General features: G+C 38.7%; 56 protein-coding genes and 1 pseudogene. 35 read left to right on the forward strand and 22 right to left on the reverse strand.

The genetic code is table 11. From position 1 onward, the window contains the following. Positions 1-141 precede the first annotated feature (141 nt). The 3 genes from KI363_RS16105 (at position 142) to KI363_RS16115 (ending at position 2,266) form a co-directional block, all read left to right on the forward strand. Positions 142-1,113, forward strand: coding sequence for an ATP-binding cassette domain-containing protein (locus KI363_RS16105; RefSeq protein ID WP_212966966.1), 972 nt, complete (start codon positions 142-144; stop codon positions 1,111-1,113). Next, complete coding sequence (locus tag KI363_RS16110) at positions 1,113-1,871, forward strand: ABC transporter permease (RefSeq protein WP_158323972.1); 759 nt, start codon at positions 1,113-1,115, stop codon at positions 1,869-1,871. The genes KI363_RS16105 and KI363_RS16110 overlap by 1 nt, the downstream gene beginning before the upstream one ends. A gap of 191 nt (positions 1,872-2,062) precedes the next feature. Further along, on the forward strand, positions 2,063-2,266 hold the full coding sequence (locus KI363_RS16115; protein ID WP_214285633.1) for a multicopper oxidase domain-containing protein: 204 nt from the start codon (positions 2,063-2,065) through the stop codon (positions 2,264-2,266). 98 nt (positions 2,267-2,364) lie between these two features. Here the strand turns inward: KI363_RS16115 and KI363_RS16120 are convergent, their stop codons facing one another. Both KI363_RS16120 and KI363_RS16125 read right to left on the reverse strand, forming a co-directional pair. Further along, positions 2,365-2,964, reverse strand: a complete 600-nt coding sequence (locus tag KI363_RS16120; RefSeq protein ID WP_212966967.1) for a hypothetical protein — start codon at positions 2,962-2,964, stop codon at positions 2,365-2,367. Between the two features lie 442 nt (positions 2,965-3,406). Then, positions 3,407-3,997: a TetR/AcrR family transcriptional regulator gene (locus tag KI363_RS16125; RefSeq protein WP_212966997.1), complete on the reverse strand. Its 591-nt coding sequence runs from the start codon at positions 3,995-3,997 to the stop codon at positions 3,407-3,409. Between the two features lie 175 nt (positions 3,998-4,172). Here KI363_RS16125 and KI363_RS16130 point away from each other — a divergent pair, with 175 nt between their 5' ends. After that, complete coding sequence (locus KI363_RS16130; protein WP_158324467.1) at positions 4,173-4,742, forward strand: hypothetical protein; 570 nt, start codon at positions 4,173-4,175, stop codon at positions 4,740-4,742. Between the two features lie 204 nt (positions 4,743-4,946). On the opposite strand, the gene KI363_RS16135 is transcribed toward KI363_RS16130, so the two are convergent. The 7 genes and pseudogenes from KI363_RS16135 to KI363_RS16165 form a co-directional block, all read right to left on the reverse strand. Beyond that, positions 4,947-5,636, reverse strand: coding sequence for a LysE family translocator (locus KI363_RS16135; protein WP_246516909.1), 690 nt, complete (start codon positions 5,634-5,636; stop codon positions 4,947-4,949). 458 nt (positions 5,637-6,094) lie between these two features. Beyond that, the gene (locus KI363_RS16140) at positions 6,095-6,835 is read right to left on the reverse strand and encodes an ABC transporter permease (RefSeq protein ID WP_158324078.1); all 741 of its coding nucleotides are present in this window, start codon (positions 6,833-6,835) and stop codon (positions 6,095-6,097) included. Continuing rightward, complete coding sequence (locus tag KI363_RS16145) at positions 6,832-7,743, reverse strand: ABC transporter ATP-binding protein (RefSeq protein ID WP_212966968.1); 912 nt, start codon at positions 7,741-7,743, stop codon at positions 6,832-6,834. Before KI363_RS16145 ends, KI363_RS16140 begins: the two co-directional genes overlap by 4 nt. 66 nt (positions 7,744-7,809) lie before the next feature. After that, a complete protein-coding gene (locus tag KI363_RS16150) occupies positions 7,810-8,427 on the reverse strand; it encodes a response regulator transcription factor (RefSeq protein ID WP_158324080.1) in 618 nt (205 codons plus the stop codon). Then, positions 8,424-9,524: a sensor histidine kinase gene (locus KI363_RS16155; RefSeq protein WP_212966969.1), complete on the reverse strand. Its 1,101-nt coding sequence runs from the start codon at positions 9,522-9,524 to the stop codon at positions 8,424-8,426. Before KI363_RS16155 ends, KI363_RS16150 begins: the two co-directional genes overlap by 4 nt. A 57-nt stretch (positions 9,525-9,581) precedes the next feature. After that, entirely contained in the window at positions 9,582-9,992 is a 411-nt protein-coding gene (locus tag KI363_RS16160; protein WP_158324082.1) for a hypothetical protein, read from the reverse strand. A 265-nt stretch (positions 9,993-10,257) separates the two neighbouring features. Then, positions 10,258-10,413: pseudogene (locus tag KI363_RS16165) on the reverse strand (hypothetical protein); the annotation flags it as partial. 492 nt (positions 10,414-10,905) lie between these two features. Here KI363_RS16165 and KI363_RS16170 point away from each other — a divergent pair. From KI363_RS16170 to KI363_RS16185, 4 genes are all read left to right on the forward strand, one after another. Then, positions 10,906-11,490 carry a TetR/AcrR family transcriptional regulator gene (locus KI363_RS16170; RefSeq protein ID WP_120075924.1) on the forward strand — a complete coding sequence of 195 codons (585 nt, stop codon included), beginning with the start codon at positions 10,906-10,908 and terminating at the stop codon, positions 11,488-11,490. A 119-nt stretch (positions 11,491-11,609) separates the two neighbouring features. Beyond that, a complete protein-coding gene (locus KI363_RS16175; protein ID WP_158324084.1) occupies positions 11,610-12,800 on the forward strand; it encodes an MFS transporter in 1,191 nt (396 codons plus the stop codon). A gap of 212 nt (positions 12,801-13,012) precedes the next feature. After that, entirely contained in the window at positions 13,013-13,102 is a 90-nt protein-coding gene (locus KI363_RS22405) for a hypothetical protein (protein WP_373284649.1), read from the forward strand. Positions 13,103-13,185: 83 nt separating this feature from the next. Continuing rightward, positions 13,186-14,913, forward strand: a complete 1,728-nt coding sequence (locus tag KI363_RS16185; protein WP_212966970.1) for a multicopper oxidase family protein — start codon at positions 13,186-13,188, stop codon at positions 14,911-14,913. A 69-nt stretch (positions 14,914-14,982) separates the two neighbouring features. Here KI363_RS16185 and KI363_RS16190 read toward each other — a convergent pair whose 3' ends face one another. Further along, positions 14,983-15,891 carry a helix-turn-helix transcriptional regulator gene (locus KI363_RS16190; RefSeq protein ID WP_120075918.1) on the reverse strand — a complete coding sequence of 303 codons (909 nt, stop codon included), beginning with the start codon at positions 15,889-15,891 and terminating at the stop codon, positions 14,983-14,985. Between the two features lie 77 nt (positions 15,892-15,968). On the opposite strand from KI363_RS16190, the gene KI363_RS16195 reads away from it, so the two are divergent. From KI363_RS16195 to KI363_RS16230, 8 genes are all read left to right on the forward strand, one after another. After that, positions 15,969-16,424, forward strand: a complete 456-nt coding sequence (locus tag KI363_RS16195; RefSeq protein WP_120075926.1) for a VOC family protein — start codon at positions 15,969-15,971, stop codon at positions 16,422-16,424. A 652-nt stretch (positions 16,425-17,076) separates the two neighbouring features. After that, entirely contained in the window at positions 17,077-17,775 is a 699-nt protein-coding gene (locus KI363_RS16200; RefSeq protein WP_212966971.1) for a DUF2306 domain-containing protein, read from the forward strand. Positions 17,776-17,885: 110 nt separating this feature from the next. Beyond that, positions 17,886-18,332, forward strand: a complete 447-nt coding sequence (locus KI363_RS16205) for a GNAT family N-acetyltransferase (RefSeq protein ID WP_212966972.1) — start codon at positions 17,886-17,888, stop codon at positions 18,330-18,332. Positions 18,333-18,386: 54 nt separating this feature from the next. Continuing rightward, positions 18,387-18,836: a DUF3995 domain-containing protein gene (locus KI363_RS16210; protein WP_212966973.1), complete on the forward strand. Its 450-nt coding sequence runs from the start codon at positions 18,387-18,389 to the stop codon at positions 18,834-18,836. 113 nt (positions 18,837-18,949) lie between these two features. Then, a complete protein-coding gene (locus KI363_RS16215; RefSeq protein ID WP_212966974.1) occupies positions 18,950-19,837 on the forward strand; it encodes a nucleoside hydrolase in 888 nt (295 codons plus the stop codon). Between the two features lie 861 nt (positions 19,838-20,698). Then, positions 20,699-21,169 carry a DUF6323 family protein gene (locus KI363_RS16220; RefSeq protein ID WP_212966975.1) on the forward strand — a complete coding sequence of 157 codons (471 nt, stop codon included), beginning with the start codon at positions 20,699-20,701 and terminating at the stop codon, positions 21,167-21,169. Continuing rightward, on the forward strand, positions 21,169-22,608 hold the full coding sequence (locus KI363_RS16225; RefSeq protein WP_212966976.1) for a DUF6179 domain-containing protein: 1,440 nt from the start codon (positions 21,169-21,171) through the stop codon (positions 22,606-22,608). Before KI363_RS16220 ends, KI363_RS16225 begins: the two co-directional genes overlap by 1 nt. A 306-nt stretch (positions 22,609-22,914) precedes the next feature. After that, positions 22,915-23,847 (forward strand): aldo/keto reductase, encoded by a 933-nt coding sequence (locus KI363_RS16230; protein WP_212966977.1) that lies wholly within the window; start codon positions 22,915-22,917, stop codon positions 23,845-23,847. Between the two features lie 189 nt (positions 23,848-24,036). On the opposite strand, the gene KI363_RS16235 is transcribed toward KI363_RS16230, so the two are convergent. Further along, a complete protein-coding gene (locus KI363_RS16235) occupies positions 24,037-24,780 on the reverse strand; it encodes a hypothetical protein (RefSeq protein ID WP_212966978.1) in 744 nt (247 codons plus the stop codon). Positions 24,781-25,118: 338 nt separating this feature from the next. Between KI363_RS16235 and KI363_RS16240 the strand changes: the two genes are divergently transcribed. Both KI363_RS16240 and KI363_RS16245 read left to right on the forward strand, forming a co-directional pair. After that, positions 25,119-25,337, forward strand: a complete 219-nt coding sequence (locus tag KI363_RS16240; RefSeq protein WP_158323824.1) for a DUF1659 domain-containing protein — start codon at positions 25,119-25,121, stop codon at positions 25,335-25,337. Between the two features lie 33 nt (positions 25,338-25,370). After that, on the forward strand, positions 25,371-25,589 hold the full coding sequence (locus KI363_RS16245; RefSeq protein ID WP_158323823.1) for a DUF2922 domain-containing protein: 219 nt from the start codon (positions 25,371-25,373) through the stop codon (positions 25,587-25,589). A gap of 219 nt (positions 25,590-25,808) precedes the next feature. Here the strand turns inward: KI363_RS16245 and KI363_RS16250 are convergent, their stop codons facing one another. Further along, positions 25,809-26,732: an Rpn family recombination-promoting nuclease/putative transposase gene (locus tag KI363_RS16250; RefSeq protein ID WP_212966979.1), complete on the reverse strand. Its 924-nt coding sequence runs from the start codon at positions 26,730-26,732 to the stop codon at positions 25,809-25,811. A gap of 384 nt (positions 26,733-27,116) precedes the next feature. On the opposite strand from KI363_RS16250, the gene KI363_RS16255 reads away from it, so the two are divergent. Next, positions 27,117-27,581 carry an Hsp20/alpha crystallin family protein gene (locus KI363_RS16255; RefSeq protein ID WP_212966980.1) on the forward strand — a complete coding sequence of 155 codons (465 nt, stop codon included), beginning with the start codon at positions 27,117-27,119 and terminating at the stop codon, positions 27,579-27,581. Between the two features lie 133 nt (positions 27,582-27,714). On the opposite strand, the gene KI363_RS16260 is transcribed toward KI363_RS16255, so the two are convergent. From KI363_RS16260 to KI363_RS16280, 5 genes are all read right to left on the reverse strand, one after another. Beyond that, positions 27,715-28,893, reverse strand: a complete 1,179-nt coding sequence (locus tag KI363_RS16260; protein ID WP_212966981.1) for a sialidase family protein — start codon at positions 28,891-28,893, stop codon at positions 27,715-27,717. Between the two features lie 445 nt (positions 28,894-29,338). Continuing rightward, positions 29,339-30,364 (reverse strand): 4-hydroxythreonine-4-phosphate dehydrogenase PdxA, encoded by a 1,026-nt coding sequence (pdxA, locus tag KI363_RS16265; protein ID WP_212966982.1) that lies wholly within the window; start codon positions 30,362-30,364, stop codon positions 29,339-29,341. A gap of 12 nt (positions 30,365-30,376) precedes the next feature. Then, entirely contained in the window at positions 30,377-31,273 is an 897-nt protein-coding gene (gene dapA, locus KI363_RS16270; protein ID WP_212966983.1) for a 4-hydroxy-tetrahydrodipicolinate synthase, read from the reverse strand. A 145-nt stretch (positions 31,274-31,418) separates the two neighbouring features. Next, a complete protein-coding gene (locus KI363_RS16275; RefSeq protein WP_212966984.1) occupies positions 31,419-32,576 on the reverse strand; it encodes an iron-containing alcohol dehydrogenase in 1,158 nt (385 codons plus the stop codon). 12 nt (positions 32,577-32,588) lie between these two features. Next, a complete protein-coding gene (locus tag KI363_RS16280) occupies positions 32,589-33,824 on the reverse strand; it encodes a four-carbon acid sugar kinase family protein (protein WP_212966985.1) in 1,236 nt (411 codons plus the stop codon). Between the two features lie 171 nt (positions 33,825-33,995). On the opposite strand from KI363_RS16280, the gene KI363_RS16285 reads away from it, so the two are divergent. Next, positions 33,996-35,774 carry a PrpR N-terminal domain-containing protein gene (locus KI363_RS16285; RefSeq protein WP_212966986.1) on the forward strand — a complete coding sequence of 593 codons (1,779 nt, stop codon included), beginning with the start codon at positions 33,996-33,998 and terminating at the stop codon, positions 35,772-35,774. Positions 35,775-35,888: 114 nt separating this feature from the next. Here KI363_RS16285 and KI363_RS22100 read toward each other — a convergent pair whose 3' ends face one another. Both KI363_RS22100 and KI363_RS16290 read right to left on the reverse strand, forming a co-directional pair. Further along, the gene (locus tag KI363_RS22100) at positions 35,889-36,257 is read right to left on the reverse strand and encodes a transporter permease (RefSeq protein WP_246516913.1); all 369 of its coding nucleotides are present in this window, start codon (positions 36,255-36,257) and stop codon (positions 35,889-35,891) included. Beyond that, a complete protein-coding gene (locus KI363_RS16290) occupies positions 36,235-37,182 on the reverse strand; it encodes an SLC13 family permease (RefSeq protein ID WP_246516910.1) in 948 nt (315 codons plus the stop codon). Before KI363_RS16290 ends, KI363_RS22100 begins: the two co-directional genes overlap by 23 nt. 531 nt (positions 37,183-37,713) lie before the next feature. Here KI363_RS16290 and fic point away from each other — a divergent pair. Together fic and KI363_RS16300 are read left to right on the forward strand one after the other, a co-directional pair. Beyond that, positions 37,714-38,268: a protein adenylyltransferase Fic gene (fic, locus tag KI363_RS16295; RefSeq protein WP_212966987.1), complete on the forward strand. Its 555-nt coding sequence runs from the start codon at positions 37,714-37,716 to the stop codon at positions 38,266-38,268. Next, positions 38,255-38,518 (forward strand): AbrB/MazE/SpoVT family DNA-binding domain-containing protein, encoded by a 264-nt coding sequence (locus KI363_RS16300; protein WP_212966988.1) that lies wholly within the window; start codon positions 38,255-38,257, stop codon positions 38,516-38,518. Before fic ends, KI363_RS16300 begins: the two co-directional genes overlap by 14 nt. 144 nt (positions 38,519-38,662) lie before the next feature. Here the strand turns inward: KI363_RS16300 and KI363_RS16305 are convergent, their stop codons facing one another. Next, positions 38,663-38,848, reverse strand: coding sequence for a hypothetical protein (locus KI363_RS16305; RefSeq protein WP_212966989.1), 186 nt, complete (start codon positions 38,846-38,848; stop codon positions 38,663-38,665). Between the two features lie 306 nt (positions 38,849-39,154). After that, positions 39,155-40,147 carry an LLM class flavin-dependent oxidoreductase gene (locus KI363_RS16310; protein ID WP_212966990.1) on the reverse strand — a complete coding sequence of 331 codons (993 nt, stop codon included), beginning with the start codon at positions 40,145-40,147 and terminating at the stop codon, positions 39,155-39,157. A gap of 299 nt (positions 40,148-40,446) precedes the next feature. Here KI363_RS16310 and KI363_RS16315 point away from each other — a divergent pair, with 299 nt between their 5' ends. The 10 genes from KI363_RS16315 to ant(9) all read left to right on the forward strand — a co-directional run bounded on the left by KI363_RS16315 (position 40,447) and on the right by ant(9) (position 49,747). Continuing rightward, a complete protein-coding gene (locus tag KI363_RS16315) occupies positions 40,447-41,349 on the forward strand; it encodes an alpha/beta hydrolase fold domain-containing protein (protein ID WP_158323821.1) in 903 nt (300 codons plus the stop codon). A 133-nt stretch (positions 41,350-41,482) separates the two neighbouring features. Continuing rightward, positions 41,483-42,739, forward strand: coding sequence for an acyltransferase (locus KI363_RS16320; protein WP_158323820.1), 1,257 nt, complete (start codon positions 41,483-41,485; stop codon positions 42,737-42,739). A 5-nt stretch (positions 42,740-42,744) separates the two neighbouring features. Then, complete coding sequence (locus tag KI363_RS16325; RefSeq protein WP_158323819.1) at positions 42,745-43,404, forward strand: DUF6320 domain-containing protein; 660 nt, start codon at positions 42,745-42,747, stop codon at positions 43,402-43,404. 588 nt (positions 43,405-43,992) lie between these two features. Next, a complete protein-coding gene (locus KI363_RS16330) occupies positions 43,993-44,688 on the forward strand; it encodes a response regulator transcription factor (RefSeq protein ID WP_212966991.1) in 696 nt (231 codons plus the stop codon). A 3-nt stretch (positions 44,689-44,691) separates the two neighbouring features. After that, complete coding sequence (locus tag KI363_RS16335) at positions 44,692-45,627, forward strand: sensor histidine kinase (RefSeq protein WP_212966992.1); 936 nt, start codon at positions 44,692-44,694, stop codon at positions 45,625-45,627. 132 nt (positions 45,628-45,759) lie between these two features. Further along, a complete protein-coding gene (locus KI363_RS16340) occupies positions 45,760-46,683 on the forward strand; it encodes an ABC transporter ATP-binding protein (RefSeq protein ID WP_158323816.1) in 924 nt (307 codons plus the stop codon). Continuing rightward, positions 46,667-47,353, forward strand: a complete 687-nt coding sequence (locus KI363_RS16345; RefSeq protein WP_246516911.1) for an ABC transporter permease — start codon at positions 46,667-46,669, stop codon at positions 47,351-47,353. Before KI363_RS16340 ends, KI363_RS16345 begins: the two co-directional genes overlap by 17 nt. 162 nt (positions 47,354-47,515) lie before the next feature. After that, on the forward strand, positions 47,516-47,989 hold the full coding sequence (locus KI363_RS16350) for a GNAT family N-acetyltransferase (protein ID WP_212966994.1): 474 nt from the start codon (positions 47,516-47,518) through the stop codon (positions 47,987-47,989). 51 nt (positions 47,990-48,040) lie between these two features. After that, positions 48,041-48,853 (forward strand): CPBP family intramembrane glutamic endopeptidase, encoded by an 813-nt coding sequence (locus KI363_RS16355; RefSeq protein ID WP_212966995.1) that lies wholly within the window; start codon positions 48,041-48,043, stop codon positions 48,851-48,853. A 108-nt stretch (positions 48,854-48,961) separates the two neighbouring features. Continuing rightward, on the forward strand, positions 48,962-49,747 hold the full coding sequence (ant(9), locus tag KI363_RS16360) for an aminoglycoside nucleotidyltransferase ANT(9) (RefSeq protein ID WP_212966996.1): 786 nt from the start codon (positions 48,962-48,964) through the stop codon (positions 49,745-49,747). Positions 49,748-50,075: 328 nt separating this feature from the next. Here ant(9) and KI363_RS16365 read toward each other — a convergent pair whose 3' ends face one another. Beyond that, complete coding sequence (locus tag KI363_RS16365; protein WP_158323811.1) at positions 50,076-50,990, reverse strand: LysR family transcriptional regulator; 915 nt, start codon at positions 50,988-50,990, stop codon at positions 50,076-50,078. Positions 50,991-51,148: 158 nt separating this feature from the next. Here KI363_RS16365 and KI363_RS16370 point away from each other — a divergent pair, with 158 nt between their 5' ends. Genes KI363_RS16370 through KI363_RS16380 form a run of 3 tightly spaced genes read left to right on the forward strand, consistent with a single transcriptional unit; the run spans position 51,149 to position 54,073 of the window. Beyond that, entirely contained in the window at positions 51,149-52,555 is a 1,407-nt protein-coding gene (locus KI363_RS16370) for an MFS transporter (RefSeq protein WP_246516912.1), read from the forward strand. A 25-nt stretch (positions 52,556-52,580) separates the two neighbouring features. Further along, on the forward strand, positions 52,581-53,495 hold the full coding sequence (locus KI363_RS16375; RefSeq protein ID WP_158323810.1) for an NADP-dependent oxidoreductase: 915 nt from the start codon (positions 52,581-52,583) through the stop codon (positions 53,493-53,495). Positions 53,496-53,524: 29 nt separating this feature from the next. Next, complete coding sequence (locus KI363_RS16380; RefSeq protein WP_158323809.1) at positions 53,525-54,073, forward strand: NADPH-dependent FMN reductase; 549 nt, start codon at positions 53,525-53,527, stop codon at positions 54,071-54,073. The last annotated feature ends 332 nt before the right edge of the window (positions 54,074-54,405 follow it).

Here is a 54,405-nt window from a genome sequence, read left to right on the forward strand (position 1 = left end):
CAATCATTTTTCGGAAATCATCGTTATACCGTTTCCCATTATTTTTCTTACTCATCGGACACATCCTCCTTAAAAGTCATTGTATAAATTTAACTTAGATGTGTCCATGAAACTATACTAGCATCAAAGGGGATAAACATTATGTTCAAATTAATAAGTGTTGAAAGTTTAAGTAAGACTTATGTGAGCAAAAAGGAAAAAATTATTGCTGTTGATAATATTAGCTTTACAGTCGATCAAGGAGAAATTTTTGGTTTTCTTGGACCGAGCGGAGCAGGTAAAACTACTACACAAAGAATACTGACAACATTGTTGCCTATTAGTAGCGGAACAGCTTATATAGCTGGATATAATGTGTTAACTGAAGCCAAAAAAGTCCGTGCAAATATAGGCTATGTTAGTCAGCTTGGTGGTGCTGATCCAAACGCCACAGTATGGGAGAATTTGGAATTATCAGGAAAATTATATGGGCTATCAAATGATGTTACAGTGCAAAGAATTGAGCAATTGAGTAAATTGCTAGATTTTCATGAATTACTTCCGCGCTTTGTTCGCACATTGTCTGGTGGGCAAAAACGTCGTGTAGAGATTGCTCAAGGAATTTTACATGAACCAAAAGTTTTATTTCTTGATGAACCAACGACAGGACTTGATCCACAAAACCGCGCTAATTTATGGCAGCACATTAAAAAATTACGTGACAATGGAATGACCATTTTCCTAACGACTCACTATTTAGAAGAAGCGGATGCGTTATGTGACCGTTTAATTATCATAGATCACGGCAATATTATCGCTGAAGGAACACCTACAGAATTAAAGAAAAAGATTTCGAGTGAAGTTGTTTCAATGGAAATAAAACATCTGCAGGACAGCGAAAAAATGAAACTATTTTTTAAACAATTAGAACTTGATAAAGTGACAGAAGCAAATATGAAATTTTCCATTTACACTGACATAGGTGAAAAATTAATTACTGATATTATTAACTTCACAAAAGAACATCAGATTGAATTAGCCAATTTATCGTTATCAATGCCTTCCTTAAATGATGTCTTTTTAACATTAACTGGTAAAGAATTGCGTGATGGCGGAAAGGAAGAAGAACAATGATGCAGGTTGTACGGGAAACGAATATTTTCTTTGTTCGTAAATTAATAGAGTCAGCTCGCCAAATTGTTTGGGTAATCTCAGGTTTGATGACTCCCTTGTTATATATCTTATTATTTAGTCCATTATTGAAAAACATTACCCATCCTGCTATGACTACAGCTCAGGTTTTAGATATGTTTGTGCCGGGCATTTTAGTTCTCTTAGCATTTAGTTCAGGAATGGGTGCTGGATGGTCAATGGTTTTTGACCTAAAAAGTGGGATTATTGAACGTTTACGTGTAACCCCAGCCAGTCGGTTCGCTATGTTAATGGGAGGGGTATTAAAAGATGTCGTAGCGTTCCTTATTCCAGCAATTATCGTTTTAGTAATCTCAAGTTTATTTGGTTATGAAATGCACGTTGTTGGTATTTTATTACAATTAATATTACTATCGGTTCTTACGATGATGGTTTCAGCATGGTCTGGAAGTCTGGGTTTGATTTTCCAAGATGTGAGTGGGGTTGCTGCCGTAGTAACAAGTTTACAATTACCGTTAACCTTACTTTCCGGAATTTTATTACCAATATCATTTGGACCCAAGTGGTTACAAGTACTCGCGCATGTCAATCCGCTATATTATGGAGTAGAAGCGTCCAAAAAATTAGCGGAAGGATCAATTATGAACCAATCAGTTTTCGTAGGATTTATTGTCATTGTAGTTATTACAATTATCACATTGATTTGGTCAACTCGCGTTTATAACAAGGCCATTGCATAAGATTTTAATGGAGTGGCAAAAGTAATGAATTGAATAATTCTTCCGAAATCGGGAGAATTTGTTGAAGATTACAGTCATAAAATTATCAAACTTTATTATAAAAGTTGTGCAGCTTTCACAAAGAAAGAACCCATTTTGATCAAACTTTATTTTAAAGCTACAACATTCCGTCCTGGATTGCCGTGAACATCTTGACCACCACGTTTTTTGGAACCGGAACGGTGATGGCCAACTATCGTGAAAAAGGCATTTTACGACGCTATCATCCCGGACTATGGATGGATCACTGCCACAATCTAGATCATGCCCAAAAAGGAATGACAATGCATGCGGCTTATGAAAATGTATACACTCCTTTCGCGATAGGAAGCGAAACGGGTAATAGTCCGGAATAGGATTGATCATGATTACGAATATTCCAAATAGCTGACAACTCTCGTCTTGAATACGTGTAAAGAAGCGAGATTAAAAAAGCGATAAACTCTTGGATTTTTTAATGGAATTTGCTGTTTCGGCTTTCCAGCCATTTCTTGAATTCATCAGGTGTATGTACATTACAATCTAATACAGCAGTATAGATATCGAAGCTTGTTACTTGTTTCCCATACTCGGGACGTGCGGACCAAACGGTTTTAATGCTTAAAATAGAGACAATCGCTGCCGGAGTCAGTCGAGCAGACATTGTGCGAATATGCTGCAAATCGGGCTGTTTTTCAGGCTCGTCCACAAACCAAATATCCAGTTCCCATTTGTGTCCAATGGTGGATTCGTAAGTGATACCTAGAAAATAACCGTCGGGATAGGTTGGATCAGTGTTCCAATTGCCCGTGTCATTGATGAATTTCAAATCGCGGACTTGAGGATTGGACATCAAATGCGAAGCGATTCCGGAAATTGTAGCGATGTTTAACTTAGAACAAACGACTGTAATATCGAGGTCTCTCCAAGCCATTAAACCTAGAGCCGCACTCCCTACTTTTACTGGTGTACCGGCTTCTGTCAGCAATTGCTTAAGGTGCATTTCTTCAACAATTGTATCTGCTTCAGCTTGCAACCGTAGTTGGCGGGCAAGTAGTTCTTCCTGTTTTATCATTTTCAACACTCCCTTGTAACATCCACTTATTTCTCTAAAACATTTTAACGAATATTGGCCGCTTTTTTTTGTTAAATACGCTGTCGTATATAGAAAACAAAACAAAATTCCCTTCGTTAAACTCACTGATAAGTTCTGGGGCATTCTTGCTTGTACTACTTTTTTCAGATTGCGATATTTTCACCCCACCATTATCGGAAAAGTGTAAAACTTCTTTGGTGAGGGCGAGACCCTTAACACTCTAAAAGCAGCATTATTGGACGTAAATACTGACACTCAACTGCAAGACGATCCCTCATAATGTCATATTAAAATAGGTTTTTTCTTAATATATAAATCAATTGACAGTACTTGTTCTATATAGATAAGAAGCTCTAATAATTACAAAGTAATATTGTTAATTTCGCAAAAAAGGGATTCGGTTTGTACTATTCCTGAAAAACTATGCCCGTCCAGCTATCCCATAAAAGAACAACTCCATCAATTGATCCATATTCTCGGTGGTCCGTTTTTGATTCGATCCCTCCCAATTCCGGACCAGTTCATTCTGGAACATTGTAAAATAACGCATCATCATCTCTTCAGATTGATCTTTTCGAATATACCCTTCTTGTTTTCCAAGCGCGACAAACTTCTTAAAAAAAGGCACAACCTTCTGCTCGTTATAACCGTCCATCATTTGTATCAACCCTCTTAAATCAGAAGATGGGAATTTTGGAAACTCATCCGCTAAAATTTTTAAGTTTTTAGCCTCCAACAGCATGATTTTTTTAGTCTTTTCAAGAAAAGATAACCCGGAATTCAGGATGTCCTCGTACTGTGCCAACTGCTTGTCCAGCCAATTCATCAGAGAATCAGTATAGAGCTGTTCTTTTGTCCCGAAGTAATTATATATGGTTGCAGGGGAAACATTCGCTTTATGCGCAATCTCATTCACGCTAACCTTTTGAAAGCCGTATTTGAAAAATAATTCAATGGATGCACTGAATATTTGCTCGATTTTTTTCTGTTTCCGTCGTTCATAACCGTTCATCATTGTTCACCTCATATGTAGTGTAACCAAAGTTTTAGACTGATTCAACAAAAATAGTACAAAACATATTGAACAATGAAGTTCATGTAGATATAATAGTTTTAGAGATTGGTGCTATATATACTATATAACTTTGTGAAAAGGTGTTATTTATTGATGATGGGAGTGGCGTGAAATGAGACAGTTACGAATTCCTTCTTTTTTGCACGATGTATTTGGTGAGAAACAGTCTGTTGGATCCATTTTAGCGATATTGCTTTTTGGCGGTATACTGACGGCTGCGTTATATTACCGATTCCCTGAATTGGCTAATGATTTGCCAGCGTGGCGCAGTGCTTTGGCATTATTATTGATTTTCGATGTTTTTGCGGGCGTTATAGCGAATTTTACAGTATCAACTAGCAATTTTTATGCGGCGCGTAAAAAAAATCGGATCGTATTCATCGCGATCCACGTCCATATTGTGATTATTGCCCTGCTTCTCAATACTAATATTGGGTATTCAGTAGGGATATGGGCTTATACGATCATCGGGGCTTATATTGTAAACTCCCTTATTGGGAAGCATGTGCAATTATTTGTAGCGGGCTTGCTTTTGTCTGTTGGTCTGGGGGTGGTGCCCATGCTGCCAGGAATAACTCCACATATGTTGATCATTGGCTTACTGTTTCTGGTGAAAGTATTGTTTAGCTTCGCTGTTGATCATTATGGAAATGCCAAACATAGTACTAAAAAAGAAGTATAAATACTACGGCTAGAATGATTATTTCGAGATCATTGCTCAAAGAAAATGGGGTTTGTTGATTTTGTGCTTGGGAAGTAAAGTAACCATCTATCTGTTACACTAATAGATGGTTACTAAGGTTGTTTAAAAATAAGCGTTTTCTTTCATTTTATAGGAATCATGAAGTAGGGCAAGTTTCGTGAAGCGTATAATTCATATCGCCATCTATTCTTGAGTTTGAAGGGCTAAACGTATGCCTAAGCCAATATAAATCACACCAACCATTTTCTCGACTTTATTAGCAAAAACACCTGATGTTTTGAACATCTTTGCTCCAATAAAACTTGTACAATAAGCCAAAAAAGAAGTGAATGCAATACTCATTAGCACAAATACAATCCCTAAAACAAAAAGCTGTAATGTTACACTACTTCCGTCATTTTGGATAAATTGAGGCAAAAATGCTAAAAAGAATAATGCTGTTTTAGGATTCAATATTTCCGCTAAAAAACCTTGTTTAATTGATTTCCAACTCGAGCTTTTATCTATACTCCCAGACGTTTGTTCAAGGTTTGATTTTTCTTTTTGTTTAGTCTTTGTAAATAACATTTGAATCCCTAAGTAAAATAAATAAAGAGCCCCGATATATTTGACGATTTCAAATGCTAGAGCAGAACTTAATAATATCGCTGATAACCCTAAAACAGCGAACAAGACGTGAATACTATCCCCTAAGGCGATTCCACAAGCAGTCATAATACCATTTTTTCTCCCGCTCTTTATCGTTTGAGAAATTGTAATAATCACCGCAGGACCTGGGACTAAAAATAAAAGAAATACAACGACAATAAATGAAAACATGTTGTCACTCCACCTTTCTTCTATAAAAATCATAACATTTTTTATTTCATACACCAAGAATTTATAAAATCCTAGCTTGTGGATAAGTTCTAATAGTGGGTGGGTATTGACGTCTGGCTCCAGCGCCCAGCGACGTACAAACTTTCGGTGCCTTCCTACGATAAGTCAACATCAGCTCGCCTTTCAATGTCTAGCTGCAGGCGGTAGGAGCTCGAGGTCAAATAACCTGGAATCCTGGAAGGGAAAGAACGCCCTTCCAGGATTCCAGAACATTTGCTTGTCGCCCCTGAACAACCGCCTTCCGCTTTTCGTGGCTCACTGTGTTTCCTTTATCTCAGGCCAACAGGATGTTGGTCAGAACGGCGTTGCGACGTACAAGGATGTACTAGTGCAGACGAAGCGACAGGACGTCGCGATTGAGTCTGCCGCCAGGACGGCGCGAATTTAGCTGTTCATCCCTTCAATCCTTCAAGTTTGTACGTCGCTGAACAGGCGCTTGCGCTTTTGTTCTTTTATTCCCCGCTCCAGCGGAAAAACCGTGAGGACAAAATGATCGACACGATGGCGACACCAATGAGGACTGCGACATCCACGCCGTTCTCCCAAATCGGTGTGAAATTCCATGTTTGCCTTATTAAATTAATGACATAGTAAAGCGGAAGGATGTGGGCAATAACACGTAATACGTTTGGCATCCATTCAATCGGAAAGGTGGCTCCCGATAGAAAAATCATCAAATTCAAGGCAAGTGAACTGATGGCTGAGGCAGTACGAACGTTTTTGGCAATAGAATTGATCAACAGTCCGAACGGGAAGAAGGCAACCAGGCTTAATAGAATGGCCAACAAGGTACTTCCCAAATATTTCGGTACATGTAAATTGAAGACGAGGTATCCAAAAATGAGAATAATTACGGCGCTGATGGTAAAAATGACGGTTCCCTGCACGGTTTGCGCCATTAACACCATCCAAGGCCTTACTGTTGTGACCTGATAGCGTCGCAAAATACCTTTTTCTCGATAGTTGGCCATCACCGTTCCGATTCCGAAAAACGCAGTGGTCAAGATGTTCACGGCCATCCAAGAAGGAATGTAAGCATTGCTGTAAGTCATCCCACCGATTTTTGCGTCTCCGAACATTATCCCGAATAGCCAGATCATTAGAACCGGAAACAAAAAGGTCCAGAACACGGCCATTTTTTCTCGAAAAAATAACTTTGTTTCTATTACCGACAGTTTCACAATTTTATTCATGCTGATCGCTCCTTTAACAGGTGGACAAACAAATCATCTAGGGTGCCTCGCTCAAAACGGAATGCGGCCACTTTCCAACCGCGTTCTTCACATTCTTTTAAAACTAGGTAGGCAGAACGCTGGAGATCCTCCGTTTGAATTCTCACTCGATCCGTGGATTTCTCCACATGAATCACGCTGGGCAGGGCGATCAATACATCAGGATCCACATCGAAACTCTCAAAGGTTAGGTAGTTTGTTGCCAGGTCTTCGAGCAACACATTCGGTTTTCCAAGTGCCCGGATTCGGCCGTCGTACACCATGGCGATCCGATCGCAAAGTTTTTCGGCTTCTTCCATATAATGCGTTGTGACCAAGATGGTGGTTCCTTGTTCCTTCAGGGTATGGATGACTTCCCACAACTCGCGGCGTGCTTGCGGATCAAGCTCCATGCTCGGTTCATCCAAAAAAACGATTTCGGGTTGATGCAAAACAGCTAAAGCGAGCGTTACTCGTTGTTTCCAGCCACCGGAAAGATCCTTGAAATACGAATTGAGTTTTTCTTCCAAATGCAACTGTTCAATGATGTTCAGGACATGATGTGTGTCATAAAAAGAGGCAAACAGATTTATCGCTTCTTTGACCTTCATTAACTCCTGTATGGATGTGGCCTGGAACTGCACCCCGATTTTTTTATTTAATTGATAGCGGTCGGATTCTTTACCGGGGTCGTGGCCGAGTACGTGTACCTTTCCGGAATCTCTTTTCCTTAGTCCTTCCAGAATCTCAATCGTTGTAGTTTTACCAGATCCGTTCGGACCAACAATCCCGAAAATTTCGCCTTTTTTGACTGTAAAAGAAATCCCCTGTACGGCTCGAGTTTCCCCGTACTGTTTGGTTAAACCTTCAGCTTCAATGACATGTGGCACTTTTTTCTCCTTCTCTCATAAATAAATTTTTGTTCTTCAGTCTTGCATCATAAAATCAGGTTTGTTTTATAAAAAAGGTTCTTCCGGCAGCCAACCTTTGTTTTCGGCAATTGAGACGGCATCCATCCGGTTTCTAGCTTCCAACTTCTGAATAATTTCGGAGATGTAGTTGCGGATCGTAGCTGGAGAGAGATAGAGAATTTTACTGATTTCTTTGACCGAATCTCCCTTCTTTAGGTGCAACAAAATCTCGGATTCTCGTTTCGTGAGTGGATTGATTTCTTCCATCATAGAAAAAGTAAGGTGCGGGCTAAAGACACGCTTACCCGCGTGAATTTTTCGCAGTGCTTCCGCCAATTCGGACACGGGCGTATCTTTTAGCAAATAACCCATTACTTCGGCCTTCACGGCACGTTGCAGGTACCCACTTCGGGCGAAGGTGGTCACAATGGCGACCCGGCATTCACTGCCTTCATCCCTCAATTTTTCTGCTGCCTCTAGTCCGCTTAACAAAGGCATCTCTATATCGAGCACGGCAATATCGGCGTTTTTTTCTTGAATCAGTTGGAGAGCCTGTTCACCATCGTTGGCTTCCCCGACAATTTCAATATCTTCTTCCAGGGCCAACAACTGGCTGACCGCGGATCGAAGCATTCCTTGATCCTCCGCAATGACAATTCTCATTGGATTCCCTCCGTTATCGCTGGTTTCTTAACTTTTGGCACGATGATCGTGATTTTCGTCCCTTTTGTTTCCCCGGTTACCATTTCAAGTTTCCCTTCGATCAGCAATAACCGTTCTTTCATACCCAACAGGCCGCTACCGAACCGGTCGTGATTTTCCTTCGCAATGCCAACTCCGTCATCCTCTACCTGAAGAATGTATTTTCCTGGTCCTTCTTCGAGGCGGATTGTGCATTTGTGCGCGCCGCTGTGCTTCACAACATTGGTGACACATTCGCGGAGACACAGGCTCAGGATATTTCGAATAATCGGTGGGGCCCCACCAAGCTCATCATTGCGTTCCAATTTGAATGAAATTCCGGCGGACTCGCAAATTTGAGCCGCCTGCTGGCACTCCTCGCCGAGATCGATAGACTGCATATCACTGATCAGTTCCCGAACCTGCAACAAAACGGATCTTGAAATATTCTGGATCTCACGTGCTTCTTTTGAGGCTTGATCAGGATTCTGGGGAATCAGCCGCTCCACCAATTCACCTTTCAAGGTAAGCAGGGACAGGGTATGGCCCAGCGTGTCATGAAGATCACGGGCGATTCGCTGGCGCTCTTCATTTTTTATCAACCGGGAAATTTCATCATTGGCATGTTGTAACCCCAATTTCATTTCATGTGATTTCCGGATCATTCTCACTATATAGGGCAACAAGAAAAGAATGAGAAGAATCGAATACCAGCCAAGGTACAATGGATTCGATTCTCGCAAGAAATGGAACCCAGTTGCCCCTGCAAAGAGCACAGCCATGAGTACAGTCATCCCAGTAATTTTACGGTAGGATGGGTATTTGCCGATCACCAAAGCGGGATAAAAGCCGAAGCACAATTCCCACGGGTTCAAGAAAGCCCCCCATAAAGCAATCGCGACCAGTTGAACAATGATGAAAAAAGTTCGGTATTTCGCATTCATAATGCTGATCAAATGAGCCGTTGCGATGATAAAAAACAATAGATAGTTGTACCCTGTCGGTTGCGGAAAGATAATCAGAGAAATCAACGGGGGAAGCAACATCATCGTTTCCCACGGGAGTCTGATGCGAGACATTTTTTACCACCTTCACCATTTTGGACTATCATACCATATGGTTTTGAGTCATTGACCTTAACCTTTGTCGTTGGTTATCGGGGCTCCGGAAACCTGGGCCTGCTTCCCGCGTTTCAGCCACTTCGGAACCAACCAGATCGACAGTAAGAAGACCACGATATGCACCGGCTGTGCAATAACTCCGAATTTATCTGCAGGGGGATTAACCAAAACATTGAGCGACGACAACAGAGTGACGCCTGCGGTTAGCAGAACATAATAGACTGAAGGTCTGGCAGTTTTTCGAAACCATTTTACGAAAATCATTGCCCCCGCGATATTGGCGATGATCGAAGCAACCGCAATGGAGATCCAATTTAACTGGGAGAACCACAGGCCTGTCACAGCACCTAAAAGGTAAGCTGTGGCAACACCGGCAGCCCCTGAAATAACTCCCACATATAAACCGACTAATAAACCTTTTCTCATTATTCCTTGTGCCTCCTTGATTTATTGTATTAAAAGCATATCGAAAAGCCGCCGGGGCCGGTAGTGATGGATATCACTTCTTTGAAATGATAAATATCAATTTTTAGAAGGATTTTCGGATCTAATTAATTAGAAAAAAGGTCAACCTGCAATCTGATTCCAGGTTGACCTCATTCGAAACTGCTTATTGGGACTTGGTTACATGATTCGCTCTGCTATGATTGGATTTCGGTAATAACAGCGTTGCTAACACATATACTATGGCCAGCAAATAAACCGTAAATACCCCATTCATAAGCTTAATGCCCTGAAGGGAACCTACAATTTTAGGCATGGCCGTTGTAACAATCGATGACTCTGCAGCCGCTAAAAAGGTAGCGACAAAGATGGAGATCATAACCATCGATCGATTCATGTTCATAATAATAAGAATCCTCCTTTATTTGGTTTAGCATGTATAGCTTCCAAATAAAGGCGGGCACTTGTTTATACATAAGAATATCAACATAACGTTCATCACTACCTAACATTGACATTACAATATGAACTACGAGAGTTGCTCACAGAAAGTTTTTCCTTCCAGAGTCATTCGTCTCAATTTTTCAAATATTATGTTTAAATGGTATCTTTAATAACTAGAATCTGTCAATAAATAAAATGGCCCAAATGTATATAGGCTAAATGTATTCTGTGTATTAAAAATTGCATTGTATATTTTTCTAAAGAATATGGTGAATCATTATTAAACGAGGCCTTACAATTGGAATCTACTCATGGACATTCTAGTGCGGATCAAATGAAACGTTCACTTCCGCTAGTAGGTCGGCGTTTAAAAAGAAGGAAGAGGTCCTTATAATTTTTGACCATTCATTCTGAAAATGTTATTCTTTTAAAAGAAAGGGGGAAAAGGCACATGGCACGACATAAAGAATTTGATGAAGCAAAGGTTCTCAGTAAAGCAATGGAATTCTTTTGGTATCGGGGTTATGAGGGTACTTCTCTTCAAGAACTACTGAAATATTTGGGAATTGCAAAGCAAAGTATGTATGATACCTATGGAAATAAACACGACTTATTTTTAGCCTCTTTAAAACATTATGCGGATCAGAAGATAACGTATCTAAATGACGCGCTTGAAAGATATGACTCGCCAAAGGAATCCATCATGTTTGTTTTTTACGATTTAGTAAAATTTCTCATTGACGAAGAACGAAAAAAAGGATGCTTTATGATCAATACGGCAGTAGAACTGGCGCCACATGATCAGGAAATTTCGAGATTGGTTGAAACGAACATGGAGAATGAAGTGTCTGCATTTTATCGGGCATTAATCCGCGCACAAAAAGAAGGTGAATTAAGTGAGCGGCACAATGATCTTATGGCACTTGCCCGATTCTTGAACCATGCTCGATATAGTTTGTTTATTGCATCTAAATCCACTTCGGATCCCGTTGTTTTAAATGATATTGTTAAAATTACACTCTCGGTCTTAGATTAACCTTTTGCTGACCCTTTTCTTATTTATGATTATTTTAGACCGATCAGTCTATAATAACCATTTTTCACTGGGGTTTTTGCGATTATATTAGACCGAATGGTCAAAAAAGGAGAGATATTGTGGAAAACAACAAAAGGATTGATTCTAAAACGAATCTGGGCATTTTGATGCTTGCTATAGGAATGTTTGTTGTTGGGACAGTTGAATTAGTTTTTGCTGGAGTGTTGAAACTGATATCCACTGACCTCGGAGTTTCGGTCGCAACTACGGGACAGCTCGTGACCATTTATGCTGTTATTTATGCAATAGGTACACCTATTCTCATTTCGTTAACCTCCCGCATAGAGAGGAAAAAGCTGTTATTACTTTCGTTATTCGCTTTTATCCTCAGTAACGTCATTGCAGCCATTAGTCCAAATTATATCTTTCTTATGATCTCAAGAATGATTGCAGCCATTAGTGCCGGGATATTTAGCGTATCTTCCATTGCATTTGCTGCCAAACTAGTCCCTCCCGAAAAAGCAGGGAAAGCAATCGGGACAACGGTTATGGGATTTAGCTCTTCATTGGTTTTAGGGGTACCTCTAGGAACAGTTGTAGGAGAAGCATTTGGATGGAGAATGACGTTCACTTTTGTGGCACTTGTTACTCTTCTTCCTGTGTTTGGAATTTGGCTATTTACTCAGAAAGTAAAAGGAGAGGATCCAGTACCGCTAAAAACACAGTTTTCTATCTTACGAAAACCCGCAATGGTTATGGGGCAATTGGTGAGTGCGTTCGTATTTATTGGCCAATTTTCTCTGTATACGTATTTCACACCCTTCTTGCATCATCTGGCTGGTTTTAATATGGGAAAAATTACCATCGCATTCTTTGTTTTAGGCATATTTGGTATTCTAGGAAGTTATATAGGTGGTTATAGCGTAGATAAGTGGGGTGTTAAGAAGACGTTATTTGTAACGATAGGTAGTAGGGTACTTACATTCTTTTTACTTCCGCTGGTTGGGGAACATCCTATTTTTTTATTTTTGATCATGATGGTATGGAGTGCTTCCGGCTGGGCAACGACTCCCGCGAATCAAACATATCTTAGATCTTTGGCTCCAAAATTAGCGGATATGATTATTGCGGTGAATACATCTTTCATGCAATTAGGTATTGCTTTAGGATCAGCAATGGGAGGATTAATCATCAGCAATCATTATTCTTATACCTCACTAAGTTGGTTTGCAGGAGTTATTACCTTGGTTGGTTTATTTTCTTTTTTTCTCTCCATTTCCCTTTCCAATAGGCAAGATACTATCCAATAGGATGTTTAAATTTTTATATCCAACTAGCTTATGTTTAGTTGCACCTTTTAAAAAAATGAAATGAAAGAGGGATTAGTTTGATTATTGCCAAATTCCGAAAGATAAAATGGTAAATGGAAGTCGCATAGAAAAGGGGACAAAACGCTTTGGGGAATTAAGACGTTTAATGCCCGAATTTAACGCAAGCTGTACCAACGCAACAACTCAAAGAGCTGGAAAAAGACGGACTGGTCACCCGTGTTGTGTATCAGGAAGTTCCACCAAGAGGTGATATGTTGCGAGATTTCATGCATAGAAAATAATCATTATGTTCCAATAAATTTTCCACACACTGAACAGTCTTTCTGCATTCTATATATAGAAATGTGTAAAGGGGCTGGTCGTCATGTCTTTAACAAAGTTTGTCGATAAATTGCCGATAATTCCAACGCATAAACCAATTGGGACATATCAAGGAGTTCCCTATTTTGAAGTGTCCATGCGACAGATAAAGCAGAAGCTGCATCGTGATTTGCCGCCAACGACTGTTTGGGGATATAACGGTATCTATCCTGGTCCAACATTTGAAGCGATCAGGAATCAGCCGATCTATGTGAAATGGAAGAATAAGCTTCCATTTGAGCATCCCTTACCTGTTGATCGAAGCCTTATGGGTGCTGGAACTGACCAACCTTCCGTCCGTACGGTTGTTCATTTACATGGGGGGCGTAATCGACCTGAAAATGACGGGTCACCCGATGCATGGTTCACACGTGACTTTGGAAAAAAAGGTCCAAATTTTGTTAAAGAGATCTACTATTATCCAAATTGTCAGCGTTCTGCAACTCTTTGGTATCATGACCATGCCCTGGGAATCACTCGTTTGAATGTATATGCCGGATTATCCGGGTTTTATATAATTCGTGATCAGCAAGAAGAGGAGTTGAATCTGCCAAGCGGGGATTATGAAATCCCTTTGCTGATTCAAGACAAGTCTTTTTATCCTAACGGAGAGCTCTATTATCCTGCTAAACCAGATAAACCACCAGCAACTGCACCCAATTCGCCGCCTATGCCCAATCCCTCTATTGTGCCAGAGTTTTTTGGTGATACAATTCTAGTCAATGGCAAAGTTTGGCCCTATCTTGAAGTAGAACCTCGTAAATACCGTTTTCGCATCCTAAATGGATCAAATGCTCGTTTTTATGAGCTACGGTTAAACAATGGACAACAATTTATTCAAATTGGTACAGACGGCGGCTTACTAGGGTCTCCAGTCGAAGTAAATACGATTCTGCTTTCGCCTGCAGAGCGTGCCGATATTATTATTGACTTTTCTAAAAGTAAGGGAGAACAAATTATTCTTACCAATAGTGCGAATGCACCATTCCCGGGGGGCAGTGGTGATGCTCCAACAGCCGATACCTCACAAATTATGGAGTTTCGAGTTAACGAACATCAGGAAATTGCTGATTCTAGTATAATTCCCGCGAAACTAAGCTGTATGGAAATATTAAATCCCATAGAATCTACTTATACTCGAGTGAACACATTAGATGAGGATACGGATGAGTATGGTCGTCCATTCCAATTGCTCAATAAAATGATGTGGGGGGAGCAGCCTATTACAGAGACGCCTTCCAACGGCAAAATTGAAATTTGGGAGTTTTACAATATGACTAACGATTCGCACCCGATTCACCTGCATCTCGTCCATTTTCAAATCCTAGACCAAGCGAAGTTTAGTGGAAATCCCCTTCATCCAGAAAATCCAAAAGAACCGTTGGTAATAGGAGATCGAATCCCACCTCTACCAAATGAACGTGGCTGGAAAGACACAGTACGTGTTGACCCGGGAATGGTCACACGGATCATTGCCCGTTTTGGCCCTTACACTGGAATCTACCCATGGCATTGCCATATGCTTGAGCATGAAGACCATGATATGATGCGACCCTACGAAGTGTTGAGGAACCCATCGTTTGATCCGTGTGCAGCGATTCCGTCCGTATGTGCAGATGATTCTTTTGCACAATGCTTCAATAATGGAATGTGTCGAGACTATCCTAAGGAGTCAGCTCAAGAGGCTGATATCATAGTGAAAATAGGGGAGCGTATAATAAAAAGGTTTTGATGGGAGACAGAGAAAGAGATTTGAAATCAGGATACCCATACTAAAGAGAGATACCAAACGGTGAACATTTTATTTGTAAAGTTTCACTGTCTCCTCCAAAATATTCAAATATTTAGCAATAAAGCTTTTTGGCTTTATAATTTTAACTTTATTGCCGAATCCCGCTAAAAACTGGTAGGCAAATTGATTCTCAGGTAATTCAATAGTCGCAAGATAACTTCTTGGAGTCACTTTTGTTACGACATTTTTTCCGTATCTCTCGATAAATTGATCTCTTACAACAACATCTATCAATAGCTGTACACTAACCAAATTTGACTGTTTATTATGTTGCTTTTCTTCTTCCAAAACTTTATCAGGTCTTGGAACAAAAAAACCGTCTTTTTGGATATTTGCTATCCTCGTCACTTTAAATGTTCGATAGTCTTCCCGTTCTAAACTATAACCATAAAGATACCAATGCATTTCACTTACATACATCATATAGGGTTCTACGACTCTATATGTTATGTTTCCTTTTTGGTCTACATACTCAAACTTTAATAACCAATTATTTTCAATGGCTTGTTTGATAAATAAAATATCTTCTTTAATTTGACTTCTCCCTGCCCAATCATAAAAAGATAAATCAAGTTTTGGAGCTATATCTGTGCTGGTCATTCCTTTGATTTTTTGAATAGTCGTTTGAATTTCTTGATTCGTAATCAGTTGCTCAAAACCCCCTAAAGCTACGAGTATATTTTCAATATCTTTGTTATTTAATAATCGTTTATCGAATTTATACTCTTCCATCAGTGTGTATCCGCCTTCAACACCATATTTGGCATAAATAGGGATGTTTGCATAACTTAGTGTTTCCATATCACGCTGAATAGTTCGTCTTGTTACATGAAAAAGTCGACTAAATTCTGATGCCGAAACAACCTCTTTTTGTAATAAGATCATCACGATCGAGATAAGTCTCTCAATTTTTTTCATATTTTCCTCCTATATACGACATACATATGTCACCTATGTGCTATTATACTGCAAATATGAAAAGGAGGAAATAAATGATGAAAGCAATAACGTATCTACAATTTGATGGAAAAGCAGAAGAAGCGTTAGCCTTTTATAAAAAGGCGTTACAAGCAACAAGCGTAAAAAAAGTGAGATTTGGTGCTTTTGATCAAGACCCAAATGCTCCATTAACAGAAGAGGAGCAAAACATGATTATGGAATCTCGTATTGAGTTTTCAGGGAATGTTTTAATGCTCTCTGATGTTCTGCCCTCTATGCAAGCTGTGACTGGCGAAGTCATAAAGGGAAATGCTCTCTTAATTAGTATCATTGATGCTGATCCAGAGATGAATAAACAAATTTTCGAAAAGCTATCAGAAGGTGGTACTGTGATCATGCCGTTATCTTCTACTCCATGGTCAGCTAGTTTTGGAATGTTAATCGATAAATTTGGTGTAATGTGGAAGTTTAATAGTGAAGCAAGTAAATTTCTAGATAGTTTTGTAAGTTAAATTTGTATTGTGGGGATTAAGACTCTCCAATATTTTTATTATCAGACCCTGAAATTCCTTTATGATAAGGGATTTCAGGTCGGATTAACCCCGAAATTTTAGACATTAGCGCTCTTAATCGAATTTGGCCGCTGCAATTTGGCGCTTCATTCTAGTTTTCGCGCTACATTTTATATGCCCTGTCGCCATTTTTGGAATGACTGTAACAGATGTCGTACTCATCTGGCATGTCCTAACAATCTATCAGCCGGATTTAATTCTTTGGATGAAGATTATGGCCATTGCTGTGTCCCTAAAAGGCGTTGTGGAGATTTTGCTGTTTATTCGACTTTTTGCAATAGGCCGGTCCAATGAAGACACTTGAATGGAAGAAGGACTTTTCTGTATGAGCAAGAAGAAAGTGAACCATTTCGTAATTTTATTTTGCATCTCTTTTGAAAAAAATTTAATGGAACGAACAAATTTCAGTGGCATATATGTTACATTAAAACTAATAAAGCAATCTTAGAGCTCGTTTGATATCATTCCGATTTTCGTTAAAGAAGACGAAGAACATTTACAAAATAGATCTGTGATATTTTTTATTATTCCTTTACGTATATTGGAACAGATTTAGATTTAAAAAAATTATGGTGCAGGGAGGTGGGGACTTGTGGAATATATTTTTATGGCTGCTCGGTGGTCCCATATTATAGGGGGCTTTTTGGCATTATGTGTGTTTTGGATTCCAATCGTTACGAGAAAGGGGAGAAAGGTTCATCGACGCAGTGGCTGGATATATGTGGTGGCCATGAGCATTGTGTCCGTTTCAGCATTATATATGGGAATCTATCGTCTTGCGTGGGATTCATCATTTGATGCAGATGATGTTCCATTTTCTTGGTTTCTGATTTTTATTGCTATTTTAAGTGGTGGGGCTGTATGGTATGGCTTACGTGTTCTCCGTTATAAAACACGCCGAATCGGACATAGAAAAGCAATGGATCTATTGCTGCCGATACTATTACTTATCTCTGGTATCGCGATTAGTATATATGGTTGGAAAATAGATTTTCCCTTATTGAAGTTTTTTCCTATTGTAGGTGTGTTCTTGGGAGGGGCTCAACTGCAATATTGGTTGTCAGCTCCAACTAGAAGGTCGCATTGGATCGTAGAACATATTATAGGTATGCTATCATGCTGTATCGCTACCGTAACTGCATTTACTGTATTTGGTGCGCCGCGACTTCTTCAGATTGAATCCGTAAGTTTGGTCGTATGGATCATCCCAATCCTTGTTTTTGTTCCGCTTATTATTGGATTCACTAGCTATTATACAAATAAAATGGACGGAAAGCGTTCTGCATCTTGAACGTATGAAAAGAATATTTCCAATAATCAATGAATAAAATCTCTTTATTCCCCTATGAAAATTGGATTTTTCAAAACTCTATTTTAAAAATAAGGTATGAGGAGAAACAAATGAATAATAAATATGTTACCTACAAGAAGTTACAGTCTGGCAATGAAAAGGACTTTCATGATTTAGTCTTATTATTCAATGATGTATTTGAGACTGAGAATGACGTAAATAAGGAGAATATCAGGCGATTACTGAATAATCCAAGTTTTGTATGTGTTGTTGCTTTTCATCAGTCTGAGGTAATTGGGGGAATAACTGCTTATGAGCTCATGTCGTATGATAGGTCTGGGTCTGTGATGTATGTGTATGATTTAGCGGTTCAAAATAGCCATCAGCGAATCGGAATTGGCAGCAGATTGGTTTCTGAGTTATTAGCGGATTGCAGGAGTAAAGGTATAAAGGAATTATTTGTTCAAGCGGAGGAAGCTGATGCCCATGCCGTTCAATTTTATCAGAAATTGGGAGGCGAATCTTTAAAAACACGCCAGTTTCATTTTAACCCTTAAACCTTAAACAGGCAGTAAATTGAATGGAAAATTTAAAATCAGGGGAGCGTTTTTTTGAAGAAAAATTATTGGATGATCGCAATCGGTATGGTTTGGACTGTTGTTTTCGCAGCCATGAGCTTTTACTGGGCAATGGGTGGCCTCATTGGCGCGAGATCCCTTGGCGGCTCAATTTATGAGATGTCTTTAGATCCTCCAAGGTCTTTTGTTATCATTTTATGGCTTACAGGGATAATGAAATTGTTTGGTTTACTACTATTGTCATTGCTTCTTCTTCAATGGAGGAAGCCACTAATAAGCAGTGGCCTCTTTTATGTGACTAAAATAGTAGGGATCGTCCTGTTCTTTTATGGATTCCTTAATTTTACCACTATTACATTAAGTTTGTTTCATATTTTAGATTTTGACTTGGAATCCTATGCAGTATGGTGGAGGTTACTTTTTTGGGAACCGTTTTGGATGGCTGGTGGAGTTTTTTACTTTTTTTCTGTTAAAAGAATATAGATTTCAGTTACATTATGGAAACAAACTGTGCAATAATATAGGAGGTGCAGCATGGGAATTTGCAAAGAGCTCTTGTATAAATAATATTTTTATTATTACAGGAGGTAAAAGGAATGGAAAAGGTATTACTTGATACGGATATTGGTGGCGACATTGACGATGCAATTTGTTTGGCATACTTATTAATGGAACCTCAATGTAACTTAATGGGAATTACCACGGTGTGCGGGGAACCCGAAAAAAGGGCAGGAGTTGCTGATGCGATCTGCAAAACGGTTGGTCGGAAAATTCCGATTATTGCAGGCTTAGATACAACGCTACAAACTGTACCGGTATATCCGACCCCAGACGGTGCTGCGGCATTACAAAATTGGGAGCATGACATCTATAAAAAATCGGACGCACCAGCATTCATGTATCAAATGATTAAAGAGCATCCTCACGAAATTATCCTAATCGGTATTGGCAATATGACGAATATTGCAACTCTATTTCGTGACTATCCAGACACACCTAGTCTATTAAAAGGCCTTTATGTGATGAATGGATATTTTGCAAATGAACCATTGCCAGAGCCTTGGTATAATTGGAACACTTGGGCAGATCCACTGGCTTCAAAAATGGTATTTGCTTCCGATGTGAATGTTCACAAAGCAATACCACTTGAGGTTACCGAGATGCTGACCATTGATGCAGAGAGAGCAAACGAATTGTTTCACACAAACTCAAAACTAAACAAAGCAGTCCTCGACTTTGGAAATGTCTGGTTAGAAAGCTCGAATCAATTAACATTACATGACCCTTTAATGGCCGTTTCCGTTTTCCACCCGGAAATATGCCAATTTGAAAAAGGATTTGTTACAGTTGAAACGAATGAGGAATCATCGATGGGTGCCACGGTCTTTACATCAAACCAAAAGGGGAACGTAGACATCGCAAAAGCGGTGGATAAAGAAGCTTTCTATAGCGTTTTATCATCTACATTAAATAGATCAATATGATGTATAAAAGAGAGATTCCACCACTTGTGATTAGCAGAGCCACTGCCGCTGGTGAAGCAGGGATAGAGTGGCTGGCGAAACTGGATGAGGGCCGTCCCCGTTTTCGTGGAAAAGCAAAAAGGAGAGGAACGGCGAGAAGGTAGACTAACCCCGTTTTCGTGGAAAAGCGAAAAAAGGGGGACGTCACGAATGTAACTTTTGATCTTCTAAAATCAGTGGAAATGGAAGGACCCCTCTCTGGTTGAATTTTCACTTTATCAAGTCAGACTCCTTTACTTTTTAACCGTATAATGCAATTCTACAAATTGATTAAATTTCCTTGTCCCTTTTAATAACAATAAATGATCTAAACTTAATTTCCATGCTGGTGTGGCAATGATAATGAAAATTCCTTTATCAATATAATCTAATAGAGAGGAAATTAAGCGGTAGTGGTATATATGTATTAGAAAAATACTAATTATTGCAGATATTAGAGGTGACTCGATAACAAAAACGCCAAAATGCGGGAAACATTACTCTAGGAAAAAGTTGACATCAAAAAAGCCGATTTTCTAAGAATAAGGAAGATTCGGCTTTTTTGATATGAATAAATTCTCACAGTATGAAAACAGGTACTTGTAAAATTGTGTGCGGACTATTTTGATAGATAAGTAAATGTATGACAAAGTATATAGGTATTTCATTGTTTATTTGAACATTCAGACTATTTTAGATAGGGATAAATATTGACAAAAGGCGAAGGAGAGTTTAAAATATATAACCTCATAAATTTTATTTCTCAAATATAAATAATCATAACATTTATTGATCCGAAAGTCAATAGTTTTATTGGAAAAATATTTAAAGGAGGAAATGTACATGTTTTCACCTAGAATGCTGCATTCTCTAAATTCTTCAATGTTGGAAAAATATACGGATGAAATCATAGAAGTAAATCAAACAGCAAAAGAATTTGGGCTTGTGTTAACTCGGGATGAAATAAAAAATATCATTGTTTCTAGAAATCAAGTCCTTCAGAACTATGGTCGAGTGGAATTAAGTGTTGACGTAACCAAAGAGTTAGCCGAGGTTTTTTGTGCCTCTCCCTATGTTGATGATAGGAACTATGTATCCACTCTATATGAGCTGCAAGAGACCTTTTATTACGTAAAAAATGAGACAGAAGATAAGATTGGCGACTCTCCATTAATTGGTGTTATGAAGGATTACTTTGATGATGTTTGTAACGGTTCTTTGGAACTTTTAAAGAGCAAGCTTGAAGAATTTACGGAACGGTTTAGAGGTGATGCCGCATTTAGGAAATCTTTTCTTGAAAGGGATGAACGATAGTGGAATCAGAAAAACGCTGCAATGATCACTCCTTAGTGACACAAGGAAAGATAAATCAAGCTCGTCTATTACAAAACCAGTATACGCTATCCATTTTGAATGAAGGATTACGAGTAGGTTTACTAAATAGTGAAGATGTATTTGGTACGCAAAGGAAATTGATGTCTATATTGAAGAACTTGATTAGACGGTACACCCAAGGAGAAAGCTCTTCTGTAACATCTGAAACAGCTGTTAGTCTATTATCTTCTGTTCTATATGCTGTAGATGCTTATCTAATACATTTGAACGATCCGGAAAAAGCAATTGACGTCTTAAAAAACGGCAATATAAAAAATGGATATGACCAAGGGATAGAGTTGATTCGCCATTGTTTGGAGGAAACAAAACAGCTCTATAAAGAGATCCACAATCATAAATTGGATGTTGCAGTAGAAGCTTATAATCTAACGATTGATGAATCAATCCCTGTGTTTCTAAAGAAATATGGTATCGTTTTCGATGCACATAATACGATGGCAAGCATTGATTATCCGTTAGCGATCGATGATATGAGCATTCAGGGTGTGTATTACCTTAGGCAATATCTAACTCATTTAAAAATGGAAACCCAGTTTTGCCTCTTGTTTAACGAAGACGATATTCAATCGGTTTTGATTAACTACGGGAGAATATGTGGGTTCGACTATCGAATAGAACTATTCAATATATTTGAGTTAGTATTAAATAATGCGATTTTTTCCGTTTTATCTGGAGGACGCGCCGGTCAAATAAAAATCACAAGCGATCAATTTAAACAATTAGAAGATTTATTTGTGAGATTGGATGATCCGCAGATTGAGTCCGTTATTTTAAAAGCTGTAGCTCAATTGCAACATGATTTCAACATTCATGATCCGCAGATGACTGATTATTTGAATCGGTGTGGCATGAATCTAGTACACAGGGTTAAAAGTGTTGTAAAACATAACCGCCTTGAGACAATGGTGATCGTGGAAAGGGAATTGAAAGCGAAACCGATTGTAACGACATTCAAAGCAGCCGATAGAATGAGTGATCATCACTTTCGGCTATTCATTGAAAAGATCATGAATAGTGAAAAGATAGCGGATAAGGTGGATGTGATTCGGACAAATTTCTACTCCCTTCATGATTATATCGATCTGCTGAATACCGACTGTTTAATGAACGATGAATATGAAGCACTGTTTAAGACCTTTGGTGATGTAGAACTAGCAATTTTGATAAAAATAGTGTTCTATGAGGAATTACGGAATGATGCAAAGGATTTATCCTCTCTCTATGACAAGGAAGAGGAACATGAAAGTGAATGGCAGGCCCATTTTATTGAATTTATTAAAAACATCGATAGGAATAGACAAGAGGCCATTGAGAAATTTGTTTATGATATTGACTATGAAGAGATTAGTTTTTACTAAAATGTAAAGTCACTGTATATAGAAAGAAAATTAATGATCCCGGATATTCTGAATACGATATTGAAGAATTGTAAAAAAGGCGGCGCTTATTTCGAAAGTAAAATAAGTGCCGTTATTTTGTTGTCGTAAAAGGCTTGCTCAGCTATAGTCTTTTTCTGAATGTAAATGAGCAAACGGCAAAGCTTGAGCAGCCCAACGTTTTCAGTTCATTTTTGTTTTAAAGGTCCCAAACGTTTAGCGAATTATTTTTCTCATTCCATGATAATATTAATAGTATATTAAATACATCGGAAAAGGGGTTTTAAAATGACGAAACGTGTAAATTTAGGGAAGTCAGATATTTCAGTACATCCGATTGGTTTAGGCACGAATGCTGTCGGAGGTCATAATCTCTTTCCCAATATTCTAGATGAAGAACAGGGAAAGAATGTTGTTCGAACAGGATTAGATCATGGCATCAACCTATTAGATACAGCTTTTATTTATGGACCAAAGCGCTCAGAGGAATTAATCGGTGAAGTTATCCAGGAGTACAAACGGGAAGATATCGTACTTGCAACGAAAGCTGCTCATAAGTTTGTTGGTAATGATATGGTACTGGATAATTCTCCTGCCTTTTTAAAACAATCTGTAGACGAGGCACTTGGGCGTTTGCAGACAGATTATATTGATTTATTTTACATTCATTATCCTGACGAGGACACACCTAAAGCTGAAGCTGTCGGCGCTCTTAAAGAGCTAAAAGATCAAGGGAAAATCCGCTCTATCGGTGTTTCCAACTTTTCGCTTGATCAATTGAAGGAAGCAAACCAGGACGGCTATGTAGATGTTTTACAAGCGGAATATAATTTACTGAAACGAGATGCTGAAAAAGATTATTTCCCTTATACAGTAGAAAACAATATTACTTTTATTCCTTATTTTCCGCTAGAATCCGGTTTATTGGCTGGGAAATATGATGAAAACACCACTTTTTCTGACTTTCGGGCTAAAAACCCTAACTTCCAAGGGCAGCAATTCTTGGATAATCTAAAAAAAGTCGATCAACTAAAGGAAATTGCGCAAAAATATGATGCAGAAACAGCTCATATTGTTCTGGCTTGGTATTTTACACAACCTTCAGTAGATGTTCTTATCCCTGGAGCAAAACGACCTGAACAGGTTCAAAGCAATCTAAGAGCTGCTGAAGTCAACCTTACGAATGAAGATATTCAAAAAATCAGTGCGATCTTTGCTTAAAGAGGATGTTCAAAAAGTAAGGATCAACTGAATGAACAGCTAAGTTCGCGCTGTCCTGGCGTAACGCCGTTCTGACCTTTAGCCGACGGGCCCTTTTTATCCTCCTTTTTGAACTCGAATTTAAGTATTGGTTTAAAAAATGAAAAAGGAATTGTCTAAATACTGGCAGCTAATGAAGCTACTTTTTCTCTAAGCAAGGGAAAAGGTAGTCTTTTTTTGTTGTTGATATTTTCCCTGAATCTCCAGTAATCGCCGTCTTTTTGCGAGTGTTTCTTCATTCCATTCCTGTGTGATCTCAGCCGCGTCTTTATGCTTTTCCTGTTGAAACCAGTCTGGTACCTTTTCTGTACGAATGATTCTCCGCTTCGGCTTGGCTGAGGATTTCTGATTGGTTAATAAAATTTTGTACGCATATTTCCAAGCGAAAATCGCACGTTCAGCTGTTGCTTCTAAGGCTTGTGAGATTTGCTCGAGCGAAAAGGTTTTGCAAACATGAGCTAGTTCACTTTTCTGTGAGGTTTGAAGTGGGAAAAAGCGCAATTTCTTTAGTTGTTTTTCGACAATGGTTATTTTGTCTTGAATGTTCCCCGTTTCCCCAACCTGTGTTTCCTCTTCTACAATCTTTTCTTGTCCAAAATAATGGCGTCCCTCGTCACTAAGGGCATACCAATTTGTCCGATCATAGCGGTGTTTCCCGTGCTGTTCCATAACGATAAGGCCCTGCTTTTTTAAAGAAGAAAAAATCCGTTTAATAGTTGCGATTGACCAAAATGGAAAATCTTCTTGCCATTCTCTATATGTACGCTCAATCCACACCCGTCCGTTCAAAGGGGTTCCTTCTTTTTCAACACGTTCGTAAAGTGTCTCCAATACAATACTTTCATTCAAACCAATCGTTTTTGCTAACTCTTTGCCAAATGTAATTTTCTGCATTTTCATCCCTCCTATCCCTCATATAGATGCGATCGACACAAAAGGACACCTTATTTAATAATTATTTTTTTATTATGTTTTTTAAATGCTTATTAAGATCAAGAACTTAAAGAGGAGGGCAAAGTGATCTACTCTAAGGGCGAGTGGTGCTACTGTTCGAGTGGCGCAAATTTATTTCATCGAGTGATACAAGTGATTCGGAACGAAAATGTCTTTAGTGTCGTTTTTATTTTTGTGTTTTAACTCTGCATAAGATTTTGTTCGTGCTTAAAAATCTTCAAACAAGGTAGCCTTTTTTTCGGTTCTTCTCTATATAGAGAGCGAAAGGGGGCGAGAACATGGCACAAGAAATTTTAGAAGCATCCAAAATGAAGCTTGTGTTTGATTATGGGTTGGACGAGGATAATAAGCCCGTCTATAAAACGAAGACATTCAATCGGATTCGTCTTCAAGCATCAGCAGATCAGCTCTATCAGGCTGCAGATGCAATTGGGTCCTTATCAGCACAGCCACTTTGGAACATTGAGCGCAATGATACGTACCAAATCGGCGAGTAATCGCGGGCATTTTGGTAGAAGGGAGGTGAGTACATGAAGGTGTTAGAATTAAATTTTTCATCAGAAGAAGGGAAAAATGTTCGCATTACCGTTGACGAACCAGTTGATCCGATCGAGGCGGAACAAGTTAAGGACGCGATGGACGAGATTTTAGCTGCTGACATTTTCCTTGACACAGACGGCAATCCATTAACGGAAGCAAAATCAGCACGCATCGTCGACAAAACGGTCACAACGATTGATATTAGCTAAAATATATGGCTCATTCCCGTGTGTGGAATGAGCCTTAGTGCTTTATGGTGAATAAATTGAAGGAGAAAAAATTTTATTTTTAATGAAGTGTAATGTCTGAGGGAGTTGGTGGTTGAAAAATTAATAAAATTCTTAGACGTTTACAGATAAGGAGATGATAATCATGTTTATCAGTGAGATTGGATTTCCGGCTCTTGTCATCTTTTAGAGACAGGCACCTCATTGAAGCACTTGCTTTTTTATCTTATTAATTTCTTTTTCCTCAAGTCCGGTTACTTCTATAATATCTTTTGTAGATAAGCCTTTCACAATTAGGTTTTTTGCAACTTCCATTTTACCTTTTTCCATGCCTTTTTCCATATATCTTTCTGCTAGTGTCACGATGACTTCACTTCCTTCCGGGTACGTAGTTTCGATTTGCTTCATAACCTGCTGGGCATCCTCTTCCGTCAAATTCTTTCCGGTGCTAAATACATATCGCATCATGGTTTCCAGGTAATCAATTCCCTTTTCCTTATTCTTAATTTCCCTAAGAAATGTCAGTGCCTTCATGATTGATTGCACTAATTCCTGATTGTTCGGATTAAATATTTCTCTCACTACCATCTGATATATTTTCAGAATGGCCTCACCTTTTATTTCTTCGTCTGAATGAGGGGAAAAATCATAAAGCAGATATGCAAAGTTCGGAACATAGACCTGTACTTCTTCTGGTAAATGATCATATCCTTTCATCATGTCGCCCAATTTTTTTACTTTCTGCCAGTTATCCCTTCCATGATAGATGACAAGTGGGATAATAATGGGTAATTCCCAGTTGTTTTCTTTTTGCGTTTTCGCTTCCCAAATCGCAATCATATATTTCAGTAACTGTAGGGCAATGCCTTTGCTTGGATAACTCTTATGCTCAAACAAAAAATAGAAATATCCTTCTTCTCCTTGTATAACTGCTTTAAACAGTAAATCAGAGAAACTTTCATCCAAGTTTTTATCTACAAAGCTGTCCTTCTGCGGTTCCAAGGAATGCAAATCAACCACATCCATCAAGCTATTCGGCAGGTAGTGATTCAGGAAATCCTTTGCAACCTCGGCATCTCCAAATGTTTCTTTGAAAAAAGTATCATGCGGATTTTGCAGCTTCATCGTATCTTCACGTCCGGTCTGTATTTATTCCCTTTATTACGATTATTATACACCGGATACACCGTGATTTCCATTGGATGAAGCGAATAATCATATGTATTTAAGCTCGTTAAAAACCTATTGCTCTTTACTTATGATTTTAGATGAGATTTATTAAGCAATCGGGTTATTTTGTTTTAAATTAAGAACCTTTTTCTTTTCTGCATCCTTCTTAACGATACATAATTCGAAAAGAGGGGAAAAATACCTTTATATTCGTAGTTATGTCTATCCTTTAGTGCATTATGTTTAAGATTCTGTAAAAGTGGTATATTAAAAAGTAGAAATTAGCACTCTTCTTAGTTGAGTGCTAATAGCCAATACTAAGAAAAGGAGAGGTTAATGATGGCTGGATTGATTCCGTTCAACAGGAAAAATAGAAATGTTGTTGGTGCTAAGAATCCTTTCAACATGATTGATGACTTCTTTGATGAGGCTTTTAGTGACTTTCCGTTTATTAGGAGAAATTTCGTTATGGATCACTTCAAGGTTGATGTAAGAGAAACAGACAATGAATACTTGATTGAGGCTGAACTTCCGGGTATAAAAAAAGAGGATATTGACATCAGTTTTAACGATGATGGCAGACTTTCTATAGCTGTCAATAGGAATGAAAGTATTGAAGAAAAAGACGAGGACAACACGTATATTCACAAAGAGAGACGTTATGGATCCATGCAGCGTTCCCTTTATTTGGAAAATGCTAAACCCGACGAGATAAGTGCAAAGATGCAAGATGGATTGTTGAAAATCATTGTGGCGAAAGAACAAACTGATAACAAGAACACACGTAAAGTTGAAATTGAGTAATGCTGTACCCCTTGAGCGACCACCTGCTTCAGCAGGTGGTCGTTTATGAAAAGGGGGGACGTTACCTATGAATATAGTATTTCTTAATCCCGGAAAAGAAAGGTTCAGTCAGGATAGAAAACGACAGATCTATTTACTCAGATTCAATTTCAACACCCTGGCCTGACGTGGGATTGTAAAGACCAACCGTCTCCCGTTTTTCACCAAACACATCGTCTACAGAGAAACGCACGTATTTAACGCAAAGTCTATTTTTATATGCATAAACAAGATGCAATTGTCCGTCTTTCGTTTGGTACAAGGTCGGATATTCATACTGCGCATTGTTTGTCTTGTTTTCTGCACCAATAAATCCTTCCGCCGCTTCAAATACACGTCCAATTGGCCATGTTTGCCCAAAATCCTCAGAAATTGAAACGGCAACGGGATTTCTCAAACCAGGCCATGCAACCTTTCCAAACTCTGGGTTGTGAGTTGCATTTACATTATAGGCAACAGCAATTTCACCTGATTGTAGTTTTATTGCACTTATACTTGCATTATTATTTGGAAGAACTGTTTTTTCCGGCACTGACCAAGTGTCACCAAAATCATGTGACTCACTCATATAGATATTGTCCGCAAAACGACTGCGCATAAAGGCTACTAAATGCCCAGGTTCCACTTCGACAACATTTGCGTGAACACGGCCATTACTTTCTGGCATTCTCACTTTTTTCCATGTATGACCTTGGTCATCAGATATGCGGAATTCGGTAGGATCATTAGTTAATCCTTCTGCCGAATCTTCACAAAGCCATGTTGCGAAAATCCAACGACCATTGTTCAAAATTTGAATAGCTTGACGGGCAAACGTTCCTTCATCTGAAAAGAGTACTTCAGGCTCTCCCCATGTTTGTCCTTCGTCATTTGATTTTTGAACCATAATGATGGACGTAAACTGCATATTGTCCTTGCCTTCTTGACGGCTCAATTGTGATGTATAAATCAACCAAATTTGGCCATCTGGTGCTCTGAAAAATGCTGGGTTTTGTTCACTCCGGTCTTCACCTTTTGATACGATTTCTGGGTGAGACCAAATTTGTGTGTCTGGATCTAGCTTGGAAACAGCAATAGAAATATCACCACTACCCTCAAAACTACCCGCAAACCACGCACAGAGCAAACCTCCATCAGTTGTTTCAATTAAAGCGGGCGCATGTGCTGTTTTTGCTCCACCTGTAGGGATTAACGCAAAATCAATATCCAAGAATTCATCACGGTAAACAACTCCATTTGGTTCAGAAACTCTAACACTCGGTAATTTTGTCATTATATAGTCTCCTCTCATTGTATAGCTGCAATCGCTTTATCTATGTTTGCTAGAATGGATTGGTATTTTAATAAACAGTTAAAACGTTCATAATCATAATCTAGACGCACTTTCTAATAGTGCGGTAAAAAGGACCCTTCGGCGACTACGCTGACGTCCTGTCAGCAACGCCGACACTAGCACATCCTGTGCATTCGAGGGGGCAGTTTCGAGCAGTGGACTTGTACAGGATGTACTGACTTCTACGTTACCCGCAGGACATGGACGCTTTTAGTAGAAGATCCTTTATCCTGATACATGAGCAGTGCGGAAACAAGCCAACGAACTTCCACGGGATATGTCGGCGGTGTCATTTTTGCCGGAGGCCTGCAGGAAGCAGGTCACAAAGGCGTGGCGATTGTTGTCGTGAATTTAGCCTTTGCTCCTCATTTTTGAACAACCTCTATTATGCATTCTCTGCGAGTCTAATAGCGTAATCAATCGCATTTTCTAAACTAAGTTCACTTGCTGTCCATTTACCTGCTTGGTCAAAGGCTGTTCCGTGGTCAACAGATGTACGGATAATGGGTAAACCTAAAGTAATATTTACTCCTTGCACAGCCTTCCAAGAAGCTGTTTCTCGATCGTAGACAAAACCGAGCAATTTCAACGGGATATGGCCTTGATCATGATACATAGCAACAACAATATCATACATTCCGCCGTTAGCTTTAGAAAAAAGTGTATCCGCAGGTAATGAACCAAAAGCATTGATTCCTTCTGCTTTAGCTGTTTCTACCGCTGGATTGATATGCTCAATTTCCTCTGTACCAAAAAGGCCGTTTTCACCACAGTGAGGATTCAGACCAGCAACAGCTATTCTTGGATTTTCAATACCTAAATCTTTACAAGCCTTGTCCGCAATGCGGATAACATCTAACACACGCTCTTTTGTTGCTCTCTCACAGGCTTCGCGTAGGGAAACGTGCGTTGAAATATGAACAACCCGCAAGTTCCCATCAGCCAACATCATCGTATATTTCTCAGTATCTGTTAAATCAGCATAAATTTCTGTATGGCCTGCGTAGTGATGGCCTGCAGCATTTATCGCTTCTTTATTAAGTGGATTTGTCACCGTCGCATCAATTTTCTTATCAAGTGCTAGTTCAATCACTTTCTTGACATATTGGAAAGCGGCATCTCCGGCCATTACGGAAACTTCACCAATTTGGAGATGATCCATCTTAACAATTCCACAATCAACCAAATCAATCGTACCATATTCATAAAGACCATCTTGAGGATTTTCAATCACATTTACTTTTAAATCTAACTCAGGATGTTTGGCGAGATAAAATTCAATCACAGATTTATCACCGATCAGTAATGGGTGACAACGGTCATACAATTCAGGCTTTGCAAGTGCTTTGATTGAAATTTCCGGACCGATGCCAGCAGGATCACCTAGAGTAATACCAATTCTTTTTTTCATGGTTTGCCTCCTTTATTTCATTCCCTTGGCTTTGTTTTCAGCAATAACTTGACGAAGTGCTTCAAAACCTTGTTCTGAAAGTTGATTGAATGGTGTACGACATTTACCTACTGGGAATCGTAATTCAGCAACAGCATACTTGACGATCGTGTTTGGGTTACCAAATTTGAAGCAATTTCTAAATGAACGAATCGAGTCTTGATAGGTACGTGACGATAAAATATCACCTTTAAGGAATTGTTCATAAATTTGTGACATGGTGAATGGATAAACATTGGAGCAGCCAGCCACACCACCAGTTCCGCCTGCTAATAAAGTCCATAGAATGAGAGAATCATTACCAGATAAGACGGAAAAATATTCACGATCACGGGTTTGTTCGATATATTGAAGAATATTATCAAAGTTGCCGCTAGAATCTTTCACACCAATAATATTTTCAATTTTGCTTAACTTACCGACTGTATCAGGAGCAATCGCATTCCCTGTACGTGCTGGTATATTATATAGGACGATTGGCAGGTCCACATTTTCCGCAACTGTTTTAAAATGTGTATAAAGTTCATCTTGTGAGGCAGCCGCAAATGAAGGTGTGATAATGGATAAGACATCTACACCGATTTCCTTTGCTTTATTGGAAAGACGAATGGTATCTGCTGTGCTAATCAAACCAGTTGAAGCATAAACAGGGACACGACCGGCCACTTGCTCAACAGCCGCTTTCATAATGTTAACTTTTTCATCTTCAGATAGGATGTAACCCTCACCGTTTGTCCCGAAAGTGAAGATACCGTGTACACCATTTTCTATTAAGCGATCAATTTGAGCTCTTAATTCATCATAATTCACACTCTCATCAGCGTTCATTGGTGTAATAATTGGTGAAATAATCCCTTTGATTTCGACCATATGGGCTTCCTCCTTTATAATGCATGTTCGAAAAGTTGACGAATCGCAAAGCGAGAAGATCAAGGAACTCGATGTTCGAGGATCGGAGACACCGAGTGACGCTGAGATTCGCAACTTATCCGTTGATAACTTTTCGAACCTTCTTTTATAGCACTTCTAAATAAATTTTCCTTGCGTCATCAGGTGTCACTTCACGCATATTGTTAACCAACAGACGAGTCACTTGCATACCAGCCTCCACCAATACCTCTAATTCACTTTCAGGCACATTGAATTTTTTTAGGCTTGTTGGAATTTCAAGAAGTTCGACAATTCTTTCGAATTCTGTAATCATGTATTTTGATTTTTCATCTACTGACAAATCAGGATTACCACCTCTTACTACACGATCATATGCTTTTGCCAAGTTTTCTTTAATAGCTGGCTCATTGAAACGCATAACTGGTGTCAACAATATCGCATTTGAAACACCATGTGCAATGTGATATTTGCCGCCAAGTGGGTAAGAAAGGGCATGAACTGCGGTCGTACCTGAAGAGGTAATGGCTACACCTGCATAGAATGAACCAAGTAACATATTATTTTTAGCTTCAAGTGCTTCTGGATTTGTACAAGCTTCAATAATATTATTCATAATTAAGTCAAGTGCCTCCAAGGCAAATGTATTGCTAATTGGATTAGCCTTAGTTGAAGTGAAGCATTCAATAGCATGGCACAAGGCATCTACTCCTGTTGCTGCTGCTATTGGTTTTGGCAATTTTTTAATCAAACGACCATCCAAAATGACAAAGTCGGCAATCATTTCAGGATTGACAATACCAACTTTTAGCTCTTTTTCTGGTATCGCAACGATACTATTTGGTGTTGCTTCTGACCCAGTTCCTGCAGTTGTTGGAATCATCAATGTTGTCACCTGTTTTTTAGCAAGAAGGGGATCGTCCAATAAATCTTTCACTGTGTAGGCGTCTGTTGCCAAGATTGAAGCTAATTTAGCTACATCCATGACACTACCGCCACCGACAGCAATGATGAAATCAGCATTTTCTTTTTTAAATTGATCAATCATCTCTTGTGCTTGATGATAGTTAGGTTCTGCTGGAATTTCAGAAATGATGCTGTAATCGATGCCTTTACTTTCTAGAATTTGTTTTGGGATTTCGATCAAACCAGCACCCAAAATACCTTTATCAGTAAAAATAACAACTTTTTTCATATCTTTTGAAAGAATCGTTTCTAATTGTTCCAAAGCATGTTCGCCTGCAAAAATATTTTTTGGCATTTTCAAACTGTAGTCTACTAGCATTTGTTTTTCCTCCTAGTTCATCATTATAAGATCTACAAATAATTCTTTATTCCCAAAACCACCAGATTTAGTTATAACTTGAACCGGTTTATCTCTCCAAACGATTTCTGATAAAACAACCCCTGGACTCATTTCATAAAGTGGTTTAATTTGATTAATCTTTAAGGCTTGCATCGACTGAAACAAAGTATCACCACCAGTAAATAATAGGGTTTGATCAATACTTCTTTCTAATAATTGTTTGGACAAACTACCTAAAGACTGGCCGATTCGAAAACGAAATGCTGAAGTTGAAATTCCATGTACTTCTCCGTAATGAGTTAAATCATTTATCGTTTTAGCGCTAAGTGTATCAAAAATGATTAAATCGTTTTCCAAAATCGCTTGATGATAAGTTGCAATCCATTCCTGGCCTTCTGCACTTTCCCAATAATCAGGTTCTAAAAGTTGATGAGGACTTAAGGAATAACGCTTATATTGTTTCATTTCAGCATACTCAATTTGCTGTTTAGTAATCGGATTAACGGAACCGCAAATCACAATTAGTGGTGCCTTCATGACCGCTTTCTGAGGCTCCCTATTTGGAAAAATTGCATTCGCAAATATCTTTGCAAAACCAGCACATCCAACGATAACTTCTGAAAGTCCTTTTTCTTTTAACACCGTCATAATTTCCGACAAGTCTTCGTCGGTTGCGCTATCAAATAACAACAAATTATGGCTGACTTCATTGATCTGATCATCACGAATTAATTGACTATCGATATTAGCCTCATCTTGGAGTCTTTTTTGAATATTACTTTCTGTAACAGGTTCATAAGGATCTTGGCCAAATACACTTTCTGAAACCAATTGTCCATCTATATAAAGATTTCCATTACGAACAATTCGATTTACCTTTGGAAAAGCTGGAATAAAAGGAACTTTCTTTTCCGGAAAATGATCCAAAACAGCCTTTATTTCACTGCTAATATTCCCTCTCAAGGCGGAATCAACTTTTTTATAGATAAAGGGCACTTGGTGTTTCTTTGCTTTTTTAATGATCTCACTTATAATATTGTAGGAATCGGTGAATGACAGATAACGACTTTCCGAATCAATCACTAAAATTTCCAAATCATCTTCTAGTAATTGGTAGTTAATGGTTTTATCTGTTGTAACCAAGGTCTTCACACCTAAGTTCGCAAACTGAACGCTTGTATCTAAAGCTCCCGTAAAATCATCAGCGATTACCAATAGTTTCAACATCAGCTCACCTCCTTATTACTTTTAAGTTCATTTTATCGCTATACTAAAAATTAAGGAACCTCAGCCACAAACTAATTGTTCCTTTTTGAAACAACAGCTCGCATTTCTGTTCTTCTATTTCATTTTATACTATAATTGTTTACAAATGAAACATCTTTAGGAGGTAGAGTTATGACTAAAAAAATTAAATTACTTGGGATTGCACCTTATGAAGAATTAAATAACTCTATGACCATTGTTGGTGAACAATTTGAGGAAATCGATATTGAGATCTATACGGCTGATTTAGAAGAAGGAAAACAATTAGTTTCTCAATTATCACTAGGAAATTATGATGCGATTATCTCTAGAGGGGGGACAGCTAAGTTGATTGATCAATCCGTCTCCATTCCCGTGATCGATGTATCGATTTCAGTTTATGATATCTTAGGGGCGATCAAGCTGGCGAACAACTATGCTGGCAATTTTGCGATTGTAGGATATCCCAGTATTACAGAAACGGCGCATCTTATCTGTGATATTTTGCAATATAATATTAAAATTATCACCTTAGATCATTCTTTGAGTCCTGAAGCCGCCTTAAACCAATTAAAAGAAGAGAATTACGAAATGGTACTATGTGATGCTGTTACCCATAAAATTGCTCTAAATAAGTCCATCAATGCCATCCTAATTACATCCGGATTTGAGAGTATCAAACATGCCTATCAACAAGCTATTTCACTCGTTCATGACCTTAAAAATATTAAACAAAAGAATGAATTATTGACTGCTTCTTTCAATGCGCAATCACAGAAAATGATCATCTTGGACGAGCAGCTCACAACTATTTTTTCAAATATTGATCCAAAGCTGGAAAAATCGATTAGTCATTTTCTGACAATGAAAGGGAATTTGAATGGGGAACAGAAATTCTACCACACATATAATACACAAGTGTACCATTTAAAAACCAAACAACTACATTTAGATCAAAACTACTTCCTCTGTGAAGTTAAAAATTCAACGCCTCCCCTTATAAACAACAGCTTCGGTGTGAAGTACCTAAATAAAACAGAAATAGAAGAAATCATCAATAAAAAACTTTTATTTACCTCTTTTATCCAAGAATCTTCTAAAAATCAGATAGAAAAATTAGTTTCTTATTATAACGCAATGATGATTTTTGGTGAAAGTGGCACGGCCAAAACGAGCTTAGCTTATACAGCCTATCTTAAGCAAAAAAATCATACGAATAATTTAATTGTGATTAATTCGAAACTGATCAATGAGCGAACATGGAAATACTTGGTCAATTCTTCTAATGGCCCTTTGGTAGAAATGGGCAATACGTTACTTTTTAAAGATATTGAACAAGCAAGTATTCAAGATGTGGAAAAATTGCTAACGATTATTAATGACATTAAGTTACTACAAAAAAATAATGTTTTATTTACCTACAGTACAAAAGGTGCGGATGAAGACAAACAAATTTTTAATCAAATCATGACACAATTGGACTGTAGTAGTATTTATTCACCTTCTATTAAAGAAAGAAAAAATGAATTATCTAGTATCATCACCCTGCTTCTCAATAAAATTAATATCGAATGTAACAAGGAAGTGATGGGATTTAATCCTAAAGCTTTAACAGAATTACTCCACTTTGATTGGCCCGGAAATTTCGACCAATTAGAGCGAACGATTAAAAAGTTAGTGTTAAATTCTACTTCATACTATATTTCAGAATATCAAGTGATTGAAATTTTAAAGCAGGAAAGGGTTGAAACACCGCTTTCCAATGTTAAGGCAAATCTAATGCAGCATCTGAATGAAGATAAGACACTTTTCGACTACACAAAAGAAATTGTGACCGCTGTTCTTGAACAGAACAATGGCAATCAAACGAAAACGGCTAATCAATTAGGGATAAGTAGAACAACTTTATGGCGTTATCTTAAATCAGACTAGCATAAGGAAAAACACACCCAGATGACAAGCATGAGTGTACTGGGTGTGTTTCTTTTGTTGTAGATTTTTGATTGAAAATTTACTACAACTTTCGTAATAGTTATTTCTACCACATTATCCGTGTACTGGGAACATAATTACAGCGCCTACACTTAGTGCAAAAATACGGACTAGGTACATAGGTACGGAGAATAACCAGAACTGTGGCAGCTTATATTTCCCCATACCTAAGATCATAGCAGGCATACCATCGACTGGCATGTACCCGCCGTTCCAGCCAGATACTACAACGGCAATTGCGGCAGCAACAGGATTAAGTCCCAAGCTTATGCTAGTTGCAATAGCGATTGGCGCAAAGATGAATACAGAACCCATATTTGAACCAGTAAAAGTAGCACAGGTGCTAGTTAGAAGTGCGAAGATGAAAATGAGCATGAATGGACTGATATTGGTACCTAATTTATCCGCAACAGCCGTCTCCAATCATAGCTGTGAACCCAGAGTTTGCCAGAGCATCTGCTACACCGATTACACCAGCCATCATTAGGATGACAGGTGCTCCCATATTATCGCGAACTTCCTTGAAGTCTAGTACATGGATGATTAGCAAAAAGGCACCGGCAAGCCCAGGAATGACATAGGCAGCATTCCCCAACTGGTTCATAAGCATCATACCAACAACACTGATGATAAAGGCAGCAATAGTGGCGTACTCTTTCCATTTGGGCATAGTCTCAGTTTCAGCTTCAGCTTCTTCTGTCTCCTTCTCACCTTCAGAAAATTCCGCAATGGGATGATCGGGCAAAAGACGATAAGCAATCAAACTCCATGCTAGGAAACCAAGAGATAGGAATAAATTGACCACTGCAAATTTTGCCATGGAAAGCCCATCCGTATAACCTGCAGTTTCTAGTACGCTGATCGTCACACCGTAGAGGAGTGCTACATTGAAAGGAATTAAAGGGTGGTTCGTAGCAAATCCCAAAGGCATCATCAGCTTAGATGTAGGCATTTTTTTGTTGTAAGGGATAGTAGACACCAAAGATAGAATGAGTACATAGTACCCAGTTGAACCGGTGCCTGCTAGGCTGGCACCAAGCATGACTACCACAAGCAGAAGAACGTAGCTCTTGTAACCACCTTTATTTACTAAAGTGATCATAGAAGACTGAACCTTACCAATCAAGTTCGTCTTCATAAGTGCTGCCATCACCACCATGAAACCGGCGACCATGACAACAGTTGGGTTCACGAAACCTGCGAAAGCCTCCTGAACAGTGGACAAATTAGTGACTACCAACAAAAGGGAAGCAATGAGTGGCGGGGCACCAAAGGGCAATTTATCTGACATGATCATGACAATCATCAGGATCAGGATACTAAGGGCGAGAATCATTTCGAATGTCATTGTTGTTTTCTCCTCTCTTTCATAACCTAGACGAAAATAACATAGCTATGCTATTAAAATAATGTAAAAGTCCATTTCTTCTTCTAAAAAAGCTTTTTAGTTGCAAACGCTTTATAGGTAAATAATAATTCATTTTAGTTTATTACATAAGGAAATCCAAAAACGGTTTGTTTCTTTTTGAAACGTTTTCGTTAAAAATAAGCTCTTTTCAAAAAAATAGACTCATTTCGTTTCATTTGTTAACGATTTCTCTCTTTAGAGGCATTTTCAAAAATAATTAAAAGAAACGAGATAAATTAGCTGAAATTAGTGGAGGACGCACAGAAGCTGTATGTAAATCAAAAAAGTCTGTTTGGATCTACGAAATCGCAGAGGAAATGCAAAAACGTAGACCCAAAGTGTGTTTGGATCTACAAAAACGCGGGAGTTTTGCCAGAACGTAGATCCGGACACAATTGAATGTGGCGAAGTAATTGTAACAAAGGTAAAACTGTTCCCAGATCGTCATTCGCCATTAAATTCCAACAATGAATGGAAGAAAAAATATCGAAGCAAAAAGCGAAACAACTCTTTGACTCAGGTGATATTCATTCTATTGAAGTGGGAACTTATAAAGGCTTAAGTGAAATTCATACCTATCTCTTTGAAGATATCTATGAATTTGCTGGGAAAATGCGTGATGTGAATATAGCCAAGAGAAATTTCCGATTTGCCTCAGCTATGCATCTAAAACATTCTTTGGATTATATCGACAAGATGCCTCAAAACTCCTTTGACAAGATTATTGAAAAATACGTTGAAATGAACATCGCTCACCCATTCCGTGAGGGTAATGGCAGAAGCACTAGAATTTGGCTTGATCTGATGCTGAAGTTTGAAATTCAAAAGGTTATCGATTGGAATTTGGTAGATAAAGAAGACTATCTAATGGCTATGGAACGCAGTCCAGTGAAAGATATCGAAATGAAACATATCTTAAAAGAAGTCTTGACTGAAAAAATTAATGATAGAGAAATATTTATGAAGGGAATAGACGTAAGTTACTATTACGAGGGATATTCCGAATACAATATTGAGGAATTATAAAAAAGGCGATGCTTGTTTCGAAAGTAAAATACAGCAATGGGCCAACAGTATTGATATTCGCATACCTTTTAGATTAGCGGATAAGTATGGCATTGTAAAAGGTACAGAGTTGTATATTCGTGATATGAAAAATGGAATCGAGTTAAAAACAAAGGGAAAGCCAACATCGGATGATATATTGACTCAATGTGATGGTGAAAATCTTTATGAGAAATTTTTCGGCAAACCGATGGGAAAGGAAGAGTTATAAGATTGTCGACAAAATGGTTACAACCATTGATATTAGCTAAAATATAAGGCTCATTCCCGGGAGTGGAATGAGCCTTAGTGTATCATGGTGTATGAATTGAAGGAAAAGAACTTCGTTTATTAGGGTGCAGGGGAATATGCAATTTCAATGAAGCATTTGCTGTTTTACTTTATTAATTTCTTTTTCGTCAAGTCCAGTAACTTCTACAATATCGTTTGTAGATAGGCCTTTCACAATTAGGTTTTTTGCAACCTCCATTTTCCCCTCTATTTTCCCTTCTACTTTTCCTTCCGCTTTGCCTTTTTCCATATATCTCTCAGCCAGTGTCACGATGACTTCACTCCCTTCCGGGTAGGTCATTTCAATTTGCTACGAGACCTGTTTAGCATCCTTTTCCGTCAAATCATGGTTTCCAGGTAATCAATTCCTATTCACACAAACTGTAGTTCTAATCATTCTAAAGAAAAAAAGTATGGATTCGTTTGATACACGTATGAACAGTGCTTTCTGGTGCCTGTCCAACTACTCTAACAATTCGGGAGTGATAATCCATACTCTTTGGTTGGTCAGTTAAAATAAACCCTTCAACTTCCAACCCTTTAGGCAATATGGATGCTGTAATCTACATACTTTTTATTAAAATATCGTTTCCGCCAGTAAACGATACGATTTTTTCTTTGCTTCAAAGTCAAAGATATTCGTAATGATCATGAATTCATCTGTTTGATACACGTCTTGTAAATTCGTTAATTGTTCCTTGACTATTTTAGGTGTTCCGATAATGCATCGATTACGATTTTGCTTTATAATGGTTAATTCCTCATCATTAAAAGCATGCTTACGAATATCATCTTTTGGTAGTACCTTCGTACCTAAACCTTTCCCAACATTGAGCAGCCATTTATCTTGGGTTAATGCCAATTCCTCCGCTTCTTCTTCCGTTTCTGCACAAACAACAAAAATGCATACGATAGATTGAGCTGCTTTCATGCTTACAGAAGGGGAAAAATGCTCATGATACGTTTTTAGTGCTTCTCTTCCATGTTTTGGGTTAATAAAATGACCAAACACAAAGCCAAGTCCCATGTCTGCAGCATTTCTAGCTGAACGTTCCGATAATCCTAACATCCAAAGAGGTGGAACATTTTCTATTCGTGGTCCCGCTTTTACCAGCCGAAATGCATGGTCACGTGGTAAGGAATTATGTAAAAATCCCTGTAAATCAGCAACCTGCCTGGGAAAATCATGGAGGCTTTTATTTTGGTTATCTGTTAATGCGGATCTTGTTAGTGGAGAACCGCCTGGGGAACTACCTACACCAATATCAATACGGTTTGGAAAAAACGCGGCTAATGTCTTTGCATTTTCAGCAATTTTATACGGACTGTATTGTGGTAGAAGGATGCCGCCAGAGCCGACACGAATCTGATCTGTTACTGAAGCAATTCTTGTCATCATAATTTCAGGCGAAGAACTGGCAAGTCCATTGCTGTTATGATGTTCTGCAACCCAATATCGATGATAGCCAAGCTTTTCTGTCCATTGAGCTAGCTCTAACGTATGTTGTAATGTCTGTTCGGGGCTATCTCCTTTTGATATAGGCGCTTGGTCTAATACACTTAATCTCATCCTTTATCAATCCTTTTTTAATAACTTGTTTAACTATTAAAAGGCACAACTGTTTTTTTTATCAATAATTGTGCTTCTAAAAGAAGAAAGTATAATAAATTCATTTCAGAAGCGTTTAAGTTTGTACGTCGCTAACGAGAAGCTTATCATAGAGGTCACCTGATTTTTTTGATAAAACGAAGAAACGTTACCGCTTGTCCAATGTCAAAGTGCGCAAGTGGTGGTTTTCTTAAAACTTCTATATTGTTAAAGGTATGTTAGACACTGTATGACATGCGAGGAGGAAGGGGGAAACGAATATGAGAAGTATTCGAAGCTGGATTGTAGAACGTTTACTCAAACGACTGAGTAATAAAGATAGCTTTACTGATGAAAAATTATACGCTGAATTTTTAAAAACAAAACAAATTGAAAATGAAAAGCCTTATAACTTGCCCAAATATATTCAGAGAAAGTTTGATATTGAAAAACAGCAGTTTGCTGGAATGGACTGTTATATTTTTAATCAGGAAAGCACTTCTTCAGAAAAATCAATACTTTATTTGCATGGGGGAGGATATATAAAACAACCATCGATATACCACTGGAATTTTCTTAGGAAAATCGCAAAAGAAACTAAGATTAAAATATACGTTCCCATTTATCCTAAGGCACCCAATCATCAATATAAAGAGTCCTTTGATAAAGTTCTTCCGCTATATGAATGGATTTTAGAAGCTTCAGATAAGGAAAATATGATCTTGATGGGTGACTCTGCTGGAGGAGGCTTTGCATTAGCGTTAGCACAATTGCTTTTAGAAAAGGGGTTACCACAACCCCGGCATATCATTTTATTTTCACCTTGGCTTGATATTACGATGAAAAATCCAGATGCTTATGCATTGGAACATAAAGATCCAATGTTAGGAATTTATGGTTTGATTCAAATGGGAAAAGCCTATGCAGGAGACACTGACCCAAATCATTATCTACTCAGTCCAATAAATGGAAAGATAACAGGTTTGGGGGAAATTACTTTATTCATAGGAACACATGAAGTTTTTTTACCCGATGCTAGAAAGTTCAGAGATATTGCTGTATCAAAAGGGGCTAGAATGAACTATTTTGAATATCCGAAAATGAATCATATCTTTGTGCTATACCCTATTCCAGAGGCAAAAAAGGCTACTGAGAAAATCGTGAATATCATAAAAAATATGTAAATTGATAACACTCTCTTGTCATTTTTAAATATAATCGTACTGTTGGTAAAATAAGACTTAATTATGAATCGAGAGCAAATATAAGGTAAAATAGGGTACAGGCAAAATCAGTATATACAGAGGTGTTCAACAGATGGAGGAATGGTACAAACTTGATAATGCAGGGAAAATGTTTCATGCTGTATCGGAGCAAACAAATTCTGCGGTCTTCCGGATTGCTGCAATAATGAAGAAAACAGTACAGCCGGCTAAACTTCAACTTGCGTTGGACGATGTTCTCAAACGCCTCCCTATTTTCGCAGTAAAGCTTCGCAAAGGAGTTTTCTGGGATTTTCTTGTAGATAATAATGAAAAACTTTTTGTTCAGCCTGAAAGTCAATATCCATGCGCACCAATTGATCCGTTAGAAACAAATGGGTTCTTATTGCGTGTTATTTATTATAAAAAGCGGATTGCTGTGGAATTTTTCCATTCTGTAACAGATGGGACAGGGGCTTTGGAATTTATAAAAGCGCTCATTTTTTATTATCTATCACATCTTGGAGAAGACGTGAACTATGAAAGTACATTAATCGATATCCATAGTCAGCCAAGCTATTATGAAAGAGATGATAGTTACCAAAACTATGGGACAGATGAAAAGGCTGAGAAGTTCAAAGAAACGCCTTCTTATCAGATTCGCGGCACTTCCCTGGATCAAACGATTGTTGTCCATGGAAAAATGAGCGCAAGTAAAGTGCATCAGCTTGCGAAAGAGTATGGAACAACGATTACCGCTTTTGTCACTGCTATTTTAATTGCGGCTATCTATAAAGAAAGATTACAGTATCGGGCATATAAAGAGGAGATAAAGATTGCTGTCCCCGTTAACTTAAGGAGTCTCTTCCCTTCCAATACCCTGCGCAATTTTTTCGGTGTTGTCAATATCGGCATGTCTGTGACAGAGAAGATGACATTAGAAGAAATGATCGAAGAAACATCGAAGCAATTGCGTGAGAAAGTGCAAAAGGAAAGCTTGCAGCAAAGTATTAATGATCGGGTGAAATGGCAAACGAGACTGGCAGCACGATTTATTCCGCTCCCGCTTAAATACCATGCGATTCGGTATGGTTACAGGAGTTTCAGTGAACGGACCAAAGCGATGACCCTGACAAATATGGGGAAAGTACGACTTCCTGACTCAATGGAATCACATATTTCTCATATGGAAATGGTTCTATACCCGACAAAGAAAAGCCCAATCAACGCGGGGATGATCGCGGTAGGGGATGAACTCGTTATCACATTTGCAAGAATGATACAAGAAGCGGATATTATCCGTACTTTCTTTCGAGAGCTTTCCAAGACATATAATTTGGAGATAGAAGTATACTCCAATGACAGTAGGTGAAAACCATGCAACATTATTGCTCCAATTGCAATACCTATACAAAACAACAATATTGTCCGTTATGTAAACGCAAGCTGTCTGACAAATTGGCAGATCACACATATTATCCTGTCTATGAAACCAAAGTACAAAGACGTCGCTTTGCGCAGCGGCTCGTCTTATTTATTGCGACTTTCGTTATTAGCACATGCTTATTAATCAATTTATTAACTGAACCGAATAAATTATGGTTCTTGTATGTATTAGGTCCCGTACTATACGGTTTATTATTGATTAATCATACAATCCTCTCTAAAGCACACACTGGTTCCAAAGTCATTTTTCAAGTTATTGCCCTTTCCATTATGTTTTTTATCCTGGATGCTGCATCTGGAAGTTCAAAATGGTCGATCCATTACGTTATTCCTTTTCTCGTTATGCTTGCTACTCTGTTTGTAACCATTATTGTCCTGCGAAAACCGATGAAATGGCGGGAATACATCGGCTATTTGACCACAATGGTTATTTTAGGCTTTCTTCCCGTCATTCTTTTTCTAAGCTCCTGGTCAACGGTGTTATGGCCAAGTGCGGCAACGGCCTTATACGCTCTGCTAACGCTAATTGGAATGATCCTATTTTCAGAGAAAACGATGAAGAATGAAATTGTGCGGAGGTTCCATTTCTAATAATAAAAATATATGTACGAAAGCAGTACTTCAAAGCGGGGGCTTATGTCATACAAATTGTTGCCCAAAAACTAGTAAAATACCACTTGTCGTATATTAGTCATAGGGAGTCTTCCTCCAGTCTTAGAGTTAGTGTTGTTACTTACTCATTTTGACATTTTGGGGAGGTACTCCTTTTTTTACGGTTTAGCCGTACTATAAAATTTTAGCTTGTGGATAAGTTCTAATAGTGGGTATTGACGTCTGGCTCCAGCGCCCAGCGACTAGCAAATTTACGCCTTCTTCCTACGATAAGTCAACATCGGCTCCTTCGTCGCCGTGTTTCCTTTATCTCGTCAGAAGTCTTTAAATTTGTACGTCGCTAAACGGGTGCTTGCGCTTTTGTTCCGTCTGAAATACCTTGGGGCTCTAAGGGTTTAATTTGTGGGATTGATTCAATTGAATATTATTTCAACATAAAAATTTCATAGAACCTATAAAGGAGATGCCCCTTTTATAGGCCTAATAAGAAATTTAATATGAACTTGAAGCGATCAAGGAGAAAGTGAAATATAATAGGGGTATTAAGAAAAGATTGGAAGTGAAAACGTGCAAAAGAATATTCTACTTGTAGAAGACGATATAGAGATTAGTAAGTTGGTTACAAATCATTTAGAAGGGGAAAATTTTACAGTATTTGCTGCCTTTGACGGAGAAGAGGCTTTAACTCTGCTTGGAAAAAATAAGATAGATTTGATCTTGCTTGATTTAATGCTTCCTAAGTTAAGCGGAATGGACCTCTTGAAACAAATAAGATCAACCAATTTAATTCCTGTACTGATTATTTCCGCTAAAGGAAGTGACATAGATAAAGCGTTAGGACTTGGTTTTGGGGCTGATGATTATATTAGCAAGCCCTTTTCCATGATAGAACTAACCGCCAGGGTACATGCTGCTATTCGGAGGGCAACGCAATATCTTCCGGAAGAGCACCAATCTAGACCTACTACCCTTCATTTTAAAGAGCTTTTCCTTGATCTAAACACCTTTTCTGCACGAGTTAAGGATCAATCTATCCAACTTACAGCAAAGGAGTTTCATATGTTAAAGCTGTTTATGACAAATCAAAACAGAGTGTTTACAAAGGAGCAAATTTACCATTTTATTTGGGAAGATGACTATTATGGAAATGAAAATGTGATCAATGTCCATATCAGAAGGCTTCGGGAAAAAATTGAAGACGATCCGTCTAACCCAAAGTACATTCAGACGATTTGGGGAATCGGATATAAGTTGGGTGAATAACTTATGGTCCTTGTCCTTAGTGTAATCGCTGTCGTGTTAGCTATAATCAATGGATTACAATATTTTTCCCGAAGAAAATTGAACCAAGAGCTTCAAGAAGTTAGTGAAACATTAGCTGATATTGTGAGACGAAAGTCATCAGAAAAAGTATTCATTCAAACAGACCACAAAAACGTTCAACTTTTTCTGGTTCAAATCAATCGTCTCTTGGATTATAACCAAAAGGTAAGGGCGGATTATTCAAAGACAAAGGAAAGTTTACGAAAAATGCTCTCCAATATGTCACATGATTTGAAAACACCACTAACCGTTATTTTAGGCTATGTAGAAAAATTAAAACTGGATCAAGAGATGACTGAGAAAGAGCGGAATGAGATCACTGTCCGCCTTCACCAAAAAACGTTAAGTGTCATAGCGCTAATGAATAAATTTTTTGACCTGGTGAAAATAGAATCGGATGATTATGCTATTCCTCTAAGTAGGATAGCAATTAATGAAATTTGTCGGAAAAGTGTGTTGGAATTTTTTGAATTGTTACAAGGAAAAGGTCTTCAGGTTGAGATTGACATTCCAGAACAACCTTATTATATCCTTGGAAACGAAGAGGGGTTAAATCGCATACTCAGTAATTTAATCTCTAACGCCATTCAGTATGGAAGTGATGGGGGAGTGTTTGGTTTAACGCTTCGAGAAGATAGAAAATACATAGCAATAGACATTTGGGATAAAGGAAAAGGAATAGCTGAGGTACATCAGGATCGGGTGTTTGATCGGTTATATACGCTAGATGATGCAAGAAATCCACAATTTCAAGGAAGTGGCCTTGGGTTAAGTATTACAAAACGATTAACTGAATCCATGAAGGGTTCTATTCATCTAAGTAGTAAGCCATATAAAAAAACGGTCTTTACTTGTGTATTTAAACGTATTACATATTAATTTTTCAGAAGAGGTGTTCTGGTTGACCTGCCTTAAGGATCGAAAAGTATTTAAGAAATTTGTAAGGAATGAGAAAGAAAAATGAGAGAACTGTTCCTTATGATGAAAGTAGATACGAAGGGAGGTAAAAAAATGCATGACGTCATTCGAACAAAGGGGCTGACGAAAAAGGCTAATGGTAGAGAGTTTGTTTCTAATATCAACCTTCATATCAAAAAAGGGGAAATATATGGTTTCCTCGGACAAAATGGAGCCGGGAAAACAACCATTATGAAAATGCTCACTGGATTAATGATTCCCACAAGTGGAGAAATCGAATTATTTGGCAGCTTGTTGACAGAAAGGTCAAAATCTGTTTTAAAACGGGTCGGAAGTATTATTGAATATCCCATTTTTTTTGATCATTTAACCGCCATTGAAAATGTAAAACTTCATTGTGAATATTTAGGGTTTTATGATGATAAAGCCATAAGAGAAGCCTTGGATTTGCTTCACTTAAAGGGGATGGAAAAAAAGCAAGTGAAGAATTTTTCACTCGGGATGAAGCAGCGATTGGGGATTGCCAGAGCGATCATCACAAAGCCTGAACTCATTGTTTTAGATGAACCAACCAATGGGCTGGATCCAATCGGAATCAAGGATGTCCGTGATTTAATCCTTATGCTTAATAAGGATTACGGGATTACCTTTCTGCTTTCAAGTCATATTTTAGGTGAAATGGAACAGGTTGTGGACAGGATCGGTGTGATTCATAACGGAAAGTTAATCAATGAAGTCACTTTAGCGGATATTCGAAAGCAACGAACGGATTATATTGAGCTTGTAACGACGGATGTAGAAAAAACAGTTTATTTACTTGAAAGTGAACTCCATATTTCCAATATGAAAATCATCCAAGATAAAGTAATTCGAATTTACGATGGGACACAATCACCCAATGCCATCTCCAAGATGTTGGTCTTACATGAAATAGGAATAGAAGAAATTCAAAAACATACGGGTTCATTGGAAGACTATTTTTATATGCAAATGAATGGGGGTGGCCATATTGAATAAACTAGTAAAGCTGGAATGGAGAAAATTAAAACAAAAATCTATTTTGGGTGAGGTAGCCATTTACTGGTTTATTCTTATGTTGTTGCCGGTGTTTTTTATAAAAATGGTAAGTGCTGATTTTGGACAGGACTTTGATTCTTTGTTCGAACTTATCCAATCCATCCAGAGGGGATTAGTTCTGTTTGGAGCATCGATGATCAGTCAGGTTTTCATAGAGGAATATAAAAATAAAACCATCACGCTCTCCTTCGGGTATCCGATTAGCAGAAAAAAACTGTTTTTGGCAAAAGTGTTGTTTATCGCCCTTTTCATCTTTATGACGACCATTGCCTCTTTTCTAATCACAGGTGTGGCAACCTATTTGTTTAACCAAATGTGGCCTATTATTCATTTTTCAATAGCGGGATCGAATATTGTAAGTTACTTGAGTGGTATGATTGTTGGATCGTTTAGTAACGTGCTCATTAGTTTCATCCCGCTCTTTTTCTTTGCCATTTGGAAAAGAGCAACAGTTTCAACCGTAATCTGTGCAATAGTCGCCATGAATTTACCAAACCTTTCCTCGATTGTTCATTTTAATCATGAGTTTATCATCGTAATACTGTGTTCAATCGGAGTACTAAGTTTATTCCTTTCTATCAAGACAGCTGACAGGATAGGAGGGATTTAGTTGTGTGTAGTACATGCGGAATGTAAGCGAGCGGCAAGCCTGAGGAGTCTTGACACTTACCCGCGGAAAACGAAGTATAGGCAGGCTACTGACAACATTATAACCATTCACACAAATAATTGGACTTTTTCGGGGCCCATAAAATACGAGAGGAGTTATTAAATGGACATTCGTTTAGTGAAAGGTTCAGATTACAATGCTATTTCACCATTGATTAACGAGTGGTGGGGTGGACGGCAAATGTCTGATATGCTGCCCAAGCTATTTTTTGTTCATTTCAATGAAACTAGTTATACAGCTGAGATAAATGGTGAGATTGTCGGCTTCTTGATCGGCTTTTTATCTCAATCGCATTCTGATGAAGCTTATATTCACTTTGTCGGGGTTCATCCTGACTATCGAAAAAATAACATTGGCAAGAAACTTTATAATGAATTTTTTAATGTTGTTAAAGAGAATGGAAGAAACATAGTCCGCTGTGTAACGTCCCCTGTGAACAAAGTTTCGATTGCCTACCACATCAAGATGGGATTTGAAATTGAAGAAGGCAACAAAGAAGTTGATGGAGTTTCTGTTTTTGCTAATTATGACGGACCAAATCAAGATAGGGTTTTATTTGCTAAGAAATTAGACTAAATGACACAAGAACAAATGGGGGAGAAATTATTGGAAGAAAGGAGAAAGGAAGTGAGTAACAAAATCAAGGCAACAAAAATGGTTATCATCGTATTAGTCTATTATCTTGTCACTTTGTTTGCTGCGGGATTTTTTGGGCTTATACAACCCAAGACCGGAATCCCGACCGAGGTTATTCAGCTGACACAGTTTGGTCCAACGTTCGGCGTTGTGATTGTCATGTTGCTATTTAGGCGACATTCCCTTCATATTGCATCCGGGTTTCGTTTTAATTCAAATATCCTCCGTCGTTTGCTGATTGTTCTTGCATCGATCGTATTTGTGTTTGCAATAGCGATAGGCTGGTATCGGATATGGGGTGTTTCCGTGGATTTTGTTCACCCCTCTGATCTATCGAACCCGTTTTGGCTGATCATTATTGCACAATTTATCGGAGCTGCAGGTGAAGAATTTGGCTGGCGGTGTTTTCTTCAACCCTTCCTGCAGACCCGTTTAAAAGTACTTAGTGCCTCATTAATTGTTGGTTTGTTATGGGGAATTTGGCATGTTGGTATTTTTTCTGAAGGTTTCATGTTTGCCGGTTTATTTATTTTATCGACTGTTTCCATGTCAGTATTTCTTGGAGAGTTGTTGAGTAGGGGAAAAGGGAACCACCTCATGTTGGCTGTGTCGTTTCATGCATTAATGAATCTGGGAATGTTATTACTATTTGATGAAGAAAACGGAAATGTTTTTGCCATGGCAGCTCTTGCGGGGGTTGTGACGATTTTAGCTTTGAGTTTCCTGCTTTTCAGATGGAGAACCAAGTCTGATAAATTTCCGCGAAAAGGGGGACATGATTATTCGGTGATTTCACGGAAATAAAGACATTCCTGAAATACAGTTCGGTTTAAGTAAAAGGCTTGAAAAAGCAGGAATCGTTGCCGTACGCTAGGGCGAATATATCATTTTAGGTGGAGGAGTGTGTAGTTAATGAGCGATTTGAATAACGAAAAAATACCGAAGGAAGCGATTCAAGTATTAAAAATTGTAGAGGGGTTACTTGGCGTTGAAGTAGTCGCGGTATATCTATTTGGATCAGCCGTAATGGGTGGCTTGCGCATTAACAGTGATGTAGATGTCCTTGTGGTCGTAAACAAAAGTTTACCTGAATTAACTCGAAGAAAACTAACAGACAGGCTCATGCTTATATCTGGAAAGATAGGAAATACAGATTCTATCAGACCACTTGAAGTCACGGTTATCAACCAGGGAGATGTGGTACCCTGGCAATATCCGCCAAAAAACGAATTTATCTATGGGGAGTGGTTGAGGGATCAGTTTGAGGAGGGACAAATCCCAAAACCAACCTATGACCCTGATTTGGCTATTGTTTTAGCGCAAGTTAGAAAAAATAGCGTTTCTCTTTTTGGCCCTGATGCTTCAGACATACTTGAACCCGTGCCAATGACAGATATTCGCAGAGCGATTAGGGAGTCTTTGCCAGGGTTAATTGAGGATATCAAGGGTGACGAACGTAACGTCATTTTAACCTTAGCCCGAATGTGGCTGACAGTGGCTGTTGGTGAAATTTCTCCAAAAGATGTGGCTGCAGAATGGGCTATACCTCGGTTACCTAAAGAGCATGCGACTTTACTTGACTTAGCTAGAAAAGCTTATCTGGGAGAGTATGTTGATAAGTGGGAAGGACTTGACCCCGAGGTGACAGCACTCGTTAATCATATGAAAAACTCTATAGCGTCTTATCTTAGTAGCTGAGAATGATCTCTGAAAAGCGATAACAATGCAATGCAAAATATAGCACGCATTTTCTCACAAATTTGATCAAATGGATGTGGTGCAGCTTTGAAATAAAGTCTGATCAACTTTTCCGCATAAACCCAAATTTGATGATAAATAAAAAGAATCCATTTAAAAAAATGGATTCTTTTGCGAAATCGATGTTCAAAGTCCTTATCTCGTCACTAGGTCGATCTACGGTTAATCATTTTATTGGCATGCAAAGATGAATGATACCCGCTTTGTAGAATTCCCTTTGCCATTACTTACTCGTTTTTCAAGCATCGCCCCTTTAACAGGTCAACTTCTATCGTAACATCAATGCTTTCCTAACTGAGTTTCCTATTGTTTCTTCATCCTTGAAATGGTTAACGATAAAATCTCGAAATGCGATCGCTGCCTGTGATAAATAACGATCCTCCCGCCAGACTATCCGAAAAATCCTTTCACCTGCAAGATCCTCGATCGGTAGTTTGACTAAGTCCAACTCTTCCCCACTTTTACAACCACCGACAATGGCGACACCAAAGCCAGAACGAACAAGACCGGCGATATTCGCAGGATCTTCAGTTTCACACACCATCTTCGGACGAAATCCAGCTTGAGCGCAAAGGTCATCATTCATTATCCGTAAAGGAAAATTTTCTTTATATCCAACAAAAGGTTCAGCTGACACTTCACTAAGGTTGATCGCTTTGCGATTTGCATATTTATGTCCGTGCGGTACAGCGAGGTAGAGCTTTTCTCGAATCAATGGAATTTCACTGAATCCTTCCTGATGAATCGGCAACGAAGTTAAATAGAAGTCTACTTCTCGTTTTGTTTCTAAGTTCTCGAAATCCTCCATAGATAATTGAAACATCTGTAAATTAACCTCTGGATGTTCAGCCAAAAAGGTCTGCAAAGGTTCTCTAACCTGTTCCATATTCATAATTGCCAGGTGAATACGACCTTGCTTTAATCCCGATAGATCTTCTAATTCCCGTCGCCCCTCCTCAAGCAAATGGATCGCAGCCTTCGCTTTCGCTTCAAAAGCTTTTCCAAAGGGATTCAAACGAATTTGTCGTCCTTTACGATCAAACAATGGTACACCCAAGTCCTCTTCCAGCCGATGAATCGTTCTACTCAAAGCTGGCTGGGCGATATGAAGTTCTTGTGCGGCTTTCGTCATATGTTCTAACTTAGCAACGGTTAAAAAATATTTAAGTTGTAGCAGTTCCATTCACTTCACCCCTCCATTCATTACATTCAGTATATGAATATATATCAAAAGATGTATTTTTTATTATCTATTTACGATTATATAATAAATATTGCAAGCAGACAATTCACTCTGGTTGATCAATCAGAACGACTATATACGGGAGGGAGGAAATAGATATGGGAAGTGATTCACAGGAAACAGCTTCTAAAAGTATGCTGGTTTCTACAGCCGAACCCAGCATTAGCGACAAGTTCATTCGTACAATGGTCTTCACGATGGTTATTTCGATGATGAGCGCAACGATGTTTAACATCGTACTGCCTGAAATCAGCCAAGAATACGGACTGACTTACAGGCAGGTAAGTTGGGTATCTTCCGCTTATCTACTCGTTTATGCCATTGGTTCCATGATCTATAGTAAACTATCAGACCGTTATCGACTCAAATCATTATTGACGATGGGACTGCTTCTGCTATCGGTTGGTTCCTTGATTGGACTTGTTGCTCAGAACTACTGGATGGTTCTGCTAAGCCGGATCATTCAGGCTATGGGAGCGTCCGTCATTCCTGCACTTTCAATGGTTGTCCCAGCACGTTATATCCCAACTGAACGGAGAGGAAAAGTGTTAGGGATAATGGCCAGCGGACTCGCGCTCGGAGGCGTACTTGGACCTATAGCCTCTGCCTTCGTTGCCAATTTCGCCCATTGGCGGTGGCTGTTTGTCATTCCGTTCCTAACTTTGATTGCATTGCCACTATTTCGCCGTTACCTAGCTACTGAAGAAGTCCGCTCTCCTATTGGGATGGATTGGATCGGGGGAGTTTTACTTGGAGGAGCTGTAACGACACTACTATTAGCAATTACTGGCGGAAGATGGTTGTTAGCCATCGTAGCCATTGCTTTGATTATGCTGTTTGTGGTGCGCATACGCTCGGCTGCGCAACCTTTCGTGGAGCCGAGCCTATTTTACAACGGTCGTTACTCTTTAGGGATTATATTGGCGTTTCTAGTGAGCGCAATCGGCTTTTCTATTCCGTTTTTGACTCCTATCATGCTGGCTGATGTTTATAACCTCACTCCAGGAGCCATTGGATTGGCAATGATCCCTGCTTCACTAACAGCCGCCTACCTTGGAAAGCAGGGAGGAAAACTCGCGGACAGGAAGAGAAATACACTTTTGTTTTTTCTCGCATCCCTACTGCTGCTATCATCTTTTCTTCTTTTGTCAATTCTTATCGGACAATCGTTGATATTCATTACTGTAGCACTGATCGTAGGGCAGGTAGGACAGACGTTTATCGTTGTCGCTATGTCCGGTACAGTTGCAAATACATTGACAAAAGAACATGTTGGCGTAGGAATGGGTCTGATGTCCATGTTGAACTTTATAGCCAGCTCAGTTTCTGGAGCATTAATTAGCTCGGTGATTGATCAGGGTGTGCAATCTGCTTGGAACCCGTTCTATCTTATTGGAGAAGGTGTAATTTATAGCAATCTCTATTTGATTCTCTCACTTATATATGGCGGTTTGATCTTGATTTATCTGTTTAGATTTAAATCTAGAACACCAACAAAAGTTTAATAAAAAATTAAAGGAGCTGATGAAAATGAAGGCAGTAGCTTTTGATTCACCAGGAACACCAGACGTATTGCAAGTAATGGAATTTGATACTCCTGTTCCGGGGACCGGGCAAGTTCGAGTGAAAGTAAAAGCGGCCGGCGTACAGCCCGTTGACTGTGCGATTCGCGGGCAAGGTTTTAGCCCGCCAGGAGTGGAACTCAGATACCCTCAAATACTAGGTAATGAATTTGCTGGCATCATTGACGTGGTTGGAGAGGGAGTTGAGGGATTTTCAGTTAACGACGAAGTTATTGGTTGGTCACTTCTATCAAGCTATGCTGAATACGTGGTTGTCCCAACAACTCAACTCGTTAGAAAGCCTAAAAGTATGCCATGGGAAGAAGCTGGTGTACTCACCGCTTCAGGGCAGACTGCTCATACTGCATTGCGGGAACTAGGAATTAGTAAAGGGGATACAGTGCTCATACACGCAGCCGCTGGAGGAGTTGGAACATTCGCAGTTCAACTGGCAAGAGCTTGGGGTGCGACTGTGATCGGTACCGCCAGTCCACATAACCATGACTACCTACGATCCTTAGGAGCTATTCCAGTCGCGTATGGAGAAGGACTTGTTGATCGAGTACGCGAACTTGCACCTAAAGGGGTCGATGTAGCCTTTGACGCAGCAGGCGAGGACGCGCTAAGAGCCTCTGTGAAGCTCGTCCACGATAAAAAAAGGGTCGGTACGATCGTTGCTTTCGATCTTTCAGAAGAGCTAGAAACCGTTCCCATCCGCAGTAAGCGCAGCGTATCAAGGCTGTCCGAACTCACCCAGTTATACGAACAAGGGCTGCTTCGTGTTGTTATATCACAATCATTTCCACTACACCAAGCTGCCGAAGCTCACAGAGCTGTAGAGACTGGGCACGTTCGAGGAAAAATCGTCCTCACAGTGGATTAGAACGTAAATACGATACGAGGGGGAGTAACGTGGAAAGATTAAACATTGGGATTATTTTAGGAAGCACACGTCAAGGACGTTTAAGTCCACAAGTAGGAAATTGGGTAAAAGCAATTGCTGATAAACGAGGAGATGCGAATTATGAAATCGTAGATATAGCAGATTATAAATTACCATTTTTAGGAGAAGGTACGGGTAAGGAACCAGGATTAATAGCTTGGTCAGAAAAACTTTCTAGCTTAGATGGTTTCGTATTTATTGTCCAAGAATACAATCACAGCATTACGGGAGCATTGAAAAATGCGCTTGATTCAGCACGCGGTGAATGGAACAATAAGGCAGCGGGGATCGTAAGCTATGGCTCTACAGGCGGGGCTCGTGCTGCTGAGCATTTACGCGGAATCCTAGGCGAATTATTAGTCGCGACAGTTCGTGCACATCCAACCTTATCCATTTTTACCGATTTCACAAATTCTAAAGTGTTCAACCCTGCTGACTTTCATACTGATTATATTACTACGATGTTAGATGAAACTCTATTATGGAGCAATGCTCTAAAAACAGTAAGAACATCGTAGCTGTATTGAACAAAGAAAGAGCATGCAAAAAAACATGTTCTTTCTATCTTACTACCTTCTATGTCAATGCACGCTGATATATGGAAACGAAGATTTACTCAAACATTAGTTTGACAAAAAGTTCTTATTATACCAATTACCATAAAGTCGCAAGTAAAAAGAAGCTTGCGACTTTATGGTACTTAATGTTTTAAGGTTAATGTAAGTGATGCTAGTATAGTTTCATGGACACATCTAAGTTAAATTTATACAATGACTTTTAAGGAGGATGTGTCCGATGAGTAAGAAAAATAATGGGAAACGGTATAACGATGATTTCCGAAAAATGATTG

It is taken from the genome of Lederbergia ruris (assembly GCF_018332955.1).
GTDB classification, from domain to species: domain Bacteria; phylum Bacillota; class Bacilli; order Bacillales; family Bacillaceae_C; genus Lederbergia; species Lederbergia ruris.

Excerpts from the sequence above, each read along its gene's own strand:
- KI363_RS16310 (WP_212966990.1), bottom strand. The coding sequence starts at position 40,147 with ATGAGATTAAGTGTATTAGACCAAGCGCCTATATCAAAAGGAGATAGC.
- KI363_RS16215 (WP_212966974.1), top strand. The coding sequence starts at position 18,950 with ATGGAAAAGGTATTACTTGATACGGATATTGGTGGCGACATTGACGAT.
- KI363_RS16155 (WP_212966969.1), bottom strand. The coding sequence starts at position 9,524 with ATGTCTCGCATCAGACTCCCGTGGGAAACGATGATGTTGCTTCCCCCG.
- KI363_RS16315 (WP_158323821.1), top strand. The coding sequence starts at position 40,447 with ATGAGAAGTATTCGAAGCTGGATTGTAGAACGTTTACTCAAACGACTG.
- KI363_RS16365 (WP_158323811.1), bottom strand. The coding sequence starts at position 50,990 with ATGGAACTGCTACAACTTAAATATTTTTTAACCGTTGCTAAGTTAGAA.
- KI363_RS16110 (WP_158323972.1), top strand. The coding sequence starts at position 1,113 with ATGCAGGTTGTACGGGAAACGAATATTTTCTTTGTTCGTAAATTAATA.
- KI363_RS16290 (WP_246516910.1), bottom strand. The coding sequence starts at position 37,182 with ATGACATTCGAAATGATTCTCGCCCTTAGTATCCTGATCCTGATGATT.
- KI363_RS16150 (WP_158324080.1), bottom strand. The coding sequence starts at position 8,427 with ATGAGAATTGTCATTGCGGAGGATCAAGGAATGCTTCGATCCGCGGTC.
- KI363_RS16350 (WP_212966994.1), top strand. The coding sequence starts at position 47,516 with ATGGACATTCGTTTAGTGAAAGGTTCAGATTACAATGCTATTTCACCA.
- KI363_RS16370 (WP_246516912.1), top strand. The coding sequence starts at position 51,149 with ATGGGAAGTGATTCACAGGAAACAGCTTCTAAAAGTATGCTGGTTTCT.
- KI363_RS16255 (WP_212966980.1), top strand. The coding sequence starts at position 27,117 with ATGGCTGGATTGATTCCGTTCAACAGGAAAAATAGAAATGTTGTTGGT.
- KI363_RS16230 (WP_212966977.1), top strand. The coding sequence starts at position 22,915 with ATGACGAAACGTGTAAATTTAGGGAAGTCAGATATTTCAGTACATCCG.
- KI363_RS16140 (WP_158324078.1), bottom strand. The coding sequence starts at position 6,835 with ATGAATAAAATTGTGAAACTGTCGGTAATAGAAACAAAGTTATTTTTT.
- KI363_RS16235 (WP_212966978.1), bottom strand. The coding sequence starts at position 24,780 with ATGCAGAAAATTACATTTGGCAAAGAGTTAGCAAAAACGATTGGTTTG.
- KI363_RS16285 (WP_212966986.1), top strand. The coding sequence starts at position 33,996 with ATGACTAAAAAAATTAAATTACTTGGGATTGCACCTTATGAAGAATTA.
- pdxA (WP_212966982.1), bottom strand. The coding sequence starts at position 30,364 with ATGAAAAAAAGAATTGGTATTACTCTAGGTGATCCTGCTGGCATCGGT.
- KI363_RS16280 (WP_212966985.1), bottom strand. The coding sequence starts at position 33,824 with ATGTTGAAACTATTGGTAATCGCTGATGATTTTACGGGAGCTTTAGAT.
- KI363_RS16130 (WP_158324467.1), top strand. The coding sequence starts at position 4,173 with ATGAGACAGTTACGAATTCCTTCTTTTTTGCACGATGTATTTGGTGAG.
- KI363_RS16275 (WP_212966984.1), bottom strand. The coding sequence starts at position 32,576 with ATGCTAGTAGACTACAGTTTGAAAATGCCAAAAAATATTTTTGCAGGC.
- KI363_RS16160 (WP_158324082.1), bottom strand. The coding sequence starts at position 9,992 with ATGAGAAAAGGTTTATTAGTCGGTTTATATGTGGGAGTTATTTCAGGG.
- KI363_RS16185 (WP_212966970.1), top strand. The coding sequence starts at position 13,186 with ATGTCTTTAACAAAGTTTGTCGATAAATTGCCGATAATTCCAACGCAT.
- KI363_RS16340 (WP_158323816.1), top strand. The coding sequence starts at position 45,760 with ATGCATGACGTCATTCGAACAAAGGGGCTGACGAAAAAGGCTAATGGT.
- KI363_RS16320 (WP_158323820.1), top strand. The coding sequence starts at position 41,483 with ATGGAGGAATGGTACAAACTTGATAATGCAGGGAAAATGTTTCATGCT.
- KI363_RS16190 (WP_120075918.1), bottom strand. The coding sequence starts at position 15,891 with ATGAAAAAAATTGAGAGACTTATCTCGATCGTGATGATCTTATTACAA.
- KI363_RS16125 (WP_212966997.1), bottom strand. The coding sequence starts at position 3,997 with ATGAACGGTTATGAACGACGGAAACAGAAAAAAATCGAGCAAATATTC.
- KI363_RS16250 (WP_212966979.1), bottom strand. The coding sequence starts at position 26,732 with ATGAAGCTGCAAAATCCGCATGATACTTTTTTCAAAGAAACATTTGGA.
- KI363_RS16205 (WP_212966972.1), top strand. The coding sequence starts at position 17,886 with ATGAATAATAAATATGTTACCTACAAGAAGTTACAGTCTGGCAATGAA.
- KI363_RS16220 (WP_212966975.1), top strand. The coding sequence starts at position 20,699 with ATGTTTTCACCTAGAATGCTGCATTCTCTAAATTCTTCAATGTTGGAA.
- KI363_RS16240 (WP_158323824.1), top strand. The coding sequence starts at position 25,119 with ATGGCACAAGAAATTTTAGAAGCATCCAAAATGAAGCTTGTGTTTGAT.
- KI363_RS16260 (WP_212966981.1), bottom strand. The coding sequence starts at position 28,893 with ATGACAAAATTACCGAGTGTTAGAGTTTCTGAACCAAATGGAGTTGTT.
- fic (WP_212966987.1), top strand. The coding sequence starts at position 37,714 with ATGGAAGAAAAAATATCGAAGCAAAAAGCGAAACAACTCTTTGACTCA.
- dapA (WP_212966983.1), bottom strand. The coding sequence starts at position 31,273 with ATGGTCGAAATCAAAGGGATTATTTCACCAATTATTACACCAATGAAC.
- KI363_RS16195 (WP_120075926.1), top strand. The coding sequence starts at position 15,969 with ATGAAAGCAATAACGTATCTACAATTTGATGGAAAAGCAGAAGAAGCG.
- KI363_RS16105 (WP_212966966.1), top strand. The coding sequence starts at position 142 with ATGTTCAAATTAATAAGTGTTGAAAGTTTAAGTAAGACTTATGTGAGC.
- KI363_RS16170 (WP_120075924.1), top strand. The coding sequence starts at position 10,906 with ATGGCACGACATAAAGAATTTGATGAAGCAAAGGTTCTCAGTAAAGCA.
- KI363_RS16325 (WP_158323819.1), top strand. The coding sequence starts at position 42,745 with ATGCAACATTATTGCTCCAATTGCAATACCTATACAAAACAACAATAT.
- KI363_RS16375 (WP_158323810.1), top strand. The coding sequence starts at position 52,581 with ATGAAGGCAGTAGCTTTTGATTCACCAGGAACACCAGACGTATTGCAA.
- KI363_RS16245 (WP_158323823.1), top strand. The coding sequence starts at position 25,371 with ATGAAGGTGTTAGAATTAAATTTTTCATCAGAAGAAGGGAAAAATGTT.
- KI363_RS16120 (WP_212966967.1), bottom strand. The coding sequence starts at position 2,964 with ATGATAAAACAGGAAGAACTACTTGCCCGCCAACTACGGTTGCAAGCT.
- KI363_RS16335 (WP_212966992.1), top strand. The coding sequence starts at position 44,692 with ATGGTCCTTGTCCTTAGTGTAATCGCTGTCGTGTTAGCTATAATCAAT.